Source organism: Neglectibacter caecimuris (genome assembly GCF_034335015.1).
Classification (GTDB): Bacteria; Bacillota; Clostridia; order Oscillospirales; family Acutalibacteraceae; genus Acutalibacter; species Acutalibacter caecimuris_A.
The window spans coordinates 1-57,671 of record NZ_JAWXXK010000004.1 but is presented as its reverse complement, the minus strand read 5'-3'; the positions used below and the strand labels follow the sequence as shown (position 1 = coordinate 57,671).

Genomic DNA, 57,671 nt, shown 5'->3' with positions numbered 1-57,671 from the left:
CTTCGGGAACAGCAGACCACCGCGGGCATTTCGGAGGAAAAGCTGCGGGACGCCATTGTTTCCACCCTTGTGACCCGTGCGGAAAGCTTGGCCAATGCCGTGGTCACGGTGGAGGGCAGCGGCTACAGTGCCAGAGACCGGAAGCTTGACCGGCTTTTTACCAGCCGCTCCACCGGCTTTCCCATTCTCTTTCTGCTGTTTCTCTTTATCTTCTGGCTGACCATTGCCGGGGCAAACTATCCTTCCGAGCTTTTGAGTTCCGGGCTTTTCTGGCTGGGGGACCGGCTTCGAGAGCTTTTGACCCAGATCCATACCCCCGCCCCGCTGATTGGGCTTTTTGTGGACGGCATGTATAAAACGCTGGCCTGGGTGGTTTCCGTGATGCTGCCGCCCATGGCGATCTTCTTTCCCCTGTTTACCTTACTGGAGGACCTGGGCTATCTTCCCAGGGTGGCCTTTAACCTGGACCACTGCTTTCAGAAATGCGGCGCCTGCGGGAAGCAATCCTTGACCACGCTGATGGGGTTTGGCTGTAACGCCGCCGGAGTGGTGGGGTGCCGGATCATCGATTCCCCCCGGGAACGCCTGATCGCCATTCTTACAAACAATTTTGTTCCCTGCAACGGCCGGCTGCCCATGCTGATCTCCATTATCACCATGTTCTTTATTGCCAGCGCCGGGGGCTTTGGCGCCTCCGCGCTTTCCGCCCTGCTGCTGATGACTGTGATCCTGCTGGGTTTGTTCATGACTTTTGCCATTTCCAAGCTGCTTTCCTCCACCCTGTTAAAGGGGATCCCCTCTTCCTTTGCTCTGGAGCTTCCCCCTTATCGGAAGCCCCAGGTGGGCAAGGTTCTGGTTCGTTCCATTTTTGACCGCACCCTGTTCGTGCTGGGGCGTGCCGCCGCTGTGGCGGCTCCGGCGGGACTGCTGATTTGGGTTCTGGCAAATGTTTCCGTAGGCGGAGAAACACTATTGACGCATTGCGCAGGCTTTCTCGATCCCTTTGCCCAGCTCTTCGGGCTGGACGGGGTGATCCTTCTGGCTTTTCTTTTGGGCCTGCCCGCTAACGAAATCGTGATCCCCATAGTGATCATGGCCTATCTTTCTCAGGGGAGCCTTGTGGACATGACAGATCTGAACGCCCTGCACGCTTTGCTGGTAAATCACGGCTGGACCTGGGTAACCGCGCTGTGTACCATGATTTTTTCCCTGATGCACTGGCCCTGTTCCACCACCTGTATGACCATCTACAAAGAGACAAAAAGCCTGAAATGGACTGCTGCCGCTTTCCTGATCCCCACCCTGTGCGGATTGCTCCTCTGCTTCCTCATTGCATCGGCGGCAAGGATTTTCGGCATGTAGTTTCACCCTTTATTATGAAAAATCAGATCGCCGCGAAGTTCCCCTTTGCGGCAATCTTTTTGCGCTATTCCTTTTCCAGCAGGATCACAAGGCCCTTTCCATAGGGCGGGGAAAACGCCAGATAGTTCCCTGTAAGCTCCAATAGCCGGTAAGAGGATTTCCGCTCGGGATCGGAAATTTCAACATGATGTCCATCGAACCGATAGGAAAGCAGGCTCCGCTTATTTTCCTGATCCGGCAGTTCCGGGAACACATGGCCCTCCGGAGTGAAGGTAAAGGTGACGGTATTCCAGCGGGAAAGGGTCTTTCCGCCTTGAAGCTCCGCTTCCTCCCGCTTGATCGCCCGATTTTCTACCCTATATTCCCGCACTACCCATTTTCCGGCCAGGGAAACCTTTCCTCTGGAAAAAATTGCCACACAGACCATTGCGAGAACGGCTAGGAAAAACAATCCTATCAAGAAGGTCATATGTTCTCTGGAAAAATCAAACATCTGCACAACCATCCCCCTGGTGTATTCTATTTTAGATATTGATTATAGAATATAGCGCTAGCATACCAGAAAAGCTACAATTTAGCAAGGGGGTGCGAGTGGTGGAAAAGTTTATTCCAAAAAAATTTGAGAAGGAAGTGATCTCCATGCGGATCTCTTCCGAAACACTGGCTGAAATAGACAGAAAGGCCCTGGAAACAGGTATATCCCGCAACGAATTCATCAATCAGTGCATTACTTTTGCCCTTGCGAATATGGAGGAACCGTAAAGATCAATTTTCGGCATCTTTTCGGCAAAATAAATCGGCTCCTGGCCGGAAATACTAACACAAAATCAGAAAAGGAGCCGGAATACCATGATCGAAGAAGATACCGTAAGGCTGCTGCAGGAATGCAACGCCGGGATCAAAATGGGCGTTTCCTCCATCGATGAGGTACTGCCAAAGGTAAAAAATGAGAACATGCGGAATTCGCTGGAAGACTGCCGGAGAAAGCACGGAGAGCTGGGAGACGATACCCACGCCCTGTTAAACGAATACGGAGACAGCGGAAAACGCCTTAATCCCATGGCAAGAACCATGTCCTGGATGAAAACCAACGTGAAGCTTTCTCTGGACGAAAAGGACGAGACCGTCGCCGATCTTATCACAGACGGCTGCAATATGGGCGTAAAGTCTTTGAGCCGGTACCTCAACGAATACAAGGCGGCCGATGAACGCTCCAAGGATATTGCAAAAAGACTCATTGGCTTAGAGCAAAAGCTGGCGGACGATATGCGGGGATATTTGTAGTACAAAAAAGGCGATGCTTTTCAAAAGAGAAGCGCCGCCTTTCTTTATTTATCTCACAGTCTGCTACACGCCTAAGCTTCCTGAAACAGCGGGGTAGACAGATATCTGTCGCCGGTATCCGGGAGAAGGGCCACAATGGTTTTCCCCCTGTTTTCGGCACGCTTTGCCAGCTGTACGGCGGCATATACCGCCGCGCCGGAGGAAATACCTACAAGGATCCCTTCCTTTCTTCCGATCAGCCTGCCGTAAGTAAACGCAGCTTCATCGGAAACACGAATCACTTCGTCATAGATAGCGGGATCCAGAACCTCGGGGACAAAGCCCGCTCCGATCCCCTGGATCTTGTGAGCGCCCGCTCTTCCCTCGCTGAGAACCGGGGAGCTGTCCGGCTCCACCGCGACAATCTTAATATCCGCAGATTGCTGCTTCAGATACCGGCCCACGCCGGTAATGGTTCCACCTGTACCGACTCCGGCAACAAAAAAATCTATTTTTCCATCCGTATCCTGCCAAAGCTCCGGGCCCGTGCTCTTCTCGTGAGCGGCAGGATTGGCCGCATTCGTAAACTGGCAGGGAAGAAAGCTGCCGGGAATTTCTTTTGCCAGCTCCTCCGCTTTTTCAATGGCCCCCTTCATGCCCTTTGCACCCTCTGTAAGCACCAGCTCCGCGCCGTAAGCGCACAGCAGCTGCCTTCTCTCAACGCTCATGGTTTCCGGCATAACCAAAATGATGCGATATCCCCTGGCCGCCGCCACAGAGGCAAGGCCAATACCGGTATTGCCGGAGGTGGGTTCCAGGATCACCGAATCTGGCTTCAGCCTGCCGGACGCCTCCGCCTCATCGAGCATGGCCTTGGCGATACGATCCTTCACCGAACCGGCAGGGTTGAAATATTCCAGCTTCGCCAAAATTCGGGCTTCCAGTCCTTCCTCCTTTTCCACATGAGTCAGCTCCAGCAAGGGAGTCCGTCCAATCAGCTGATCCGCTGAGGTATAGATTTTAGACACTGCTATCCCTCCCGCAACAATTTATTTTACAGCGGCAAAGCCGCGCTCTAAATCCTCAAGAATGTCATCGATATGCTCTGTGCCGATAGAGAGGCGAATCGTGTTGGGGTAAATTCCCTGATCCTCCAGTTCCCCGGCGGAAAGCTGGGAATGGGTTGTGGTGGCAGGGTGGATCACCAGGCTTTTCACATCGGCCACATTGGCAAGCAGGGAAAAGATTTCCAGGTGGTCAATAAACGCAAAAGCTTCCTTCTGTCCGCCCTTGATGGTAAACGTGAAAATGGACGCCCCGCCGTTGGGGAAATATTTTTCATAGAGGGCATGGTCCGGGTGATCCGGCAGGCTGGGGTGGTTGACCCGTTCCACCAGCGGGTGGGCCGCCAAATATTCCACCACCTTTTTTGTGTTCTCCACGTGGCGTTCCAGACGCAGGGACAGCGTTTCCACCCCCTGGAGAAGCAAAAAGGCGTTAAAGGGAGAAATGGCCGCGCCCGTGTCCCGGAGCAGGATCGCCCGGATATAGGTAACAAAAGCCGCCGGTCCCGCCGCGTCTACAAAGGAAACGCCGTGATAGCTGGGATTGGCTTCGGCGATGGCCGGATATTTCCCACTTTTTCCCCAATCAAATTTTCCGGAATCTATGATCACGCCGCCCAAAGTAGTACCGTGACCGCCGATAAACTTGGTGGCGGAATGAACTACAATATCCGCGCCGTATTCTATGGGGCGGATCAAATAGGGCGTACCGAAGGTATTGTCAATTACCAAAGGCAGGCCATGACGGTGAGCAATTTCCGCAATTGCTTCGATATTCGGGATATCGCTGTTGGGATTGCCGAGGGTTTCCAGATAAACAGCCCTGGTGTTTTCCCGGATCGCTCCTTCCAGCTCCTGCAAATTGTGGGCGTCCACAAAGGTGGTGGTAATGCCGTAATGGGGCAGCGTATGGGCCAAAAGGTTATAGCTCCCGCCGTAAATGGTCTTTTGGGCGACAATATGTCCACCGTCCGGAGCCAGCGCCTCAATGGCATAAGTGATCGCTGCGGCTCCGGAAGCCAGGGCCAAAGCAGCTACGCCGCCCTCTAAGGCTGCCAGGCGTTTTTCCAGAACGTCCTGCGTGGAATTTGTCAGACGCCCATAAATATTTCCGGCATCGGACAACCCAAACCGGGCCGCCGCATGAGCGGAATTTCGGAACACATAAGAGGTAGTCTGATAAATCGGCACAGCCCGGGCATCGGTAGCGGGATCGGGCTGCTCCTGCCCTACATGCAGCTGAAGAGTTTCAAAACGATAGTTGCTCATATTAGAACACTTCCCTTTCTCAGGCCCCCTGCCGGGAGAAACGGTAAATTCTTTCCGCTTCACACTGCTTACGCTTTTCAGGGTTCCCCTTAATTGATTGGGATTATATTCCTATTTACCTACTTTGTCAATAGGAATTTTACGTTTTCTTGATTTTCCAGTAACCCTGTAGTAAAATAGGTCTATCACAGGAGGGATTTTTATGATGATTTCCACAAAGGGCCGCTATGCCCTTCGCTTTTTGATCGATATCGCGGAAAATCAGGGGGACGGCTATGTGCCGCTGAAGGACGCGGCGGGCCGACAGGAAATTTCCGAAAAGTACCTGGAAATTCTGGTAAAGGAGCTGGTGAAGGCGGGCCTGCTGACAGCCCTGCGGGGAAAAGGCGGCGGCTACCGGCTCAGCAGAGCGCCGGAGGAATACGGCGTCAAAGAAATTCTGGAATGCATGGAGGGGCCCCTGGCGCCTGTAGTCTGCCTGGAAGCCGGAAAAACCTGCCCCCGCATGGCGGAATGCCGCACGCTTCCCCTTTGGCAGGGGCTCGACCGGGTCATTTCCGATTATCTGGAGCAATACACGCTGGCGGAGCTAGTTGTTAGTTGTTAGTTGTTAGTCGTTAGAGAGGGGCGCGTACATTGGGGAATGAGCAATTAGAAATTAGCAATGAGCAATTAGGAAGGTCAAGGGCATAAGCGATGCAGGCTGTACAGGCGTTATAACCAACGCCCACTTAATTGGAATTTAGCGGCGAGGCACACGCTTCACTTCTGTCATTCTGAACGAAGTGAAGAATCTCGTCCTTCGTGCCTTTTGAAGGGCTTTAAGGGCGAGATTCTTCGTCACTTCGTTCCTCAGAATGACAAAAGAGAGAACTTTCCCTTTTCTAACGACTAGTTCGCTAAACTACCATTTACCGTTTTACCTCAGCCCTTCATTGCTAATTACTAATTACTCATTGTTCATTCCTCATTGTATCCACCCTTCCTTTGTCTATCGTCCAGCGTCTAATTAAAGAAAAGAGCTGCTGCGAAGCTTTTCACTTCGCAGCAGCTCTCTTATTCCCTATTCTTACGGGCGATAGACATCGCCCGCATACAGATCCTCTAAGAGCACTTCGCCTGTTTCGGGGTTTACAAGATCGATGCGGTCGCACTTCAGGGGGCCGCAGGTGTAATCCGTGCTGATGGTTTCTTCTCCGTAGGCAAAGAAGAAATCCAGCAGCCATTTTGCCGCTCCGCCGGTATTGGAGCTGACGTCCACCCTTCGGCTTGGCGAAACCGCGCCCAGCAGCTCATTGTCCCGGTAGAAGCGAGCCTCCACCTGGGGAGACTCCACATCGGTAAGCAGCGTTACCCGATCCGTCCAGGGGCTGCCGGGCAGGTTATAGCCCCGCACTCCTGTGATCAGATAGCCGCCGGTAAAATCGGGGTGCTTTGGAGAGGCGATATAGTCTTGGGTATCCAGCCACCGGTATCCCTCCTGCTGGTAGCTCTGAGAGGCCGCAGCGGTTCCGCGCACCGGGTCGATGGTAAATTCCGCAAAAAGCCCCGGCTTTTCCTGTCTGCGTTCGTCCTGCGGCGCGCGGTCTAATCCGTACTCCAGCACCCGCAGGGTCAGCTTTTGATTTTCCGCCGGTGGACCATCAAAAACCCATGTGCCCCGTATGGATCCGCATTCCTCTTCGTTGCTGAAATCATAGTCGGAAAGAGCGCTGCTTCCCCGCAGCTGATTTCCCGCTTCATCGTACAGGTACACTTGCCCGATGATCGCCCGGTTGTCCGAAAGCAGAGTATCGGATTCCCGGCCCCAGAAGGGAAGCTCCAGCTCCACCAGCGCATAGCCCGGCGTACTGGCAATCCGGTACAGCCTTACGCCGTTATCCTCGGCAAAAAGCTCCCGATCCCGGTTAGCGCTGAGATCCACTCCCACGGAATAATCCGCTGTAAATCCGGTTGGAATGATGTCGTCCTCCGGGCCGTTTACATACTGGTAACCGGGATAGCAGCCGTACAAGGCCCCCACCCGCAGGGAAACCTCCAGCCGCTCTCCGGCAGCAGCCTCTTCAGGCAGGGCCGCTACCAGAGCCATAGCGCATTGGCCCTTTGAGACGCTCTGGCCGTCCTCCAATGCGGAGAGCACCTTTGCCTCAGTTCCATTGATCTTTACCGTAAGCTCCTGTTCTACTTCCCCAGTATCGCGGGAGGCGGTATGGGCAAGCGCCAGCTTTTCATATTGCTCCGCTTCCTCCGGACAGCTGAACCGCAGGGCGGTATAGAGGTATTTTCCATCACAAAAGGCCTCGCTTACCGTAAGCCCATAGCCGGAATCCGCTGCCGCTGCCGCTTTCGTGTTTACCTGCTCTATCAAAGCTTCATAGGTACCTATTTGCGAACCGATCTCCCCGCGACCGTTCAAAAGTGTAAAAATGCTTCCCAGGCCGGGAATGGACTCCGCAAAGGCCGGGAAGGCGGCGTTTACTCCGAAAAGCAGCAGAAACACGGCCGCTACGCCTATTGTTCCCAGCCTCAAACCTCTTCCGAAGGAAGGCTTCCCTTTTTTGACGCGCGCACCGTCTTTTTCAAAAAGGCGGCCTTCCTCCAGCTTCATCGCTTCGATCGTATTTTGCAGCAGGGCCGCGTCCACCCTGTTTTCCTCCATGATCCTTCGATATGCTTTTTCAATCATTTGAGCTCTCTCCTCTCAAAATCAAAAATCGTCCCGCAGCCGCTTTTTCAGCAGCTCTCTTCCCCGGGAAAGCCTGGTTCGCACCGCGCCGGGAGAAGCCTCCACCACCCGGGCGATCTCCTCGGTGGTCATATCCTCAAAATAGAAGAGATGCAGGGGCACTCGGTATTTTTCCGGCAATCTTCCCAGCTCCAGAAGCAACTCGGTTTCCGCCGGAGTCTCCAGAGAAACCGCTTCCTCCAGCGGCTCGGTTTTACGGCGCTTCCGAAACCGCCAGAGCTTTTTGCAGCAATTCAGCGTTACCCGCAGGAACCATGCCTTCTGGTGCTCCTGGCTTTCAAATTCCGGCTTTCTCCGCACATAGGCAAGAAACACCTCCTGGAACACATCGTCCGCGTCCGTGCGGGAACGAAGCTGGGAAAGCGCTAAGGCGTACACGGTATCGGCATAGGCACGCACCACCTCTTCGGCGGTTTGCGGAAGGCCTTCCGCCGCGTTTTCCTCCCTTTGCTCCATCAGTACGGAACAGCTCAGCTCCATATGCGTTCCCCCTTTTTCTTCTTCAAAATTTTTTGCTTTCAGCCCGGGCTTCTACCGGTAATATCCCGCAAAGGGGGGCTTTTGTTACAGGCAATCGAAAATTTTTTGAGGTTTGTTTCAGTATAGCATAAGAAAGGAGCTACTGTAAAATTTGGCATTTTGCAGTAGCTCCTTTGTTTTCCAGATACTAGATGGTAGATTCTAAATGCTGGACGGTGGTGGCGCTGCTTCGCAGCGCAGAAAGCTATAACTTTCTTGAAAGAATAGTCCGGTAAATTATAGTTTAGCGGCGAGCCGCCGCAGGCAATCGTGTCCCTGCTTGGTGCGGGAGTATAGTTTAGCGCCCGTAGGCTCCACTTGCGCGAGTAAGGGGAGCTGTCACGGCGAAGCCGTGACTGAGGGGATTAAAACTGGCGGTTCTATACTACTTTCTGCGTGTGACTATCCCTTCCACCGCCGTTCGGCGGTCCCCGCAGACTGCGAAGCAGTCTGTTTCCCCTCTATAAATAAGGGGAGGCAAAGGGCGCTAAATACCAATTTAGCATGTATTGCTTGCAGCTCGCTATTCCATTTTACTGCTGAGAAGGGCTATAGGTTCTATTTTCAGGTTGCGGTCAATCAAAAGCAGGGAAAGCGCCCCTACCAGCAGACACAGAAGGGTCGGCGCGGCAAAATAGAGGAAGGGCGGCACGCCGATTTCTTCCAGCTTCGCCTGGTTTCCCTTTACATCCCACATGGCCCAGGGACTGTAGCTGGCGCTGAAATGATACAGTCCGCCCAGATCCCAGTTGGTAACAGGCTTTGTGATCATTTCTCCGTCGGGCCCTTCCACCTCCTCGGCAATAGCCTCCATCTGCTGCAGAGTTTCTGTTTTGCTGATCAGAACTCCTGCGCAGGCGCTTCCCAAAGCCGTTGCGAAAAGTGTGAGGAGTAAAAGGCCGGACAACAGGGAAACCCTGCACCGCCGCTTGGAAAGCCCCAGGCTGCGTTCTATGGCGGTCCGCTTTTTCTCCCGCACCACAAAGAAGAACAGCAGCAGCGCCACCACGGCGGCAGAGGCCAAAAGCCCCGCGATCAACAGCAAAAGGCTGGTCTTTTCAATAGACCGCAGACTTTCCGCCGCGCTGGCGTACCCCATGTCATTATATTTGATCGTGAGCTGAGAGGCCTGGGGCACATATTTTTGCAAGCCTTCCTGGAAGTTCTCCAAACTGCCGCTGGGCAGCTGGAAGGAGGTCATATTTTCGTTCATAGGGCCAAAATAAGCGATGTTGTTTTCATCGGAGGCCCCTACGGAGCTTTTGGGAATGATCAGCATGTTGTTAAAGGGAAGATCCTTCTTGGGAAAGCGGACGTTAAACACGCCCACGATCTCATATTCTTCCTCCCAGAAGGGCTTGTACAGCTCTCCCTGGGTATTTAGCAGGCTGCAGGTTTCCGGCAGCTTAAACCAGGTTCCACAGGGATCCTCACGGTTATGTACATAGTAGTATTCCGTATCGGGCTGGTAGCCGTACATGGCGCACAGAAGCGGCAGCTTGATCTTATCCCCTACCCCCAAAAGATTCTTCTGGGCGAAGGTTCTGGAAACCATGCACACCTTGGCCCCGGAGGCGTATTCCTCTTCCGTGATCATTCTGCCCCGCACATGTACATTGCTTTCCTGAAAGCTGGGAACCAGTCCCGGGTCGATCACGGCCAACACCGGGTACATCTGATGGGAAATTTCCATCTGCTTTTGCAGGGCAAGCCAATCCTGCCCGTGGCCCCCCTCTTCATAGAAGCCCTCTGTCACCTCCTCCAGGCGATAGGCCGTGCCGTTCAGGCCGGCGGGATAATAGGAGGTACTGAGTTTTTTTCCACTGGGATCACATTGAGTGGTAAAGGGCCCCGCTGCCGGAGAAAATTCCAGATTGGGTTCCTGCCAACCGGCCTGATTCTGAAAGTGCTCCTGCCACGCCAGCACTTCTTCCGGGGACATTGTTGTAAAATCCGGAAGAAAATCCAGATCCAGCGGCGGGGCTTTTTTCTCCAGGCAGCCGATATATGTTTTTCCCGCCTCTATGGATAAAGCGCCCTCCAGCTCATGCTGGCAGACCGTGATCTCCTCCCCCACCTTCAGAGGCTCCGTTTTGGCATAGTCATAATATTCCTCTTCCGCTTTTACCTGGCCGTCCAGCAGCACCTTTGTAATAACAACCTTTGCCTTTCCCCCGGTTTGGGAGGATTCCAAGGCCTTAAATTCCAAAATGCTGGAGTAGTTCGGCTGAATCGCCACTGTGCTTTCGGGCAGATGCGCAAGATAAAAGGGCCGCTGCTCCGGCGGGATCACATAGTCCGCACCGGGAAACTCCAGCTCCTGTGGGGAGACCAGTTCCCCGTAATTTTGAACCGTATAGCCGGAGGAAACGCATTCCCCGCCGACGTTCACATACTCCGTGGAAAGCAGCGGCTGCTCCACCGTGCCCACCGTGATAAACACCTCGTCCAGCTTCTGAAGGCGTATGGCGTTTTGCAGATACATGGCCGCACCGAAAATCAGAAGCATGGAGGCAGCTGTCATCAGGAAAAAGAACAGCGCCACCCGGACAGGCCGCCGAAATAATTGCTTGAAACCGTTCTTCATAAAGCTCCCTCCCTTATTCCGATTGCAGCAGCAGGCTCATGGCGTCAAAGCGAAGCAGCACCATCAGCCCCACCAGATCGCCCAGCAGGGCACAGAGCAAAAAGGCTCCGCACACCGTAAGGGCCATTGGCAGGGAAAGCCCCGCCAGCAGCAGGATCACCGGCAAGGTCAGCACACAGCCCACAAGCTGGGCGGAAAGGGCGGCAAGTAAATTTGCCAGGGCGGTTTTGCCCTTGGGCCGCCCCAAAGAGCAGGCGATGGCCATATCCCTGCGGGTGCTTCGCAGCACCAGAAAAATCGCCAGGGTGATCAGCGCTGTTACCACAAAAAGGAAGGGAAGCAGGAAGAAACGATAGTAGCGCACCGCGCTTCCCAGCTTTTCCGCGGCCTTGATGAAGTTCTGATCCTCGAAAAAAACGGTATTTGCCGCACTGAGGTCGGGGCTTTTATCTGTGGGAATTCCCATAACAATGGGCTGGTAATATCCCATCTCCTTCAGCTTCTCCTTGAAGGCGTTCAGATTCATGGAATCCAAAAGAGAGGCGCTCATACTGGCGTAATAAAAATCGGCCCCAGCCTGCTCCGCATAAGAGCGCACCCATTTCACCGGCAAATACAAATCGGCAAAGACCTCCGGCTTACAATTCTTGGAGAAGATCCCCGCTACCCGCAGCTCCACCTTTTCCTTTGAGATCGGCCGAACCAGCGGGGCGCGGTAAATATCATAAGCGACCTGGCAAAGCTGCAGGGAAACCGTATCGCCCAGCGAAAAGCCGTGTTCCCCAGCGTAGTCCTCGCTTAAAAGGCACAGGGGCTCTTCGCCCTCCAGGCAAGCTTGATCCATTCCCGGCGCATAAGAAATAAATTCCTCCGAATCCATTTCGGCGGCCTCCAAAGAACTAAGTCCCCGAACCTCCGTGTCCGCCGACTCCGGGTTGTTATAATCATAAGCCGTTTCCAGGCATCCCTTTTCCCGGCTGGTGGCCGTCACGCTGCGGAGCCCAAGACGTTCCAGAGCATCGAAGCGATCCGTATTGATATTCAGCTCGTCCAGAGAATCCATGGTCATGTTGGTAAGATGCAGCACCGCGGGGGTGCTTTCATTCAGGTTATCCAAGGCCTTTCTGTTCGCTTCAATATTTCCCAGGTAAAAGGCAACACACCCGCACAACACTGCGGAAACACAGCAAAGCAGCACCGTTCTGCCCCGATTTCGAAACAGCTGATATCCTGCTTCCTTCCAAATAAACACGGCAAGTCACGTCCTTTCAAACAGGTATTGGGGAGTTGTTAGAGAAAAGGGTTTCAGATACTAGAAGCTAGAAGCTAGAAGAAGGTGGCGCCTTCGGCGCAATCAAGGAAGGGCAAGGGCAGGAAGGTAAATAATAGTTTAGCACTCAGCTCCCCCACTGTCATTCTGAGGAACGAAGTGACGAAGAATCTCGACCTTAAATTCCCTGAAAAAGGTCAAGGATGACAGGTGGGAAGTAAGCGGATAACCGCTAAATTCCAATTTAGCGCGCTCTACCTTTCATTGCTAATTACTAATTTCACCCTGTTCTGACCTCCAGCATGCCGTCTGTCATTTCGTAAACTACGTCTGCCTGGGCGGCGATGCCGGGGTCGTGGGTGACTACGATCACGCAGTAGCCCTTTTCCCGTACCAGACTTTTCAAAAGGTCGATGACGATTTTTCCGTTTTCCGTATCCAGGTTTCCCGTGGGCTCGTCCGCCAGAATGATCTTCGCATCGGAAGCCAGGGCCCTGGCGATAGCCACTCTCTGCTGCTGACCGCCGGAAAGCATGGCGGGCAGCTTTTTGGGGCTTACGTCTCCCAGACCTACCGCGCCGAGCAGCTCCTTTCCCCGCTTTTTTGCCTCTCTGGCGGGCTTTTTCCGAATCTCCATGGGGTACATGACATTTTCCAGAATATTCAGCGTGGGAAACAGGTTGAAGGACTGGTAGATCACCGATACATTTTCTCTTCTGTGGCGTTCCGTACCGAGCTCCTTCAGGGATTTTCCCTGCTCCCCCGCCAGCACCCTGCCTTCTGTCGGTGTGCCAAGACCCGCCAGCATGGAGAGCAGCGTGGTCTTACCCGAACCGGAATGCCCTACGATGGCGTAAAACTTTCCCGCCTCAAATTCGCAGCTTACCCCCTTCAGCGCATGGACCTTCTGGTATTTGCTCTGGTAGATATATTCCACATTTTCCGCTGCCAAGATAGCCATAGTTCTCGCTCCTTTTCCGAAAATCGATAAAAGCCCGGCACCTTTATCCTGATAGTTATTAGACGAAAAAAAGGCCACCGTGGTGCCTGGGAAAAAAATTTTTTCAAAAAAGGAACCTTCTTGTGCCGCATAAGCCACAAGAAGGTCCCTTTTTCACGCAAATTTTTTCAGCAAACTTATATACGCTTTTGCCGCGACTGAAAATGGTACAGCGCGCCAATGAGTCCCGCATCGTTTCCGTATTCCGCAAACTTCAAACGCAGGGCTTGATGGACAACGGGGCGAAGATGAGCTTTCAGTGCCTGATGGAGTTTCGGTTCCAAATAACCACTTTGGACCATGATCCCGCCGCCCAGCACCACTGTATCCGGGTTCAGAACATAGCAGACGGCGGCAATTCCTTTTCCCAGCGCCAGACAGAGCTGATCGATCGCTTCGGCGCATATCGGATCCCCCTGCTTTGCTTCGACAAAGATCCGCTTTCCATCCCACTGTTTTACCGGTTCTTTTTTTCGGGCCGCCACTTTTTCACAAAGGACACTGGCCGCCCCCAGTTGCTGGAATTCGATGCCGCCCACCGGTAAATATCCTATTTCCATGGCGCTGCCGGAGGCCCCATGCAGTACTTTACCGTCAATTACCGCACAGCCGCCGATGCCTGTTCCTACCGTAAAGCAGACCATCGTCTGACTGCCCTGCCCCGCGCCGCTGATATACTCAGCCAGTCCGGCGCAGTTCACATCATTCTCCACCTCGCAGGGGAGCTGAAAAGCGCCTTCTATCGCACTCTTGAACGCTGTTCCAGCAAAGTTCGGAACGGTTTCGCCGGCATAAATAATTTCGCCTTTTTCACAGTCTACCACACCGGTAGAAGAAATGGGAACACCGCAAATCTCGTAGCTTTTCCGGCAAATATCCACGATTTCCAGGGTTTTCCGAAGTATCCCGCTGCCACCTTCTCCGGTGGGGGTGGGAACTGATCCTTTTTCCAAAATGCGGCCGGTTTCCTCCAAAATTCCGTATTTGATCTCCGTACCGCCTACATCTATGGCGGCGTATCGTTTCCCCGTCATATCTCTTCCAGCGCTTTCACAAAGGTTTCTGTGATCAGCTGCGGTCTGGTAATGGCGGAGCCCACAACTACGCTGTATGCCCCCAGTTCCATCACTCGTTTGACCTTTTCCGGAGTATTGATATTCCCTTCGCCGATAACAGGATGTTTGCAGTGCTTCACCAATGTACGAATCAACTCAAAATCGTTTGTCTCGATCTGCTGGCCGCGGCTTTCTTCCGTATAGCCAACCAGGGTAGTCCCGATGAAATCGAAGCCCAGCTGATCCGCATGAATCATTTCTTCCAGCGTGGCACAATCGGCCATCAGCTTCTGCGTGGGATATTTTTTCCGAATCAGCTCATAAAACTCATCCAGCGTTTTCCCGTCCGGACGCGGCCGGCAGGTGGCGTCTACAGCGATCACTTCCGGCTGTACCTCCATAAGCTCATCAATTTCTTTTATAGTAGGCGTAATGCGTACCGAGCTGCCAGGATAATCCCGCTTGATGATCCCAATAATGGGAAGATCTACGGTTTTCTGAATTTCCAAAATGTCCTCCCTGGAATTCGCGCGGATCCCTGCCGCGCCCCCTTCCCAGGCCGCCAGAGCCATTCTCCCCATAATGAAGGAGGAGTGCAGCGGCTCCTCAGGCAGGGCCTGACAGGAAACGATCAGCTTACGGCAGGCTGATTCTATGGTCTTTCTCATACAAGCGCCTCCTTCCAAGCTAGCTTATTCCTGAAAGGAAAATATTTTCATGGCGCTTTTTACATTTTCCTGCATGGCGGTTCTCGCGGCAGCGGAGATGGAAGAGAAAAACCTGGGCTCACGCTGAAGGTGCTGCAAATAGTCCTCCGCCGCTCCTCCACCGGCCTTATCCATATAAGTAAAGTAATTGATTTTGCGTACACCCGCGCGGATCGCTCTTTGAAAATCTTCTTTGCCGATCCCGGAGCCGCCGTGCATCACCACCGGAATTCCACCGGTCAGCGCGCGCACTTCTTCCACAATGCTGAAATTCAGCTTCGGTTCTGACAAATAGATCCCATGGGTAGTTCCGAAGGAGCAGGCCAGAGCATCGATTCCGCTGGACAAAACAAATTCTTTAGCCTTCTGGGGGTTCGTATAGATTTTCGTGTTGTCTTTTTCCCCGCTTTCCTCTCCTGTGCCGGATTCCCTTTTCCCCATACTGCCCAGCTCCGCTTCCACGGACGCTCCGGCGGCTTTCGCCATAGCGACTGCTTTTCCGGTATTTTCCAGATTTTCCTCATAAGGCAGGGTGGAACCGTCGTACATGATACCGGTAAAACCGAGCTTCAAAGCCTCTTCCAAGTATTCCAAGGTTTCTCCGTGATCCAGATGGACACAAACCGGCACGGAAGCCTTTTTGGCCGCATCGACCATCACCGGCCCGATCAATGCCAGAGGCACCCAAGGCTCATGGCATTGAGCAAACTGGAGGATTACCGGAAGCGCCAGCTCCTCCGCCGCGTCTATGATTGCCCGCAGGCTTTCCAAATTTGCGGCGTTAAAGGCGCCTACGGCAATTTTCTTTTTTTCGGCAAGCTCCAGAATTTCTTTTAATGTTATCAGCATGATGCTTCTCCTTTGCTTTCTCTCTTTTTCCACCCGCTTTGGATCTTTTTGTCCAGCTCCTCCAAGGACTTTAAGCCGCTGAGTGCGTCATAGGCCGAAACGCAGCAGGCGCCTGTTGCCGCCGCGAACCGCGCGCAGTCCTCCGGCCCGCAGCCCTTTAAAAGTGACGCCAAAAAGGCTGCAATGCTGGTATCACCCGCACCCGTCCCCGAAAGGACTTGTTCGGGGATATAGCTTGCTTCAAAGCCTTCTTTTTCCGCCCAATCATCTTTTTTCAGGTCAAGCACCTTACTGATCCGCTCCAGCTGCCTGGTGGAAGCAGTTCGATAATACAGTCCCGGCGCACCGCACTTGATCAGGAGAATTTTTACTCCCAGACGCATGCAGGTTTCCGCCAGCGGGCGAATATCCTCGTTTATGCTGATCAGCTCACAGAGATCCGCAGCCCCTGCCCTTTTCCGCAAGGCTTCATACTTTTCCCTGTCCAACATATAACAGAGCTCTTCGGCGCTGGGTACAAAGATGTCCACGTAGGGAAGGGATTTTTCCAGAATCTTTTTCCAATTTGCTTTTCCCGCTTGAGAATCTGGATCTACCATGGAAAGATCCAGAGAGGTGACCGCCCCGGCGGCTTTTGCCTTTTGCAGCACCGCTACCAGCTCTTCTCCGGTATTCTCGTACATTTTGCGCATCAACGGCGGGTATCCGAAATGGAAAAGAGAAGCTCCTTCCAAAAGCTCGGAAGAGAGATCCGCGGCGGAAAACGTATCGTTGGCGCCGGGGTGGTTCAGCAGGATCCTGTCAATGCCGGGGGCTGCCAGAGCCACCGTATAGGAAGAGGTCTCCTCCTTCTCGCGAATCAGCCAGCTTTCCGCGTCCCGTTCCGCAAAATTCGAATAGATGATATCTCCAAAGGGATCGCAGCCAAGCTTTCCCACCAAAGCCGTGTTTACGTCAAACAGCTTCAGGGCAAGCCCGGTGTTTGCCACCACACCGCCGGGATATACCGCCGCTTCCCCCACGCTGAACAGCTTGCCGGGGCGGAGCAGCTGGCCGATTTCCGAAACCTTTTTCCCACCCAACGGCAGTGTGATGTCCATACACACATGGCCCGCTACTATAACCTTTTTCTCCATAGCTACAACACCACCGGGTATTCCGTGCAGAGCAGGAATTCCGCCGGAGTATCCTCTTCCACCTCCGGGAACCTCCCGGTTTCCTCCAAAAACCGGTTGTCCTTGGAATCATCATTGCACTGGGAAACCTCAATGACCATGGTTTTTCCGCCTTCCGCCCAGAAGCTGTGATACTGCCCCTGATATACGGTAATGCTTTCGCCCGGCCGCAAGCGGATCTTACTTCCGGCGGGTACTGTATAAACGCGGCCGTCTGAATGAATGGTTACGGGGCTTTCCTGATCCAAAAGATCGGTTTCCGGGTGGCTGTTGTACATTTGAATGACCAGCGTACCGCCGCCCCGATTGATAATATCCTCCATTTTATACCAATGGTAATGATAGGGCGTTATTTGGCCTTCCTCCACCACCATCACCTTTTCCGCATAGACCTTGGGATATTTCTCCGGCAGCTGCTGGTTACCGTTACGCAGGGTAAACAGGAAAAGGCCGATTTTCCGGAAATCACCCGAACCGAAATCCGTAATATCCCAGCCCAGGCAGTTTTCCCGTATTTCATCATATTCGCTTCCCTTTTTCGCCCACTCCTCAGGCGTGAAAAACGCAAAGGGCGGCAAATGGAAGCCCTGCTGTTTCAGAAATTCAATATTTTCCCGAATGATCTTGTTTATGGTAGAACGCTTCATAATTTCCCTTCCCTTTTTACAACACAGAAGTGCTGATATCCGCAAAAGAGCATAGATGTCAGCACTTTTCTGTATTGCTTCAATTTAGGAGATCGCTTTTCAAAGGATCACTTTACATACTGGCGCTTATATGCCTTATCGTACAGCTCAACCATTTTGCTCAGACCAAGGTTTTCAAGCTGCTGCACGTATGCGTCCCATTCCGCGTCGATATCCTTCTGGCCGCTGATAAACAGCGCTCTCTGCTCATCCGCATACTTCTTCACATCGACTTCAATATCGGCGACTTCGGCGTTTTCCTCATCGGTAAAAACAATGGGAGGCAAAGTCTGTTCGGGCTCAAAGCCATCATATTTCTTCGTCTGAACAAACAGGAATTGCTCAAAATAGTTGGAATCGCGCATATCAAAATTCTCCGGAGTGGTCCACAGGCCCATAAACTGGTCGTTGGTTTCGGCCCACACGCCGTTATTATCAATATGCTGGTTCTGCTCTACATTGCCCGCGCCGGTATACTCGGACAGAGCCTTATATTTGGCCTCTCTGCCATCGCAGGTTTTTTCGCCTTCCTCCGCAAGGCCCCAGTCCACACCGTACTCGCCCTTACGAGCTCTCAAAGAAGCGTCCTCGGAGAACATGAAGTCGATCAGCTTAAAGGCCTCTTCCGGATACTCACAGGCGCTGGTGATGATCGCGCGGGTTCCGCTGACGACAGTATTTCCATAATAGCCGCAGGTCTGCACTCCATCAGGCCCTTTCAGCGGAGGTACAGTTTCACTGTTCTGGGCAATGTCGGAGCTGAGATCAGCACAACCCAGAAGATGACCGCCGGAGACACAGCCTACTGTATTCTGCGCTGTCAGATTCTTGATCTGCTCGCTGTTGGAGGACCAGGATTCGGGATTGATCAGACCGTCCTTATACATCTGAGCCATGTATTTTAAGCCGGCCTTGTACTCATCTTTATCGACGATGGTATCAACGGTATCGTTTTGGACATTCAGCCTCTTATCACCGTCATCATAGATAAAGGAACACATCAGATAACTGGTGAAATCACCATGCCAGTATTCGTTGATACCGGTCAGCGGGATCTCATCGTTGGGATCGCCGTTTCCGTTGGCGTCCTGCTCCTTAAAGGCCGTCAAAACACTGCGGAATTCGTCCAGAGTAGTGGGCATTTCCAGGCTCAGATTATCCAGCCACGCCTGATTGATCCACATTTTCTGGCCGTAGGCAACATGATAAATTCCGGAATAGTTGGGAATACCATAGATATTGCCGTCGGGAGAGGTGGAGGCCCCCTCCAGGAAAGAAATTTCATTGAACCAGCGCTTGACGTTATTCCCGTACTGCTCAATGTAGTCGTTCAGCGGAACGAACGCGCCCGCGCTGCCGTACTTGCTCAAATTGGATTCGGTGATGCCGGTACCTGCGGTCCAGTACATATCCGGATAATCGCCGCTGGCCAGAGAAAGGTTCAGCTTCTGCTCGGGCTCCACGGTGGCGGACTGATCAAACTCCAGATTTACATTGGTCTGCTCCTCCAGCCACACGATGTACTTGTTGGTGTTGAAATCCTCCACGCTGGTAGGCTTCGACGTCCAAACCTTTAGTGTGATCGGGGTGTCCGTGACCCAGTTGGGGTGTTCCTCATTGGTTCCCACTGTACTGGAAGCGGGAGCGCTTGCGCTTTCAACCTTTGAGGAAGCGGGATCGTCCGTACCTGAGCTTTGGCTTGGCGTTCCGCAAGCGGCGAAAACACTGACGCACAGTATGAGGCACAGGACTAGTGCTGTGATCTTTTTACTCATTTAGTTCTCCTCCAAACATAAATTATTATCAAAAAAGGGTCATCCCTTGATTGAACCGATCATAACGCCCTTGACAAAGTGCTTCTGTACAAAGGGATAAATACAAAGGACCGGGACGCTCGCCACCACAATAATGGCATACCGCAGCAGCTCGTACATTCCCATGCGGTTTATGACAGACGCCATGGATTGGGAGCCCATATGAGTCTCCATTTTATTCTGGATCAAAAGCTCTCTTAAGATCAGCTGAAGAGATTTCAGCTCCGGGGCGGAAGTATAGATCAGCGGGGTAAAGAAATCGTTCCAATGACCTACCGCGTAATAGAGCACCATAACAGCCAGGATCGGCTTGGCCAGCGGCAGGACGATCCGAAACAGGATCCCGATATCGCTGCAGCCGTCCAGCTCTGCCGCTTCGTAAAGATCGTCCGGAATAGAGCTGGTAATAAAGCTGCGCATGACAATCATGTTGTAAATAGAAATACCGCCCAAAATGATAATGGCTGTTCTGGTATTTAACAGGGTCAGATCTTTTACCAGAATATACAGAGGAATCAGTCCTCCGGAAAAAAACATGGTGAGCATGAAAAACCAGGTGATGATCCTCTTTCCGAACAGCTTTTTCCGGGAAAGCGGATAAGCCGCCAAGGTAGTTAAAATCAAATTGAAAATCGTTCCAAACACCGTGTAAATAATGGTGTTCATATAGCCGGTCATAATACTTTTTTCCTGGAAGATCGTTTTATAAGCTTCTATGTTAAAGCCCACGGGCCACAGCCACACCTCGCCTGAAATCACCGCGTTGGAATCGCTGAAGGAAGCGCTTACCACATAGATCAGCGGATACGCCACAACAAGGAAGAAAAAGCCCAGAAAAATGTAGTTCATCACATTGAACACCTTGTCTCCTAAGGGTTCCCTGATTTTCTTCTGTTTTGTTACTGTCATTTTCTTTCCCCCCCTTTTACCATAAACTGGTTTCGCTGAATTTACGTGACAAAAGATTGACGGAGATCAACAGAATGAAATTCACAACGGAGTTAAAGAGTCCCACTGCTGTGGAATAGGAAAAGTCCATATCCAAGAGGCCGATTTTATAGGTATAGGTCGCAATGATCTCCGAAGCCTGCTGGTTCAAGTCAGTCTGCATCAGGTAGACCTTATCAAAACCGATATTCATGATCTGCCCGGTGTTCAGGATCAGCAAAATAATGATGGTAGGCAAAATGGAGGGCAAGTCGATATGCCAGATCTTTTTCAGTTTGGAGGCACCGTCCATTTTCGCCGCTTCATACAAGCTGACATCTACGGAAGAAAGAGCCGCTAAATAAATAATGGAATTAAAGCCTGTAAACTGCCAGATATTGGAAATAATATAGGTAGGCCGGAAATAGGCCGCGTCACTAAACAGATTGACCGGTTCCTTCCCAAACAGGGCCAAAATATTATTGAAAAGCCCGCCGTTTACGGAAAACCACTGCATCAGCAGGGAAACCATGATGACTGTAGAAAGGAAATAGGGAGCATAGGTCACCATTTGCACGGTTTTACTGACCGCCTTGCTTTTGCATTCGTTCAGCGCAAGCGCCAAAAGAATGGGCAGCGGAAGGCTGAAGATCAGGTTCTCAATACTGAGAAGGAGCGTATTGGAAAGAATGTTCCCAAAAGAAGGGGAGTTGAAAAAACGCTGGAAATACTTAAGACCTGTCCACTCAGATCCCATAATTCCCTTCATTGGGTTAAAGTTCTTAAACGCCAGGGTAGCGCCATACATCGGGATATAGCTGAAAATAAAAACGTAAACTACGGGGATCAGAAGCAGAAGATATAGTTGCCAGCTGCTTTTAAACCCCTTTTTAAGTTTCTTTCCCATAGATTTTTCTCCTCCTTCTCATTACGCACTGGTGAATTTCTCTAATTTTTCATTATCGTACTTCGATTTTTTATAAAAAACAATCGCTTTTCGTTTTGCCTTTTTATACATTCCTTTTGTCGAATCAGCCCTCATTTCTGTATTTTCCCGGCGGAATTCCCTCTGTTCTCTTAAAAACCTTGGAAAAATAGTATTCGTTTTTAAACCCGAGGATCTGCGCGATCTCCCCCAGCTTCATATCGCTGGTAAGAAGCATCACCTTGGCCCTTTCTACGCGCATTTTGTTCAGATCCTTGATGGGACTTACCTGAAAATATTCTTTGTACATAATGGAAAAACGGCTTTGGCTGATATTCAGCTTTTGGGCCATTTCCTCCAAACACCAATCCTTTTCCAAAGTATCGTACATGTAATTGCGCAGAGAAATCAGCTCCGCCTCATATTTCCTTTCATAGGCGGTCATCTGCGCCTGTTTCGCAGCTCTGGCTAATTTGATTAACAGTGCTTCTATTTGAATGTGGATCGCATTTTCATAATACGGCAGCTTTTTCTTTCTTTCATCGAGGATCCGCTTGATATCCCGCTCCAGCAGATCCACTCTGTTTCCCCGGATCAGCACGTTAGTGGGAATTTCCAGTTGATTCAACGTGGTTTCAAACTCCGCCTCGGGAAAAACAGAAAGCCAATCGCTTACCACGCTGCTTCTCCCTTGCTTCGGCATGGAGATCTGCTGAGTAAAATCCGGAGACTTCAGAAAACACGCACCGGATTCCGCACGCATCAGCCCCCGCTTTGTCAAAACCATCGCAGGAGTACGGAAACACCGGATCACATAGAGGTTCTCAAGATCCTGACCCATATTGGCAGAATCTTTCTCATGCTGCGCTTGTAAACCCAGGTTTTGCACACAAAACATAGCTTTGATCTCATTCCTTTCTTCACTCCGCTGAAAAGCCGTTTTTTCGGATTTTTCGTTTCTTTCAGCCACTATTTTGATTTTTTGCAACATCCTCCCTATTATTTCACTATATCACAGAAAACGAATTTACAAGGCAATTCAAAAGGAATGTATAAAAAGACAATTACTTTTTGCATTGCTGTTTCACCCTTTTTTCATTATGGTTTGTCCAAGGAACGTACTTTACGAAATAAGTACGGGTCAATTTTGTCAGGCGTTTTCAAAAGAACGTCTGTAAGAGGAGTTGTAGCAATGTATCAGTTTGATCGAAAAAAGTATGAAGAAAGAATGAAATGGTTTGTGCATGACCGGTTCGGCATGTTTATCCACTTCGGCTTGTATTCTCTTATCGGCAGAGGGTGCCTGGTGCAGGAAACCGAGCGGTTCCAGGACGAGGAGTATACTCCCTATGCCAAGGAATTCAACCCCGCCCCCAACTGCCCCAGGGAATGGGCCAGACTTGCCAAAAAGGCAGGCATGAATTACATGGTTCTGACGGCCAAGCACCATGAAGGCTATTGCTTGTTTGACAGCCAGTATACCGACTATAAGATCACAAATTCCCCTTATGGAAAGGATCTGATCCGGGAATACGTGGAGGCTTGCCGAGAGGAGGGCCTGAAGGTCGGCCTTTACTATTCTCTGCTGGACTGGCACCATGACGACTATCCCCATTACGGGAACAGCCGCCATCCCCAGGGAAATGATCCCGCCTTCCCCAATGACGACCGGGATTTTGACAGATACCTGACCTATATGCACAACCAGGTACGGGAGCTTTGCACCAACTACGGAAAAATCGATATCATGTGGTTTGATTTCTCCTATGATGACATCAACGGAGAGGACTGGAGGGCCACCGAGCTGGTGACCATGGTGCGGGAGTTACAGCCTGGGATCATTATCGATAATCGCCTGGAGACCTCCGCCGCCAAAAAGGACTCCATGTCTCTGGGAAAACCCCCCCCCTATCACGGGGATTTCTGCTGCCCGGAACAGGTGATCCCGCCTGACGGCATGAAAGACGTCAACGGAAACGATTTGATCTGGGAATCCTGCGTGACCATCAACAACCACTGGAGCTATGCCAAAGACGATCACTTTTTCAAGTCCACCCCCATGCTGATCAAAAAGCTGGTGGAGATCGTTTCCAAAGGCGGAAATCTGCTTTTGGATGTGGGGCCGGACGCCAACGGCTATATCCCGGAGAAATCTGTAAAGGCTCTGGAGGAAATCGGCAAATGGATGGAGAAAAACAAGGACAGCATCATCGGCTGCGGAAAGTCTGAGCTTCCTAAGCCGGACTGGGGCAGGATCACTCAAAACGGGAAGGACCTCTACCTGCACGTGTATGAAAACACAGTAGGCCCCCTGCCGCTGCACGGCGTTTCCAGAGAGGAGATCAAATGTATCCGGGAACTGGCCAGCGGTTCTGAAGTGCGTATTTCTGATGCCTGGGTAACCATCGGACTGGACGCCGATTACGCCTTTATCGACCTGGGAGAAGACCCCGATTTACCCGATCCCATCGACACCGTACTAAAAGTAACCTTAAAATAACTGAATACGGGCATAAAAAAGAATCTCCTTAGCGGATCGTACCGTTAAGGAGATTCTTTTCGTTGTATGAAAGGCCCTTCTCTAACTGCTAACTGCTAACTCCTAACAACTAAATCAGTACATATCGGGAGCGGCGGGGGCCGGGGCGGGAGCGGGTTCTTTGATATCCGCTACCAGGGATTCCGTGGTCAGAATGGTAGAGGCCACGGAGGAGGCGTTCTGCAGGGCGGAACGGGTCACCTTGGTGGGATCCACAATACCGGACTTGACCATATCCTGGAATTCACCGGTCAGGGCGTTGTAGCCATAGCCCACCTTGTTTTTCGCTTTGAGCTGCTCCACGATCACGGAGCCCTCAATGCCGGCGTTGGCGGCGATCTGACGCACGGGCTCCTCCAGAGCTTTCAGCACGATAGCCGCGCCGGTTTTCTCATCGCCCTCGGCGGATTCCACATAGGCCTTTACAGCGGGGATCGCGTCGATGCAGGCGGTACCGCCGCCGGCTACGATGCCTTCCTCCACGGCGGCCTTGGTGGCGGCCAGAGCGTCCTCAATGCGGAGCTTCTTTTCCTTCATTTCGATCTCCGTAGCGGCGCCCACCTTGATCACGGCAACACCGCCGGCCAGCTTGGCAAGGCGCTCCTGCAGCTTTTCCCGATCAAAATCGGAGGTGGTGGTTTCGATCTGGGCGCGGATCTGACCGACGCGGGCCTTGATATCAGCAGAATTTCCGGCGCCGTCTACAATGATGGTGTTTTCCTTATCCACCTTGACCTGGCGGGCACGGCCCAACTGGGAAACCTGAGCGTCCTTCAGCTCCAGACCCACTTCCTCGGAAATGACCTGGCCGCCGGTGAGGGTGGCGATATCCAGCAGCATTTCCTTTCTGCGATCGCCGAAGCCGGGGGCCTTGACGGCAACACAGGTAAAGGTACCGCGGAGCTTATTGAGGATCAGGGTGGTCAGAGCCTCGCCCTCGATATCCTCGGCAATGATGAGCAGCTTCTTGCCGGACTGTACCACCTGCTCCAGCAGGGGCAGGATCTCCTGAATGTTGCTGATCTTCTTATCGGTGATGAGAATGTAGGGATCGTCCAGATCCGCTACCATCTTATCGGTATCGGTGGCCATATAGGGGGTCACATAACCGCGGTCAAACATCATGCCCTCTACCACTTCGCTGTAGGTCTCGGCGGTTTTGGACTCTTCCACGGTGATCACGCCGTCGGAGGTGACCTTCTCCATGGCCTCGGCAATCAGGTCGCCGATCTCATCGCTGGAGGAGGAAACCGCCGCTACACGGGCAATATCCTTGGTGCCCGAAACCTTGTGAGAATTCTTCTCAATGGCTTCGACAGCCACCTCGGTGGCCTTCTGTACGCCCTTGCGCAGCACCATGGGATTGGCTCCGGCGGTAACGTTCTTCATGCCCTCGCGAACCAGAGCCTGTGCCAGCAGCGTGGCGGTGGTGGTGCCATCGCCGGCAATATCGTTGGTCTTTGTGGCCACTTCCTTAACGAGCTGAGCGCCCATGTTCTCATAGGGATCTTCCAGCTCTACCTCTTTGGCGATGGTCACGCCGTCGTTGGTGATGAGGGGAGCGCCGAATTTCTTATCCAGCACCACATTGCGGCCCTTGGGCCCCAGGGTGATCTTTACCGTATCGGCCAGCTGGTTTACGCCGCTCAAAAGAGCCTTGCGCGCGTCCTCGCCGTAAATGATCTGCTTTGCCATAGTATATCGATCCTTTCTAAAAATACTTGAATAGTGAAGAACAGATTACAAGCTTACTCAACCACAGCCAGGATATCGGACTGCTTTACGATGGTATACTCTTCCCCATCGATCTTTACTTCCGTGCCGCTGTACTTGGCGGAGATCACGCGATCTCCTTCTTTCAGGTACATCTTGATCTCCTTGCCATCCACTTCGCCGCCGGGGCCCACCGCAATCACGCGGGCGATCTGGGGCTTTTCCTGAGACTTGGCTGCCAGTACGATGCCGCTCTTCGTGGTCTCCTCCGCTTCCTCAGCCTTGATCAGAACTCTGTCCAACAGTGGTTTAATGGTCATAAACACACACCCTCGGCCCTTTTGATTTTCCGTTTTCCGGGCCGTTCCTTTCTCCCCGGTAAAAAATCTCAACTGTTTTCGCTCTCTCCGGGGAAGAGGGCTAAAACCGCGCGAAGCCGCGCGAAAAAGAGGATTACCTTCCTTTGCGCCGAAGCAGGCGAAGGCTTTCACCGCTTTGGCGTTCTCAGGGGATTTTAGCACTCTTTACCCCTGAGTGCTAAACTTATTTTAGCTTCATGGTCAGGAAAAGTCAATAGGTTTTTAGAAAAATTTGACTTTTAACAAATCCTTCATATTTTGGGGGCGCAAATGTGAATGAGAAATTAGGAATTGGCAATGAGCAATTAGCAGGGGGCAACAAAACAATAAATTGAATGCGGTAAATTATAGTTTGGCGACGAGGCGCCGCGGCCACTCGTGCCCTTGCTTGGTGCAGGAAAATGATTTCTGACCCGACCGCAGGGAGACCGCTAAATTATAGTTTCGCACACAGGTCTCTCACCGTCATTCTGAGCCGTAGGTGAAGAATCTCGGCCTTGATTCCTACGTAAAAAGGGCAAAAGGACGAGATTCTTCACTTCGTTCAGAATGACAGGTGGGAAGTGAGCACCTCGCCGTTGGTCGGGTCGAAAACCAGTCTCCTGCACCCAACAGCTTCACAAGCAGGTGTAGCGGCACGCTACAAATTCCAATTTATCTGCTTGCTAACGGTCGGGCCAGAAGCTGTTCTCTTACACTCGGCCGCTTCACGAGTGGCTGCGGCGCCTCGCCGCTAAATTCCAATTTATCTGCTTACTAAGGGTCGGGCCGGAAACTGTCCGTTTGCACTAAGCAGCTTCACGAGTGAGTGCGGCGGCCCAAGCGTTGTAACCAACGCTGCAAATTCCAATCCAGCGGGCGCTGGTTACAATCGGGCGCTGCCTGCAACGCTTGGGCCCTTTCATTGCTAATTGCTAATTGCTAATTGCTAATTGCTAATTGCTAATTTCTCATTGCTTATCGCCGCTTAACCCCGATTTGACCTTCTTCACGTTTTGGGGTATGATAGTTTCCGGTTTCAATGTTCGGAAGGGAGGTCACAAGCCATGGCGAGTCACGACTTGACACAGGGCTCTGTTACAAAAACTATGCTGCGCTTTGCGGTGCCTATGATCTGCGGTAATCTTTTGCAGCAATTTTACAATGTGGCGGACACTCTCATTGTGGGCCGTTATCTGGGTTCTGACGCGCTGGCAGCGGTGGGCTCCGCTTATACGCTGATGACCTTTCTCACTTCGATCCTGCTGGGGCTGTGCCTGGGAAGCGGCGCGATCTTTTCCATGCGCTACGGGGCGGGAGATCTGGAGCGGCTGCGGTCTGACCGGTTTGTTTCGTTTCTTTTGATCCTTGTCCTTACCCTGGCGCTGAACGCCGCGGCCTTTCTCTTTTTGGATGAGATTTTAGCCGCGCTTTCCGTGCCTGCCCAGGTGTATTCCCTGATGCGGGAATATGTATGGGTGGTATTCTGGGGGATCGGCGCCACTTTCCTGTACAATTATTACGCCTCCCTTCTGCGGGCTGTGGGAAATTCCATGGCTCCCCTGCTGTTTCTGGGCGGCGCGGCGTTTCTGAATATCGGGCTAGATCTTCTGTTTGTTCTGGTGCTTCAGCGGGGCGCCGCCGGAGCCGCGTGGGCTACGGTGATCGCACAATGGTGCTCCGGGCTGGGGATCCTTTTGTACACGCTGCTACGCTGTCCCTGGCTGCGGATCCATCGGGGCGCTATGAAAATCAGCGGAAAGGCGGTCAGAGAATTAAGCTCGGCCTCTGTACTCACCTGCTTACAGCAATCCGTGATGAATTTGGGGATCCTGATGGTGCAGGGCCTGGTAAACAGCTTTGGGGCCGGAGTGATGGCAGCTTTTGCCGCCGCTGTGAAAATCGATTCCTTTGCCTATATGCCCGTGCAGGATTTCGGCAACGCCTTTTCCACCTTTATTGCCCAGAACTACGGCGCAAAAAAGCCGGAGCGTATTCGGCGGGGAATTCGCTCCGCTCTGCGTGTGTCTCTCCTTTTCAGCCTGTGCGTCTCCGCTCTTGTGGTGCTGTTTGCCCGGCAGCTGCTTTTGCTGTTTCTTCAGCCTCAGGAAACGGAGATCCTTTCCATCGGCATTTCCTATCTGCGGATCGAGGGCGCGTTTTACTGCGGGATCGCCGGGCTGTTTTTGCTGTACGGGCTGTACCGGGCCATTGAGCGCCCCGGCATGTCCCTGATTTTGACCGGGATCTCTCTGGGTACCCGGGTCCTGCTGGCCTATACCCTTTCCGCCGTACCCTGGATCGGCATCACCGGCATCTGGTGGTCGGTTCCCATCGGCTGGTTTTTGGCGGATCTTGTAGGAGTTCTCCGGTTTCGCACGCTGAAGCACCGTCTGGTTTCCTAAGGCGGCACAGAAAAGCGGCCCTTCCGCGTTAAACTGTGCGGAAGGGCCGCTTTTTTGTTTACAACTATTTTTCCTTTTTCTCCGGCGAATGCTGCCGCTTCCACTCCTTGATCTGCCGCAGGCGTTCCTTTACTCTGGCCTCGCTGCCCTGGTCGGTGGGGTGATAATAGCTTTTTCCCTGAAGGGAATCCGGCAGGCACTGGAGATTTGTCAGCTTTTCCTCCGTATCGTGGGCGTATTGATAGCCCTCGCCATAGTGCAGCTCCTTCATCAGCCTGGTGGGGGCGTTGCGGATCGCAAGGGGCACCGGCTCCGCCAGCATCTCCAGCGCGTCCTTTTTGGCGCTTTCATAGGCCATGTAGAGCGCGTTGGATTTCGGGGCCAGAGAAAGGTACACCACGGCGTGGGTGAGATGCACGGTGCATTCCGGCATACCGATAAAATGGCTGGCCTGCCAGGCCGCCGTGGCGATCTCCAGGGCCCGGCTGTCCGCCATGCCGATATCCTCGCTGGCAAACCGGATCAGGCGCCTTGCCACGTACAGGGGATCCTCCCCGGCCTCCAGCATACGGGCCAGCCAGTAGACCGCCGCGTCCGGGTCGCTGTTTCGCATGGATTTGTGCAGGGCGGAGATAAGATTGTAGTGCTCTTCCCCCTTTTTATCGTACAGCAGGGATTTCCGGTTGACGCACTGCTCCAAAAGCTCCGGGGTCACCACTACCTTTTTCCCGGTATGCTCCGCGTTCAGCAGCACCATTTCCAATGTGCCCAGGGCCGTGCGGGCGTCGCCGTTAGCGAAACTTGCCACGGTTTCCAGCATATCCTCCGAAATTTCCACCTCCATGCCCGGGAAGCCTCGCTCGTCCCCCAGAGCGCGGTGCAAAAGCTTCGTCAGATCCGCCACAGTCAGCGCCTGAAGCACGAACACCTTGCACCGGGAAAGCAGAGCGGAATTCACTTCAAAGGAGGGATTTTCCGTGGTGGCGCCGATCAGCACGATGCTGCCCCGCTCTACAAAGGGCAGGAAGGCGTCCTGTTGAGCCTTGTTGAAGCGGTGGATCTCATCTACAAACAGAATGGTCTTTTCCCCCAGCAGGCGGCTTTTCTCCGCCTCGCCCATGACCTCCTTAATCTCCTTGATTCCACTGGTCACGGCGCTGAAATTGATAAAATTTGCCTGGGTCTTTCCGGCGATGATCCGGGCAAGGGTGGTTTTGCCCACCCCAGGCGGCCCCCAGAAGATCATGGAGGTAACCTGATCTCGGTCAATGAGCCTCCGCAGAACCTTGCCCTCCCCCAGCAAATGCTCCTGCCCTACAAATTCCGTGAGATCCCTGGGACGCAGGCGGGTGGCCAGCGGAACGCTTTGGGGATCCGGCTCAAAAAAGGTTTGCTGCCACATGCTCACTTCTCCCTTCGGTATGAAAGATTTTCCTGCTCCAAAAGCGGTTGGTCCGATTCCACGCCGCTGCCGTAGAGCTCTTTCCAGGCCGGGTAATCCTCCCGCAGAATACAGTAGCACATGTCGTCCATGATCTCTCCATCGCTTCGGCGCACGGCATGGTGAATGGTACCCTCATACCGGAAGCCGCATTTTTCGATGACCCTTCGGGAACGAGTGTTTTCCGAAAAATGACTGATCCCCAGCACATCTACCTTTTCCCGTTCAAAGGCCCGCACAATCATGGCCCGCAGGGCCTCCGGCATATAGCCGTTCCCCCAGCAGTCCCGCCGCAGCTCATACCCCAGAGACAGGCTCTTCACATGAAACCGGCGCAGATCGGATTGGAACTTGATCCGCCCGACCACCTGACCCGTTTCCTTCAGGGTAATGGCAAAGCACCCCTCATTGCGCTGATCCCGGTGAAAGGCGGTCATGGCCTTTTCCAGGGTGGAAGCAGGCTCTGCCCCGGCGGGAAGCATGACCTCCGGATCGGACATAAGCTGTACATACTCCTGAAAATCGTCCCTCTTCCAGCGCCTTAAAAGCAGGCGGGCGGTTTCCATTTCTCCTCTCAGCCTTTGCAGCAGCTTCATAAGCTACCCTCCACAAAAAGACCGGCGATCACCGGTTTTTGAAATACTGATAAAACTGGCATTTGATCATACCGTTATAAAGCTTACGGCGTTTATCGGCTTTCCGACCGAAGAGCTTTTCAAAGTCCTCGTCCGGCGTAATGATCCCATAGCTCCAGCCGGGCTTCTGCTGGAACACCCGGCCCAGGGTGCGGTAAATTTTTTCCGCCGCCTCCAGATCCAGCAGCCGTTCTCCATAGGGCGGGTTACACACCACGCAGCCGTACTTATCCTCTGAGGAAAATCCTTCGATCTCCCGTTTCTCCGCCTTCACGAAACCGGCCACCCCGGCCTTTTTGGCGTTTTCCAGGGTCAGGGCAACGGCGGCGGGATCGATATCATAGCCGGAGGCATGGAAGACGGCGTCCCGGCGGATCAGATCCTCCGCCCGCTCCCGCTCCGTTTTCCAGAGGCCCGGCTCCGCGTCCTTCCAGGTTTCCGCCAGGAAACGGCGGCCCAGGCCGGGGGCCCGGTTAGAAGCCAGCAAGGCAGCCTCAATCAGCAGCGTGCCGGAGCCGCAGAAGGGATCGATCACATTGCCGTCCGGCCGAACACGGGCCAGCTTGCACAGGGCGGCGGCCAGGGTTTCCTTGATAGGCGCGGCGGTGGATTCCCGGCGATAGCCCCGCTTGTGAAGCCCCTCGCCGCTGGTATCCAGCATCACGCTGACCTGATTCTTCAAAATACGAAACTTGATTCGGTGGAGGGGGCCCGTTTCCGGGAACCAGGAAAGCCGGTACCGCTCCTTCAGCCGCTCGACCACCGCTTTTTTGATGATCGCCTGGCAATCCGGAACGCTGTGCAGCTGGCTGGAAAGGCTGCTTCCGGTAACAGGAAAAGTATCTTCCCGCTGTAGAAAAGCCTCCCAAGGCAAGGTCTTTACTCCCTGAAACAGCTCCTCAAAGCTCAAGGCCCGGAATTCGCCCAGCAGGATCAGGATCCGCTCCGCATAGCGGCTGTTCAAATTGGCGCGGGCCAAAGTGGAATAATCCCCTTCAAAAACCACCCTGCCGTTTTCCGCCCGTACCGCTTCGCACCCCAGCTCCCGGAATTCCTCTGCCGCCAGGCCCTCGATCCCCAGCAGGCAGGGAGCGCAAAAGGTCATTTTATCAGGCATGCTTCCAACTCCTTTTTCCGGGAAAGCACCGGTTCGATCACACCCGGCGGTTTGGCGTGTATTCCGCGCGCCAAATGGAACCAGCGCTTCCCTTGCTTTGTAAGAGCCTATCCCAAAGTAATCGGCACACAACTTGCTTGCATATTTTCAACCATACATTGTCTGGCTGAAAATCTGACGGCGCAATCTGCGCACCTCTTATTTCGGGACGGGCTCTAAAAATGATTTTCAACCATTGAGAAGCGGGGAAAACCGTCACGGTCTTCCCCGCCGTTCTGCTTTTTTATACAGTTCACAGAAAATTATCCGGCATCCGGTACCAGCAGCCCATAGGCGCCATCCTTCCGGCGGTACACCACGTTGATTTCCCCGCTCTCATCGTCCCGGAACAGGAAAAACTCGTGATCCATCATGTTCATCTGCAAAATGGCCTCCTCTGGAGTCATGACCTCCACAAAGAATCGCTTGGTGCGCACAACGTCCAGGGACTCGTCCGGCTCATCGTAATAATAATCCTCGGAAAACTCAATGCCAGGAGCCATCTTCTTTGCTTTTTCCAGGCGCGTTTTATTCCGGCGGATCTGCCGGCCCAGGGCTGAAATAGCGTGATCCAGCGCCTCGTTCATTTCGTTTGCCGTATCCTCCGCCCGATAGATCATGCCACGCTGCCGAATGGTGATCTCCACCCGCTGGCAATTTCTTTCCACTGTCGCGGTGACAGTGGCCTCGGCGTCCTCATCGAAGATCCTGTCAAACTTCGAAAGCTTTCTTTCCGCCATTTCCTTGAAATTGTTTCTCAGGCTTACTTTTCTTCCGATAACATTGATCTTCATGACCTGTACCCGTTGCCACGGTTCTTCGTGGCAAGCTTCCTTTCGCCAGAATTTCAGAGAAGAAGCTCAGCTTCCCTCCGTGCTACTATTTTAGCATATTCCTCTAAAATAATCAACATTTTCTTTTCAAGGTTGTTCAAAAAGCGAAAGCCTTTTGAAGTGTTTTCCAAGCCAGGAAATTTGCGTGGAGGCAATACAGCGCAATTCTAAGCGCTGTATTTGTGCAGTAGATTTTTCGTCAGAGTACAAATTGAGTACGGTCGATCTCACGGTATTGGAATAGCGTTTTTGTGGTATTTTCTATGCTTTCTATTTTATCAAGTATTCCTCTGTAATATATTTGTCTGTCCAAAGCTGCGCTTCTACATAATGCCTGCCTACCGCTTCCACAAAAGCATCAAAATTGCCGCCATACTTCAGTAGCTGCTCTTTTATATCCTCCATTGTCAGTAATTCTATCTTTCCGTATTTCCCGTAATCAGCCCCGCTGTCCCCTATTGTGAAGCTGATATGACAAGGCAGAATATCCCGCAAACGCAATCTTGATTCTATTCCTTTTCCAAACCAATCAAAAAGATACTCGCTTCCTTCCATTACAAAGGAGAGTGGGTGTTTTTCTTCCGGTGTGCCGCCTAATTCAATGAACCGTGAATATAAATATTCGTCTTGGCTTTTTCGCAATGTGTAGTAATTTTCAAAGTCTGCAAAGCGATAAAAAGCTGTAGTCTCCGGATGTGATTCTGCAAACGCGGAAGCCAATGCAAATGCTTCTTTTTGAGGAAGTCTCATGATATTCTTTAACGGAACACAATCTGGGTAACAGTAGTTCACAAGAATCAATTCATCAAATGTCTTCACTCATATCCTCCATAAAGCATCCATTTATTTTCAGTATACCGCTTTTTACTGGAATACAGGGCATAGCAGCCGCCTAAAGAACGATCGTTTCGTGGCGGGTCACATGGCAGCCCACGTTTACTGCCACCGGCAGGCCGGCGATATGAGTGGGAAACGCTTCCAGATTCACCGCCAGGGCCGTTACCCTGCCGCCAAAGCCCTGGGGACCGATCCCGGTTTCATTGACCGCCTCCAGCAGCTCCGCTTCCAGCCCAGCATAAAAGGGGTCTGGATTTCGCACAGAAACCTCCCTGCACAGCGCTTTTTTCGCCAGATACGCACAGAGCTCAAAATCCCCGCCGAGCCCCACGCCCAAAACCACCGGCGGACAAGGGTTACTTCCAGCCAGTTTCACGGTTTCTACGACAAAATTCAGAATATCCTGCTTCTTTGCCGCTGGGGTAAGCATTTTGAGCCTGCTCATATTTTCGCTGCCAAAGCCCTTGGGGGCTACCGTCAGCCGGAGCTTGTCCCCCGGCACCAGGCGCGTATGCAGCACCGCCGGCGTATTGTCCTCCGTATTTTCCCGGCGCAAAGGATCCCTTACCACAGAGCAGCGCAGCAGCCCTTTCAGATACCCCTCCCGAACGCCCCGGTTTACGGCGGCTTCAAAATCGCCGAGGATATGGAGCTCCTGGCCTACTTCTGCAAACACCACCGCCATTCCGGTATCCTGACAGATGGGAATTTTCATTTCCCTGGCGGCGTCTAAATTCCGGCACAGATCACACAAAATCGCCTTTCCCACAGAGCTTTCTTCCCAATCGGTGCTGTTCCGAAGATGTTTCTCCAGGTCCGGCGGCAGCTCCCGGTTGGCTCTCACACAGGCCTTACTGACCGCCGCAGTGATCGCTTCCACTGTGATCTCCCGCATAGAGCTCTCTCCCTTCACAAAGAAAAAGGCCCCGAAGGGCCTTGAAAGACCCTTTTAGGCCTTTTCTAATTTATTTTTGTCCTCTGCGGGAAGAACCCTTACGGAGATCCACGCCGCTGCGTTTCAGATCAGACATTTTCTCATCGCTGGTCTGCTTAAAACGAGACATCATATCCTCAAAGCTGCCGCTGTCGTTACGGCGGCTTTGCCATTCAAAATCTCCGGGCCTGCCGGGGCTGGGCTGAGGAGCGGGACGGGAAAATCTGGGCTGCCTGGGACCGCGCCCTCCTTCTCTGCGGGGGCCGCCCTCCTGACGGCGCTGAGGACGGCGCTGCTCCTCCGGCAAAGCCTTCTTGATGGAAAGGCTGACCTTTCCTTCCTCGCTGATGGAGAGCACCTTCACCTTTACGTTTTGCCCTTCTGTAAGAAAATCCTTGATCTCATTCACGAAGGTAGGAGCCACCTCTGAAATATGTACCATTCCCGTTTGACCGCCTTCAAAGCTTACAAACGCGCCGAACTTGGTGATCCCGGTCACCTTGCCCTCATAGATCCCGCCAACCTCAAGCTGCATAAGCTGCAATTTCCTCCTCGGTTTTGCCGCACTAAGATATCATATCCGCAAAAGGTGCGGATATGATGGATTTCAATTGCCTTGCCCAGTTCTTTGCTTTGCTCAGACGGGCGATCGGCACATTATATCAACGCACCCTTGGTGCTTATGATATCATATTGGTACAGGGTCAGTCACTGCCGCCCACGTCCACAAAGATCCGCTCATTGGGCCTGGCGTAGTCCAGCTCTTCCCTGGCCTTCCGCTCCGCGTATTCCTTCAGCCCCTTGTCGTTTTCCAGAGAGCTTACCGTTTTCTGGATCTCTTCGTTTCTGGTATTCTGCGCCTGGATCTGAGTTTGCAGCTCCGCAAGCTCCGCCCGTTTGTCCGCAATACGCATCTGCCAGAAAACCAAAGTGACCAGCGCCGCTCCCGCCACTACGAATAAAGCGACCCGAAGCGGCACAAAGCCGCGATATCGTTCTGTTTTGATTTCACGCAACAAGGCCGCCTCCTTTCCGCTTTTGAGCATACTCTTTCCAGCTCTTGCCTATATAGTCTATTATATACTGGTCTACATAAGTTTTTCAAGTCTTTTTTTTCGCTTTTTTCGGCCTTTTTCCGGTTTTTTTCCGCTTTTTTGCGGGTTTTGGCTTTTGCCGCCGAAAATGCGCCGTCAGAAAGGCGCACCCTTTCCTGAAAAAAGCGGAAACCTTACAAAAAATTTTTCTCAGGCGCATTGCCACGCCGGACACAAAAGGCGACAGGGCGGTGACCACCGCCCAGCCCCCCAAAAGCTGGCACACTGCCTGAAGCAGCCGAAGCCTGCCGTGATCTACAGCCAATGCGCAAAGGAACACAACGCCCGCGCACAAACAGCAGTATAAAATATCCAGCAAGGCACGAACCGGCTTTCCTGCGTGAAACGCAAGGCAGATCGCTGAGAACAGCAAAAAAAGGCAGCCCAGGGCCGCCCCCGTTGCCAGGCAGAAAAACACGAGCGCTCCCCCGCCGCCGTTCATTTGAAGATCCGTCCGAAAAGAGACGCCGCCGATTTACTTTCCGTATAGGAAACGGCAGTGATTTTTCCAAGCACCAGCATATCTCCCGTTTCGGAGCTGAGGGTATCGATATGCAGGGCTTCTCCCTTCATATTAAACTGCCCGAGATCTGTTTCCGCGGTGATCAGCTCATCGCTGCAAAAAATCACCCGGCGAATCCCCGTGGCGGTCAGCTTTTCTCTGGCTTCCACTGTAAAGGTATGCTTTTTCAGGGGTCTTTGGTTTTCAGCCATATACTCCATTCCTTTCTTAGTTTCAAGAAATGGATATGCCCCAAAGCCGAAAATCATTCCTCCAGTATTTGATACAAACCGGAGGCTTCCTCCTTTTTGGCGTATTCCGATACGGAAAGCACCCGCGCCTTCAGCACCCGCTCTCCCAGAGAGATCTCCAGCACGTCTCCCTCCTTCACTTCATAAGAGGCCCGGGCCGCCTTGCCGTTTACCAGCACACGCCCGGCGTCGCAGGCTTCGTTTGCCACGGTGCGGCGCTTGATAAGCCGGGAAATTTTCAGGTATTTATCCAACCGCATGGTTCTCACCTCCTTCCGCAAACGCTCTTTCGCGGAGATAGAAAAACGGGCTCGGAAAACTCCGAGCCCGCATAGTAGCGCATTGCTTACTTGTTTACAGTCTCCTTCAGGGCCTTGCCAGCCTTAAAAGCGGGAGCCTTGGAAGCGGGGATCTGGATCTCCTTGTTGGTGCGGGGATCACGGCCGGTACGGGCGCCGCGCTCACGAACCTCAAAGGTGCCAAAGCCAACCAGCTGGACCTTATCGCCCTTCTTCAGAGCCTCAGTAATAGACTCGATGACTGCGCCAACAGCAGCATCGGCGTCCTTCTTGGTGATTTCTGCCTTAGCGGCAACTTCTGCGATCAGTTCAGACTTGTTCATTTTGGGATAACCTCCATTTTTTTGTGCGGCGAATTTTCTTTTCATCGTAGTGCCGCCAATCAAGATACATTCGCGGCAATTCACCGCAAAGCTTGTAACATTTGCAATAATATCATATCCATTCCCATTTTTCAAGCGTTTTTGCAATTTTTTGTCCCTTTGGGAGCATTCTGATATCATTTCCCTCCACAGCACCCAAAATCAGCAGTCCTAAAAGGTAGATCGCAGCCCCAAAAATGATGGAAATCCCCAGGCAGACAGCCTCTCCAGCGGTTCCGTCAGGTAATATCGGACGAAGCCCCTGAAAACACACTCGGGCGGAAAGCCCGCACAAAACGGCGCAGAACAGCGGCCGCAAAAACAGCTTTCCCGCAGAAAGCTTCACGCCACTTTCCTTTCGCAGGCAGAAAAATTGTGCCGCCGCCAAAAAGAGATAGCATATAAGCGTTCCCAGCGCTGCCCCGTAAATATTGATCTCCGGAATACCGCACAGCGCCCAGTTCACCATGAGCTTGAGGATCATAGCCCCAATCAACAGCTTTACCGGCAGGTCTGCTCTGCCCACAGCCTGAAGCATGCTGGAAAAAGGCGTACACATGGCGGCGGCAAGGGAGGCGACCCCCAAAAGCGCCAGCGCCCCGGCAATGATGGGAGAAGAGCTGTCTTCGCCGTAAAGCACCCGGGAAATCGGCCCCGCCACAGCGCTGATCCCCAGTCCTGCGGGAAAGCAGAACAGTGCCGTGATCCTTGCCACCGCTTCGATCCGCTGCCTGATTTCCCCGCGGTCCTTTTTTGCCCAGGCCTCCGTTACAGCCGGCAAAGCACTGATGCCAAAGGCCTGGGTCAACGCCGGAACCAACAGATACACCGTCATTGCCAAGGTATAGCAGCCGTAAAGGTAGGTTGGAATCGTCTCCGGATTTTCCAGGTACATTTCCGGGATCATACCGGAAAAGCCGGAAAGCAGCCTTTCAGGAGCCTGTTCCAGAATTCCCGCAAGCCGGCCTTGCAGAAAGGTGGCGTCGATCAGCCCTGTCACATTCATAGCCACAGAGCCTATCGCGACCGGCAGGGTAATGGCAAGCAGCCTTTTTACGGTATGCCTGCGGCTTTCCGGAACTGGGGCGCTTTTGTACAATCGGGGCGAGATCCCGTCCCCTCTTCTTTTGTGACGAAACGCCAGATACAGCAGTGCGCAGGCAGAGCCGAAGGTAACTCCCAGCACAGCCCCGGCCGCCGCGAAGGAAAGGGTAAAAAACATCGCTTCATCGGGAGACACCGGAGAAAGTGAAAAAACAGTTCCCAGCTCCGCATATTCCGTGGTGCAGGCTGAAACCACCCAATAGCTGGCGAATAAGCCCAGCCCCAGCTTTACCACCGCCTCCACCACTTCCGAGGCCGCCGTGGGGATCATGTTCTGAAGGCCTTCATAATAGCCGCGGTACACAGAGCCAAGGCAGGCGAAAAGGATCGCGGGGGCCAGCGCCAGCACGGGAACCAAAGCATGAGGCGTTTCGATCACCCGGGTGCAGTAAAAAGGCGCCAGGAGCGTCAACAGGAGCATGCCAACGCCTCCCAGGGCAAAAAACAAGGGAAAGGCCACCCGCCGAACCTGCCTGACATCATTCCACCGGCCCAAAGAACGGTTTTCCGATACCATTCTGGAGACAGCCACCGGAAACCCGGCGGTAGCCAGGCTGAACACCGGTCCGTAAAAATTGTAGGCCACGTTAAATAGTCCCATGCCGTACTCGCCCACCGAATATTTCAGCGGGATCTTAAACAGCGCGCCGATAAGTTTTACCGCTGCCATACCGGCGGTAAGGATCAGCGCCCCGTGGAGAAAGCTTTGCCTTCCCCGTTCCATTGCTTCCCGTTTTGTTTTCAAGCGTACCCTTCCTCACATAAGTTTTCTATTGATTCATATGTGAGAAGCGCCGCCAATATTTTGCGAAAATTTCTAAGGCACACCGCACAAAGATTGTGCGCAAGAAGTTGTGCAAGAGTTAATCTCCGATTAACTCTTCAGATTTTTCGTTAGAGTGCACAGATTGAGTGCGGTCTATCTCGTGATTGGCAAACGAAAACTGTGCGCTATGACGGAAAATATGCAAGCAAATTGTGTACAAAGGCCTCTGGCCGGTCTTTGTGCGGGGCTGCCTTAAAGTTTCTAGCGCAAAAAAAGCCGACCCAAATGGGCCGGCTTTTTTCCGTCGTTTTTTCTTTTTTACTCGCCCAGCTTGGTGCCGCAGTTGCTGCAATACTGAACGGAGTTGGGGCTCTGCTTGCCGCAGTTGGGGCAAACCACCTTGTTCTGCTTGTCGTTCAGTTCCTTGCGCACAGCGGCATGCTGCGCGTTCAATTCGTCGATCTCCGCCATTTTGCCAACAGCCTCTGCGTCCTCTGCCAGCTTTTCGCGGCAGGATTCAAACACATACTGGCCCAAGGCCTCGTAGCGCTTGCTGATCTCGGCGCTCAGCTCCGCCACATTGATGCGCAGCTTGGAAGCGTCTACGATCTGTCCGGCCTTTTTGCCGACAGCCTCTGCGGCAGATTTCGCGTTTATGACCACATCATCCAGAATTCCCATATTGGTATTCCTCCTTTTTTGATTTTCGATAAGATTTTAGGGGAAGCTTTTGCCTCCTATATGCTTCATTATACAGGAATTTTCAGGAATGTAAAGAGAATTTCCCTTTCAAAACACTTAAAAATCCCTTACGTTCCTTTTCTGATCTTCTTTGTTTTGCAAAACAGAAGCCCTTCTCTCCACGTTCTTACCCTAAAAATTCACGAAGCATAGAGGCTTTCGGAACCAATGCGGCATCTACCGGCTCAAAGCGCATCAAGCGGGATTCCAGGTCTCTGGCTTTCCTGTAATAGGGACTGTCCGCTGCGATCTCCCGCAAAAGTGGGATCGCTACCGTTCGCAGCACGCAAGGCTCGTAAATGTGAATGGAGTTTACGGTGTAATCCGCGCTGATCCGATAGGGACGGATATATTTATCCTCCCCGGAGACCACCTCCGGCCACATGGAAATGGTATGCTCCGCCGTGGTGCTTCGGAACTGGATATCCCGCACAATCCGGCGCACCAGCCGAAGATCCATGGGAGAGATCACCTCACCGTTGGCATCTTTGATCTGCTGCTTGACGCTGACATAGAGCTTGACACACACCTCCGGAGAAAGCTCTCCGGTAAAAATGGGGTTCAGCCCGTGAATTCCTTCTACGATCACCACATCGGTGGGGCTGATTTCGTATTGTCTTTCCTCCGCTTCCGGACGGCCCAGGGTAAAATTGTAGCGGGGCACGCTGAAGCGACCTGTGCTTGTGACCGCTTTTAAACAGGCCCTGATCTTTTCCACATTTAAGGCTTCCACCGATTCATAATCGTATTTTCCATTGGGAAGTATGGGCGCTAAACCGGAGCCCAGATAAAAATCATCCAGAGAAATGATATGGGCCTTTCCCCCGAATTCCGACAAATAGGCCCGCAGCAAATGGGCCGTGGTGGTTTTTCCGCTGCTGCTGGGCCCGGCAAGCATGACTACCCGCACCTGCCGATGCTGCTCTCTGATATTCCGGGCAATGTTTTTCAGATGTTCATGGTAGGCGTCCTCCACCTCGTTGATCATTTTCTGAGGGCAGGTCACCGCCCCTTCGTTGATTTGCTCCAGGTGGTTAATATATTTCATGTAGCCGCTGGCGAAATTGCTCATACAGTTCTATGATACCCTCCTTTCTGTCTAAGATCTCTTGGTTCCGGGAAATATATTCCTGCGGGTACTTAAAATTGAAAATTCGTTCCAGCCGATTGCTGTAAGGATCCTTCAGCTTGGTAACGCCCCCGGCCCCGCAGGCGATCACGGAATTGGACTCGTCCATGGTATAGATATTGTAGGCGCACAGGGTTCCCGGTTTCGCCCAGCCTGTGTTTTCCTGATTTCCGGCCATTCTGGTCTGGCGGTAGAGATAGTAGGGCTCATAGCCCTCCTCTGTCAGGCGTTCGATGGAATACTCTACCATGACAGCGGTCACCTCCCCTTTTCTGTGAAGGGAAAGATCCCCGCCTTCGGAAACCAGACGGGCCGAACGCTTTAAGGCCAGGGAATGGACTGTCACATTGGAGGCGCCCAGACCGATCACGCCGTTTAACGTTCTTTGAAAACCGGGAAGATCATCTCCCGGCAGTCCTACGATCAGATCGGCGTTGATTTCCCGGAAGCCCTCTTCCTTTGCCATGGCGAAAGCGTTTATCACGTCCTGTACGGTGTGTTTTCTCCCAATGTTTTCCAGCACCTGATCCGAAAGAGACTGAGGATTGATGCTGATGCGGCTGACGCCCGCCTCCCGCAGGGCACGCAGCTTCTCCTTGTCTATAGTATCGGGCCTGCCGGCTTCCACGGTAAATTCCTGGCACCGGGAAAACTCAAATTCCCGATGGATCTTTTCACAGAGCCTTGAGAGCTGGGCCGCGGAAAGGGTGGTGGGCGTGCCGCCGCCGATATAGACCGAGCGAAGGGTAAGCCCCAGCGCTTCAGTGACCCGGGCCGTTTTTTCCAGTTCCAACAGAAGCAGCTCAAAATAAGGCTCCATCAGTTTTTTCTCTTTCTCTATGCTCTGAGAGACGAAGGAACAGTAAGAACAGCGCGTGGGACAAAAGGGAATGGAAACGTACAAGCTGAAATCGTTTTCCGAAAGGGCGTTGACTACAGGTTCCTGAGCATGCAGCACACGAAGGGCCAGCTCTGATTTTTTAAGGCTGACATGGCCCCTTGCCCGAAATTTTTCCAGCCCGGCCCGCTCTCCCAGCTCCTCGCAATACTGGCGCAGCAGCTTTACCGGGTGGATGCCGGTAAGCATTCCCCAGGCGGGCGTATAGCCTGTCAGCTCTGAAAGGGCCCGATACAAAAGGTCGGTTATCCCGTATTCCTCCAAGGCTTCCCGAAGCTCCTGTTTTTCCAGATCCCTCTTCCCATCGGAAACCTTGACCCTATATAGATATTTTCCGCACGCCGGTTCTATGCCCGCCACCTGCGGTTCCACAGCGGCCAGCGCCCAGGGCTCTCCCGCCTCGGGCTGTCCCCCTTCTTCCACCCGAACAGGACTGTAGGGAAAAAACAGCCGACACAAATTTTCACATTCATACCGAAAAAAATGTCCAGACAAGGTAAGAAGCATGAGTTCACCACCTTTCTTTTAGAATTTTAGTTGTTAGATATTTTAGATAGCGGGCAAAAACAAATGAGCAATTAGGCGGTTGCACCGCAGGCACTCGTGTCCCTGCTTCGTGCAAATGGGCAGTTTTTGACCCAACCGAAAAGCAATTTTGGTAAGCTATAGTTTAGTACACAGTTCCCCCACTGTCATTCTGAGCCGCAGGCGAAGAATCTCGCCCTCAATTCCCGGGAAAAGGGGCGAAGGATGACAGGAGGAAAACAAGCAGTTACCCGCTAAATTCTAATTTATCGAACTATGCTCCTTCGTTAATAATTGCCCATTCCGCATTTCTCATTGCCCATTCCTTAAGATCTGTCAATGGAAATGACCCCCGGGATTTTGGAAAGCCTTTCGATAATGCTTTGCAACTGGGGCAGGCCGTTTATGGAGATAGTGGCGGAAATGAAAGCGTTTTCGCTGTTTCTTTCCTGCCTGGAATTCAGGGAGTGGATAAAAATGTGCATGTTGGAAAGCTGAAGGGTCACGTCTGCCAGAAGGCCGCCGCGGTCCACCGCCACAATGTGCAGGGTGGACTTGAAATCGTCCTTCACATCTCCTTCCCAATGGGCGTTGACCCACCGCTCCGGCTCCGGACAAAGGGTCAGATCCTGCGGCACATTGGAGCAGGTGCGCTTGTGAACGGAAACGCCGAAGCCCCTGGTAATAAAGCCCACGATCTCATCTCCGGGCAGAGGATTGCAGCAGCGGGAAAATTTGATCAGGCAGTTATCCATACCGTCTATCAAAACGCCGCTTGCCACCTTGTGCCTGGGCTCCGCAGGGGGATTCTGCCGTTGAGGGGGTTCCGCCTCTCCTGTTTTTGTCAGGCGCAGATATTCCTCCCGAATTCTGGGCAGCACCTTCCACAGCTGGATCCCGCCATAGCCGATAGCGGCGTAAAAATCATCGGCGGTCACGCAGCTGTAGCGCTTTCCAATGCTTTCCAGCATAAACTCCATTAAGCCGGGAACCAGGGAAATGCCGCTGCGCCGGAACTCCCGCTCCAGCTCGGCCTTGCCCTCCAAAATATTGTCGTCCCGTTTTTCCTTTTTGAACCAGGTGCGGATCTTATTTCTGGCCTCGCTGGTGCGTACCATAGTGAGCCAGTCGCGGTTGGGGCCCTTCCCTGCCTCCTTGGTGGTGAGCACCTCAATGATTTCGCCGGTCTTTACCTTATAATCCAGCGGGACGATGCGCTTATCCACCTTGGCGCCGATCATGCGGTTTCCCACAGCGCTGTGAATGGCATAGGCAAAATCCACTACCGTGGAGCCCATGGGCAGGTTCACCACATCGCCCTTGGGCGTAAACACAAAGACCTCCTCCGGCATCAGATCGCTTTTGATGGAGTGCACCAGGTCGGTCACGTCTTCGCTTTCCGCCTGGTTTTCCAGCATCTGCCGCACCCATGCCAGCCGGTCGTCCAAAATGCTGTTTTCCGATTCCTTGGCGGACATGCCAAGCTTATATTTCCAGTGAGCGGCAATGCCGTATTCCGCCGTATGATGCATTTCCCAGGTACGGATCTGCACCTCAAAGGGCACCCCCGCCTTGGTGATAACAGTGGTATGCAAGGAACGGTACATATTGGGCTTGGGGGTGGAAATATAATCCTTAAAGCGATTGGGCAGAGGCTGGAACATATCGTGCACGATACCCAGCACATTGTAGCAATCCTCAATGGTATCCACGATCACACGCACGGCAAACACATCGTAGATCTCTTCAAAGCTTTTTCCCTGAATGAACATCTTCCGGTAGATGCCGTATACGCTTTTTACCCTGCCTTCAATATACACATTGGGAATAGAGGGCTCTACCCTGCCGCGAATTTGGGCCTTGGTAGTTTCAATAAACTGCTTTCTGCTGTCGCTGCGGGCCTCCAGATCCTTTTCGATCTCGTGATAGGCCGTGGGATCCAGATATTGCAGGGACACGTCCTCCATAAATTCCTTGACCCGGCGGATTCCCAGCCGGTGGGCGATGGGAGCATACACCTCCACGCATTCCAGTGCCTTATCCCGCTGCTTTTGCGGGGAAACATATTCCAGGGTGGTCAGGTTGTGCATGCGATCCGCGAATTTAATGATGATGACCCGGATATCCTCCGCCATGGCCATCAGCATTTTCCGCAGGTTTTCCGCCTGCTGTTCTTCCCGGGAGGAAAAGGGAATCTTGCCGAGCTTTGTCACGCCATCCACCAGCTGCGCGATCTCCGTGCCGAACTGCCGGGAAAGCTCCTCCAGAGTGCAATCGGTATCCTCTACCACATCGTGGAGCAGACCCGCCATCACGGAATCGGTATCCATGCCCAGGCCCACCAGGATCGCCGCTACAGACAGCGGGTGAATGATATAAGGCTCGCCGGAGCTGCGCTTTTGAGGACGGTGTTTTTCCTCCGCCAAGCAATACGCCTGGGCGATCCGCTTGGTATCATATTCCTTTTCGCTTTCCGCGATGATCTTTTCCAGCTCCTCATAGGAGCTGATCTGCATTGCCAATTCCATAGAGTTCCTTCCTTCTTGCCCCTTATCTCTCTGGCAGTACCTGAAGCTCTAAAAAGACACGAGACGCAAACATATCCACTTTTCCTTCTGTTTTTTGAAGCTGAGCTGTCATACATTCTTCCCTGGGGCCGCAGCGAATCAGGTTTCGTTCCTCCAGCATATCCAGGCTGAAAAGAAGCTTTCCCAAAGTAAAACCTTTTTTTGAGAGAACGCCCAGCACGCTCTGCACCCCGAAGACCGCCCCGCGGAAGGAAGCCAAAAGCCGGTAAAGGGCGGCCAATTCTTCTCTGCTGGGAGCTAAAACCGCTTTTTCCGCCGCCGGCATCGCTTCCCGCCGCCGGAATTTCTCATAAAGCCGGTAAGAGTGCAGGCTTTCTTCCCCGTTCAGGCCGGAAAGGCGGATATCCCGCACCGTTACGGAAAGCCGTTCCTCTCCCCGGTATTCCCGCAGCTCTAAAGAAACCGCCAGATCCAGCCGGTCTCCGATAGAATAGGGGAATTCCTCCGGCTTTACGCCAAACCGCATACAATTTACAAAAGCGCCGTGCTTCTGGCAGACCAGGCGCAGGTGGCCCCCGCCCCCTACCGGCACGATTTCCCGCAGCTCCATGCCAAACAGCCCAAACAGAGGCTGGGGGTTCCCGCTTCCAAATGGCTCCAGCCGCCGCAGGGCCTTCGGCAGATCCGGGCTGAGCGAAGCAGGGTTCAGACGGCAGTCGAGAGACAGCACCGGCGCCGGCATTTCCGGACAGACAGCCCTTGCATAAGCGTTGATTTGATTTCGAAAAGCCTCAATATTTCCAGCGGAAAGAGTAATGCCGGCCGCCATGGGGTGGCCCCCAAACCGTTCCAGGACCTCCGCACAGGCAGACACCGCTTCAAACAGAGAAAAGCCCTCTACACTGCGCCCGCTGCCCTTGGCAGCGGTTCCGTCCTCGGAAATGACAAAGCAGGGCTTTCCGAAGCGCTCTGTGATCTTTGCCGCCACAATACCGATCACTCCATGGTGCCAGCCCTGGCCGCTGACCACGATGACCCTGCTGTACCGCAGGGCAGGATCGTTTTCGATCACTCCCATGGCTTCCTGGGTAATGACAGCCTCCTCCTGACGGCGGCGGTCGTTATCCTGGCAGATCTCCTCCGCCAGCGCCTCCGCCTCTTCCTCATATTCGCAGCAGAGCAGGCGCACTGCCCGCTCCGGCGTACCCATTCGCCCGGTGGCGTTGATGCGGGGGATCAGCGTAAAAGAAAGATTTCCGGCCGCGATGGTCCTCCCGGCGGAACACCTTTCCAGCAAAGCGGCGATCCCCGGCCTGTCGCTTTGAGAAAGGCTTCTGAGCCCGGCCTGAACGATCACCCGGTTTTCTCCGGTGATCGGCACCACGTCCCCCACGGTTCCCAGGGCTGCCAGATCGGCGTATTCCTCTAAAATTCCCTGACTGTCGCCTTCCTCCAGAGCGATCAGAAGCTTCAAGGCGACTCCCGCGCCGGAAAAATCCCGGTAGGGGCTTTCCTCCCCTTGCTGGTAAGCGTCCACTACGGCTACCGCCTCAGGCAAACGCTCCTGGGGCCGGTGGTGATCCGTTACCACCACGTCCATGCCCAAGCTGTTGGCTAAAGCCACCTCTTCCACGGAGGAAATACCGTTATCCACCGTAACGATCAGCTTGACTCCCTGACTGTGCAAATATTCCACCGCATGGCGGTTCATTCCATAGCCTTCCCCTTCCCGCTGGGGAATATAATACATCACATCGGCGCCCAATGCTTCCAGATAAGTAAAAACCATGGCCGTGGCCGTGACGCCGTCGGCATCGTAATCGCCGTAAACCGCGATTTTTTCAAAGCCGTCAATGGCGCGGCGAATGCGCCCCGCAGCCTTCTCCATATCCTTCATGAGAAAGGGATCGGAAAGTGAGGTCTCACCGCCCAGCAGCTCCGTAACCTGCTCCTCCCTGCTCCAGCCCCGGATCTCCAGCAGCATGGCAAGAAAAAAAGGAATGGAATACCGCTCCGCAAGCTGTGCGGCTCTGTCCTTATCCAGCGAGGCTATCTTCCACAGCTTCAGATCCAATACCATCTCCCCCTTTCCGAACAATACCTGATAAAGGAACACTAGGGCGTGTTCCCATGAAGCTAACACACACGCCTTTTCGGCAAATTTTACAGGCTTCTATGTTAAAAATCCTGCGGTTCTTTTGCCTTGTATCCTGCAAAATTTTGCTCGAAAATCCGTGCACTTATCTTATGTGAACACGCCCTAGTATAGCATTTTTCTCGAAAAAGCGCAAGACGGCGGAAGAAACATGGAGTTGTTAGATTACATTCAGGTGCCGGAGAGAGATATAATGAGCAATTAGCAATGAGAAATGAGCAATGAAAAGCAAGGGCAAGGCGATGCTTGCAACGCTCGGTAAATGAGCAGTTCCCCCTGTCATTCTGAGGAACGAAATGACGACGAATCTCGACCTTGGTTCCGGGAAAAGGACAAAGGGCGAGATTCTTCACTTCGTTCAGAATGACAGGAGGAAGGCAGGTGGATAACCGCTAAATTATAGTTTAGCAGTTACTCTTGGCTTTCTCGCCTGTCGGCTCGGTCGGTTCGCATCAGCGTCCCACCGGGACGCGCTCACCCCTGAAAGGGGAGCTGTCACGGCAAAGCCGTGACTGAGGGGTTCCGAAGAAGGGCAGAAAAGCACAGGTTTGTGCGGGTTTCCAGCGAGCTGGAACCTCTCCACCACCTGACGGTGGTCCCAGAAGGTTGCAAAGCAACCTTCTTCCCCTATTCAGGGGAGGCAAGGGTTACTGCTATTTGTCAGTCTCACAAATTCCAATTTAACTGCTTGGTTGTGGTCGGGCTGGAAACTGTCCGTTTGCACCAAGCAGCTTCACGAGTGGCCGCGGCGCCTCGCCGCCAAATTTCAATTTACCAGGCGTTGGTTACAACGCCTGTGTTGGTTACAACGCCTTACCCTTGACCTTCAATTCCTCATTTCTAATTGCTCATTCCTCATTCTATTTTATCGCATTTCCCGCAGCAGCGCTTCCGCGCAGCGGATACCGTCTACGGCGGCGGAGACGATGCCTCCGGCATATCCAGCGCCTTCGCCGCAGGGGAACAGGCCTGCGGCAAGGGGGGATTGCAGCTTTTCATTTCGCAGAATGCGAACCGGCGAGGAGCTTCTGGTTTCCGGGGCGGTGAGCACCGCGTCGCCGTTATCGAAGCCAGAAAGCCGCTTTCCCAGCAGGGGTAGGGCCTGGCGCATGGAAGCCGTTACAAACTCCGGCAGGCAATCGTCCAACGAGCCGGGGATTACGCCGGGCTGATAGGAGGGAAGCACCCTGCCGAAGCTTTTCGTGGGAACTCCCCGCAAAAAATCCGCCACTCTCTGCGCGGGGGCATGATAGCTTTCCCCTGACAGCTGAAAGGCCGCCCGCTCGATCCGGCGCTGAAATTCCACTCCGGCCAGGGGCCCTGCCCCGCCGAAATCCGCCGGGGAAACGCCTACCAGAAGGGCGGAATTGCTGTTTTCTCCGTCTCTTGCCCAGGCGCTCATGCCGTTTGTCACCACACCGCCGGGCTCGGAGGCCGCCCCGGTCACAGTGCCGCCGGGGCACATACAGAAGGTATACACGCCCCTGCCGTTATCCAAATGGCAGGAAAGCTTGTAATCCGCCGCGCCGAGTCTTGGGTGTCCGGCAAAGAGACCGTACTGGGCTTTGTCGATCAAAGCTGCCGGGTGCTCGATCCTGGCCCCCACGGAAAACGCCTTGGCTTCCAGCGGCAGCTTTAGGCCTTCCAATTCTTCAAACACATCTCTGGCACTGTGGCCCACCGCCAGGATCGCCCGGTCACATTCCAAAACCTCCGGACCGCCAGGGCCTTGCAGTTCCAGTCCCCACAGCCTGTCGTTTCGCAGCCGAAAACCGGTGACTCTTGTGGAAAAGCGCACCTGGCCGCCCAGGGAAATGATCTGCTCCCGAATAGCCTTGACTACTCTGGGCAGACGGTCCGTGCCGATGTGGGGTTTCGCTTCAAATAGAATTTCCTCCGGCGCGCCCGCCCTTACAAGCTCCTCCAGCACTTTGCGAATGCGGGGATCTCCGGTACCGGTTGTGAGCTTGCCGTCGGAAAAAGCGCCCGCGCCTCCCTCACCAAACTGCACGTTGGATTCGGGATCCAGCTGTCCCTTTTCCCAAAAGCTTTTCACGGAATTTTCCCGTTCCTTCACGGGAAGGCCCCGCTCCAACACAAGGGGGCGCTGGCCGCACTGAGCCAGAATCAATGCGGCGAAAAGCCCCGCCGGGCCGAAGCCGATCACAACCGGAGGCTGTGAAAGCGGCTTGCTTTCCGGCAGCTGATAGCAATAGGGCACGGCCCGCTGCACGCTTTGATCCCTCACCCTGGAAAGAACGCGGGCTTCCTTTCCCTCAATGGAGACCTCCACGGCGCAAACAAAGTGAAGCTGTTCTTTTTTCCGGGCGTCCAGAGACTTTTTCACCAGCCGCACTTCCCTGATTCCCTGTTCCGGCAGCCCTAGCCTTTTAGCGGCCGCCCGCTTCAGATCGTCCCCGGAAAAATCCAGGTCCAGAGAAAGGCCGGTAAGCTTCAGCATTTTGTTCACCCCTTCCGGTTGTTAATTATGGACTTTTATTTGATGGAGGCCGCCGCGCTTTGCCCCGCTGTCAGGCCGGTTGCCCAGGCCCAATGCAGGTTAAAGCCGCCGCAGTCGCCGTTTACATTCAGCAATTCCCCTGTCAAATACAGGCCGGGGCATTTTTTCGATTCCATACGGGAAAGCTCCAGCTCCCTGAGGGGCACCCCGCCCACCGTTACCTGGGCGCTTTCCCAGGAACCTGGGCCGGTTATGGGGAACCGCAGCGCCTTTGCCGCTTCCGCCGCCTGCTTCAGCTGCTGGGGAGACAGCTTGCTGATCGGCATTTCCCGGGAGAAACCCAGGCATTTTACCAGCTCCTGGCCGATCCGCAAATTCAGCGCGCCGGAAAACAGCTCGCCCGCAGGCAGTGCCGGGCGGTTTTTCCGCAGCTGCTTCAGGTAATTCGTGATCCCCTGCACGGAAAACCTGCTCAGCAGATCCAGCCGAAGTTCTGTATGTTCCCATTTCTTTCCCAGCCGGGAGGAAAGATCAAAAATACAGATACCGGAAAGCTGACCGTCTCCAAACAGCACTTCTCCCTGCTCTTCTCCCAGCTTTTCCTCTCCCCGGTACAGAGCCGCCTTTGCCTTACAGCGGTTTCCCTTCAGAGAACGGCACAGCCTGGAAGAGGTTTTCAGCGGAACCAACGCCGGAGAAAGCTCCGTTACCGTATGCCCCAGGGCTTTTACCAGCCCATACCCCTTTTCCTCACAGGAATGCTTGGGGGACGCCATACCGCCGCAGGCCAGAATACATTTTTCCGCAAACAGGGTCTCGCCGCTTTTTGAAGTCAGCAAAAATCCGTTCTGCCTAAGAGCAATAGAGCGCACTTCAAAGCCCCAGGCTGTTTCCACACCCGCCTCCTCGCAGGCGCTCCACAGGACTTGCAGCACCGCCGCGGCCTGGAGGCTGTTGGGATATGCCCGGCCCTCGCTGTCGCTGGTGCAGATCAGCCCCAGGCTTCCGAATTCCTCCATGACCTGCCGGGAGGGCCACCGGGCCAGCACCGCCTTTGCCGCCTCCGCGTCGCCGTGATACCGCTCCGGGGAAATGTGAAGGTTTGTCAGATTGCACCGTCCGTTCCCCGTGGCCAAAAGCTTTTTGCCGGGGCGGGGGTTCCCCTCCAGCAAAATCACCTGGCCCGCTTTCCCCCGCTCCCGCAGACAGCGGGCGGCTTTCCCGGCGGCCATCAAGCCGGAGGCTCCCGCCCCCACTACGGCAATTTGAACCCGCTTCATCTCAAATCACCAGTCCCAGCACGCCATAAGAGAGAACGCACATGATAATATCGGCAATCAGCGTACCCAGGGCTACGGACAACATGGCGGATTTGAGATCCATCTTCATCAGCGCCGCTGCCAGAGAGCCTGTCCACGCCCCAGTGCCGGGCAAGGGAATGGCCACAAAGATCATAAGCCCCAGGGTTTTATAGCGGTTGATTTTATCAAATTTACTCCTGCCCTTTTCCTCCATGCGGTTTACCAGCTTTACAAGCCGGGTATTCCGCATCCAATCAAAAATTTTATTGATAAACAGCAGAATAAAGGGCGTGGGCAGCAAGGTGCCCACCAGGCAGATAAAAAAGGCAGGCCACAGCTCTACGCTTAAAAGCTTTGCCGCCAGAATGCCGCCCCGCAACTCGATGATCGGCATGAGAGACAGGAGAAACACCGTAAGCTCTGCCGGAATGGTTTCACTGAAAAAATTGACCAGCGCCTGAACGATCCCTTCCATGGTATGACCACTTCCCTTTTCTTTTTCCTTATAGTCTTTCCATTTTACAAGGAATTCCCAGGAAGATATTTCTCCCTGGGAATTATTTCCTGAATTTCTTTTTTGTTTTCATTTTTTCCGGTAGAGGCTGAAGCATTACTCCCATCTTGCCGCTGATTTTCCTTGACAAACAACGGGTTTTCCGGCGATAGCTTATTGCCACAGCCCGAAGGGAAGCTGCTGTGGAGCTGATGTGCCCAGCAGCTCTCCGGCCAGGTCTCCGAAGGTATAGCCCTGCTTTTCCCATTCGGTGAGAAGCTCATCGAGAATTTCGCCGTTGGTTTTTGAGGTGCTGTGCAGCAGCACCACCGCGCCGGGGTGCACCCTTGGCAGCAGCTTTTGAAAGGCCTCGTCTCTTGTGGGCTGGTCGTTTTCGTACCAATCCACATAGGCAAGGCTCCAGAATACGGTATGATACCCCAGCTTTTGTGCCATTCGCAGATTATTTTCGCAGAATTTTCCCTGGGGCGGGCGGTATAGCTTTGGCATTTCCGTTCCGATCAGCTCCTGATACAGCCGGGCGTTTTTCTCAAGCTCATTCTGGAAGCTGGCTTCGTCCGCGATGGCAGACATATCGGGGTGGCTGTAGGTGTGGTTCCCCACCGTATGGCCTTCGCTTACCATGCGTTTTACCAGATCCGGCTGGGTCTCAAAATAATTTCCCACCAGAAAAAAGACGGCTTTTACCCCGTGCTTTTTCAAAGCGTCCAGGATCTTCTCCGTATTGCCGTTTTCAAAGCCCGCGTCAAAGGTGATATAAAGCTTTTTTTCAGCGGGATCCTTACAGTAGAGAGCGTCGTACTGCGCCAAATATTCAGAAGAGGCGTTTCCCACAGGTGCTTCTCCCTGCTTTTGAAAGCTCAGACCCCAGTTTGTGATCTCACCGGAAGTGAACAGCGCGCCGCCGTTTCCCGCCGCCACAGCGGTGACGATCCCGCAGATCACCAAAATCGCAAAGGTGGAGATCAGTACGCCCCTGCGCCGTTTCAGCAGCCTTAAAAATTCCTTCATATGCGTTCCTCCCGCTTTTCTCCAGCTGTTTTCCTGCAAAGCCTGTGCCATTTTATGTTTTTTTCCGGGGAAATATCACCTTCCCATTGCGTCCGCGCCCAAAATACTGTATGATTTTTGTAAGGATTCATTTTCAGACTTTTAAGGAAGCGCCGGTATACTTAAGGCAGCACCGCACAAAGACCGGCCAGAGGCCTTTGTACACGATTAACTCTTGCGCACAATCTTTGTGAGGTGCTGCCTTGATTTTATTAAATTCCAAATCCGATACGGGCCTTGCGCGGTCTGATTTTTCCAATATTATTTGAAGGGAGCTCCTGCTATGGACGCGTTGGACAATAAAAACATTCTGGTGGTCGATGACGACAGAGAGATCGTGCGGGCCATCGCCCTGAACCTGGAAAGCGAGGGCTATACGGTTTTCAAGGCCTATGACGGCCTGGAGGCCTTGGATCTTGCCATGACAAAGGAGATCCATCTCGTCATCATTGACGTGATGATGCCAAAGCTGGACGGCCTTTCTGCGATCATGAAAATCCGGGAACGGAAAAATTTGCCCATCATTGTGCTTTCCGCCAAAAGCGAGAACAGCGATAAGGTAATCGGCCTTTCCATGGGCGCTGACGATTATATCACAAAGCCCTTTAACCCCATGGAGCTCACCGCCCGGGTAAAATCTCAGCTGCGCCGGTACACCAGCCTGGGAGATATCAACGCAAGCGGAGAAAATACCATTGTAAACGGCAGACTCACCTTCAACCTGGACGAACACGTGCTGTATGCGGACGGAGAGCCCGTAAAGCTTACCGCCACGGAAACGAAGATCGTGGAGCTTTTGATGCGAAACCCCGGCCGCATTTTCCCCGCCGAGGAAATTTATTCCAAAATCTGGAACGAATCCGCCTATTCCACGGAAAACACGGTGATGGTGCATATTCGCCGTATCCGGGAAAAAATTGAACTCAACCCGAGCGAGCCGGAATACTTAAAGGTGGTGTGGGGCATTGGCTACAAAATCGAAAAGCACTAATACCCTCAAGGGCGTCGTTTCCTGGCTGTGCCTGATCACGATGCTGTGCGGCATCGCCGTGGGGACCGTAGGCCTGGTCATGGTAGCGGTGGATCCCTTTTTGCAGGCCCGTATCGCCGAGTTTTTCAGCGGCTTTTCCTCTTCCTCGGTCTCTTTGGAAGCCTCTGCCGAGGCCGCCCAGCACTCTCAGCAGGCGCTCTATGAATTTACCGTTCAAATTCTCAGCATTCTCGCTCTTTCCATTGCCGTGATCCTTCCGGTGTTTCTTTTTCGGAAGGATCGGCAAAAGCTGGAGGCCGATCTGGCCAGGTGGTTTTCCAAGATCTGGATCGAGGTAAAGCTTCTGTGCATTGTTTTACTTTTGTTGTTCAGCCTGGCGATCGACGCCAGCACCGCGGTAACGCCCTTTGGCATTGTCACCCTGTGCACCGGTATTCTTCTGTTGTACTTTCTGTGCCTGGATATCGGCTACAACAAAAGCTTGTTCCGGCATAATATTATCCATTCTGTTTTGAAGGCTTTGAACGGCTACCGGGGAATGTCCACCTTCCAGCAGCGCAGCCTGCGGCGGTTGTATTCCTGCCTGGGCGTGGTGATCGGGATCATCTTTCTGTCTGGAACGATTTTTCTATGGATCAACAGCTCCGACCGATACTTCTCCTTCCAGGAGGCTTTGCTTTTCTTCACACTGCTGTTTGCGGTGATCGGCGTGGGAGGCACCATTCTCTGGTATGTTTTCGCCTTAAAGCAGGATCTGCGGGACTGGAACTTTCTGATGGCGCAGATTGCCGAAATGTACGGCGGGAATCTGGACGCAGTGAACCATGTGCCCCCCACCTCCAATTTATACGACTGCTCCATGCAGCTGAATATGATCCGCATCGGCATTCAAAAGGCCGTGGAGGAGGGCATTAAGGCGGACCGCACCAAGGTGGAGCTGATCACCAACGTATCTCACGATATCAAAACGCCCCTGACCTCCATTATCAGCTATATTGAGCTCATCAAAAAGGAGCCTGATCTGCCGCCGCTTGTCATGGATTATGTAAACACGATCTCCCGAAAGGCAGATCGTCTCAGCTCCATTGTACAGGACGTGTTTGAGGTTTCCAAGGCGGCTACCGGAAACATTCACCTGGATCTGGAGGATCTGGATCTGGGGAAGCTGCTGCGACAGACCCTGGCGGAAATGGAGGAGACCCTGCAGCCCGCCCAACTGACCTGGCGGGTGGAGATCCCGGACGCTCCCCTTTTGGTCCACGCCGATGGACAGCGGCTGTACCGGGTGTTTCAAAACCTGATCCGCAACTGCACTCAATATTCTCTGGAGGGTTCCCGGGTCTATTTGCAGCTGATCGCCCAAAACGGAAACGCGGTGGTAAGTATTCGGAATATCTCCCGAAATGAGATCACCATGAACGGCGAGGACCTTACCGCAAGATTTGTCCGGGGCGACCAGAACCGCACCACCGAGGGCAGCGGCCTGGGCCTTTCCATCGCCAAAAGCTTTACTGAAGCCTGCGGCGGGCGCTTTACCGTGCATACGGACGGAGACCTGTTTATCACTGTGGTGGAATTCCCCCTGGTGTCTCCGGCTCCCCTGCCTGTTTCCCCGGCACAAACCGCTGTCCCCGCGGCGGAACATGTACCGGGGAAACCAAGCTCACAGGAGATTCCCGGCCTGTCTCCCACCCCCCGGGAAGCGCCGCCGGTTTTGCCAAATCATTTTGACGGCCCTGCTGGGCCCGATGGTTTTGAGCAGCCTTCGGGTTCTGAAAAATAAAAAAACAGAAAGCCTCCCCGGCTGCGTATGCTGAAAACCAGCAGTACGCCAGCCGGGGAGGCTTTTGTTTGCTTTTATGGGTCAAATACTGGACTCCGGATAATAGTGGTGTAAAAATAACTGAGCGATACTCGGTTATGCGGCGCAGTGAAGGAAAAAGGTAGGGCACAGTAAATGATAGGTTAGCGAATTAGTTGTTAGCTGTTGGTTATTAGTCGTTAGAGAAGGGCAAGCTACCTCCTTTGCCATTCTGAGGAACGTAGAAAGCTATAGATTTCTTGACGAAGAATCTCGACCTTAATTCCAGAGCAAAAGGACAAAGACGAGATTTTTCACAGAGAAAGCAAGGTTTCCTTGCTTTCTGTTCAGTAATGACAAAAGGAAAGAAAGCGGCTTGCTGTTAAATTATAGTTTATATGACACTCCTTGGCTCCCCTGAAAGGGGAGCTGTCACGGCAAAGCCGTGACTGAGGGGTTCCGAAGAAGGGCAAAAAAGCACAGGTTTTATGCGGGCTTCCAGCGAGTTGGAACCTCTCCACCACCTGACGGTGGTCCCCCTCCCCTTTCAGGGGAGGCAAGGTGGTTAGTACTATTCGCTAGTCCGCAAAATTCCAATTTATCCGCTGCCTTACAATCGGGTCAAAACGCCTTTACGGCAGTGTGCCATGAACTCGCAGCTCTTTGCCGCTACTTCGCCGCCGCGATGGCTTGGTTTAAGTCGGCCAGGATATCCTCGATGTTCTCGATGCCCACAGAAAGCCGCAGCAGATCGGCGGGAACGCCTGCTTCCTTCAGCTGCTGGTCGTTCATCTGGCGGTGGGTGGTGCTGGCGGGGTGCAGCACACAGGTGCGCAGGTCCGCCACATGGGTCACAACGGAGGCCATTTTCAGGCTGTCCATAAATTTCACCGCCGCTTCCCTGCCGCCCTTTAAGCCAAAGGATACCACACCGCAGATGCCGTGAGGCATATATTTCCCGGCAAGGGCATGATCCGGGCTGCTTTCTAAGCCCGGAAAATTGACCCAGGCCACATCGGGGCAAGCTTTCAGATATTCCGCCACAGCCTGGGCGTTGGCGCAGTGGCGTTCCATGCGCAGGGCCAGTGTTTCCAGGCCGAGGTTCAGCAGGAAGGCGTTCATGGGGGCTGCCTGGGCACCGATATCCCGCATCAGGTGGCAGCGGGCCTTGGCGATATAGGCCGCCGGGCCAAACTGCTTAGTATAGATCACACCGTGATAGGATTCATCGGGCTGAGTCAGTGCGGGGAACTTGCCGTTTTCCCAGTTGAATTTGCCGGAATCCACGATCACGCCGCCCAGCTGCACCGCATGGCCGTCCATGTACTTTGTAGTGGAATGCACCACAATATCCGCGCCGAAGGAAATCGGCCGGCAATTCATAGGCGTGGGGAACGTATTATCTACGATCAGCGGTACGCCGTGCCGGTGCGCCGCCTGGGCAAAGGTCTCCAGGTCCGCCACCGCCAGAGAAGGGTTCGCCAGAGTTTCCGCAAACACGCAGCGGGTATTTTCCCGAATCGCCGCGCCGATCTCCTCCACCGTGCTGGTGGGAGCTACAAAGGTGGTTTCAATGCCCATTTCCTTCATGGTTTTGTAAAACAAATTGAAGGTGCCGCCGTAAATGGCGCTGGAGCTTACCACATGATCTCCAGCCGTGCAGATATTTAAAACCGCCATCAGAGAAGCGGCCTGCCCGGAGGAGGTGAGCAGCGCGCCCACGCCCCCTTCCAACGCGGCGATTTTCTTTTCCACCACATCGTTGGTGGGGTTCCCCAGACGGGTATAGAAGAAGCCATCCGCCTGCAGATCAAAAAGGTCTCCCATCTCCTTGGAGCTTTCATAGGTATAAGTGGTGCTCTGTACAATGGGAGCCACTCTGGGCTCTCCGTTTCCGGGCTTGTAGCCCGCATGAATACACAACGTGTCCAGCTTGTAATCCGCCATGCTTTTTCGTTCCTTTCTCTGTTATTTATGTAGGGACCGGCCTCCGGACGGTCCGTGGATACTGTAAATGATAGCGGACCGTCCGGAGGCCGGTCCCTACAAGGTTACCTTCAACTGCCTGCCAAATAGATTTCAAAAAATACTTTTCAGCCAATTCGCCAGGGCGTCCGCGCCGAACACGGCCAGGATCACCAGCAGGAAAAAGCCCAGAAGAGATAAAACCTGCACAAGGATTCGCTTTTTCCGGGGCATTTCCTCGAACTCCTCTTCCCCGGCCTGCTGCTCCAGCTCCGCCTTCATCTGAGCGGAAAACTCCTTTGCCGCGGGCAGATCCTCATAGCGCACATAGATATTTTTGTCGGTGGGCATCACTTCACAATCATAAAGATAACTGGTTTTGCCCTTACTGAAGGGCTCCAGCTGGTATAAGACGCCCGCTTCATCGAATTGTTCCGCAAGCCGCCCGGCGGTGTATTGATCCGCCCGGTGCAGCAGAACCATATCCTCCCCATTTACTGCCCGCAGCCTGACGCTTTTGCAGGCAGGGCATTTTTCGGTGGAATCAGGACAAATGGAACGGCATTTTTCGCAATACAGCATATTTGATCCTCCTGAAAGCATACGCCGCAGGGGCGCTGCCCTACCGACCACTGTATTCCCACATACTTAATAAACCTTAAAGCTTATCATACTCCAAATTCCGAAATTTGTAAATACGGTTTCTGCCGTGGCAACCACGAGGCATAATAGTTTAGCGGTTAGTTCTCCACTGCCATTGCTAAGCAAAAAGTGCAAAAGCTATAGCTTTTGCACTTTCTTGAAGAATCTCGTTCTTCATTTCTGAGTAAAAGAGCAAAGAACGAGATTCTTCACCGCCTTCAGCGGCTCAGAATGACAGAAGGAAAGTGAACGATTCGCCGCTAGATTGTAGTTTAGCGGATAATTCTCCCTTGTCATTCTGAGGAACGAAGTGACGAAGAATCTCGTCCTTGATTCCGGGAAAAGGGCGAAGGACGAGATTCTTCACTTCGTTCAGAATGACAAGGGGAAGCCTTTTCCCTTTCTAATAACTAACGACTAACACGCTAAATTCCAATTTACCGAACAGTTCCCCACTGTCATTCTGAGGAACATAGTGACGAAGAATCTCGACCTTTATTCCGGGAAAAGGAAGAAGGACGAGATTCTTCACTTCGTTCAGAA

At 53.2% G+C, this 57,671-nt stretch carries 51 protein-coding genes (1 of these 51 running past the window's edge); 8 read left to right on the top strand and 43 right to left on the bottom strand.

Translation table 11 applies throughout. The annotated features are described in order from the left end of the window. Nucleotides 1-1,362, top strand: partial view of a ferrous iron transport protein B gene (gene feoB / locus U8T64_RS06580; RefSeq protein ID WP_322182160.1) — the 3' portion only. 795 nt of this gene lie to the left of the window's left edge; only the last 1,362 of its 2,157 coding nucleotides appear in the window; its start codon lies beyond the left edge, outside the window; it ends in the stop codon at nt 1,360-1,362. Between the two features lie 64 nt (nt 1,363-1,426). Here the strand turns inward: feoB and U8T64_RS06575 are convergent, their stop codons facing one another. Next, complete coding sequence (locus tag U8T64_RS06575; protein ID WP_322182158.1) at nt 1,427-1,780, bottom strand: hypothetical protein; 354 nt, start codon at nt 1,778-1,780, stop codon at nt 1,427-1,429. Between the two features lie 176 nt (nt 1,781-1,956). On the opposite strand from U8T64_RS06575, the gene U8T64_RS06570 reads away from it, so the two are divergent. Together U8T64_RS06570 and U8T64_RS06565 are read left to right on the top strand one after the other, a co-directional pair. Next, nucleotides 1,957-2,124 (top strand): ribbon-helix-helix domain-containing protein, encoded by a 168-nt coding sequence (locus U8T64_RS06570; RefSeq protein WP_322182156.1) that lies wholly within the window; start codon nt 1,957-1,959, stop codon nt 2,122-2,124. An 87-nt stretch (nt 2,125-2,211) separates the two neighbouring features. Beyond that, nucleotides 2,212-2,646, top strand: a complete 435-nt coding sequence (locus U8T64_RS06565; RefSeq protein ID WP_322182153.1) for a hypothetical protein — start codon at nt 2,212-2,214, stop codon at nt 2,644-2,646. A gap of 71 nt (nt 2,647-2,717) precedes the next feature. On the opposite strand, the gene cysK is transcribed toward U8T64_RS06565, so the two are convergent. Continuing rightward, on the bottom strand, nt 2,718-3,653 hold the full coding sequence (gene cysK / locus U8T64_RS06560; protein ID WP_322182151.1) for a cysteine synthase A: 936 nt from the start codon (nt 3,651-3,653) through the stop codon (nt 2,718-2,720). Between the two features lie 21 nt (nt 3,654-3,674). After that, nucleotides 3,675-4,958, bottom strand: a complete 1,284-nt coding sequence (locus U8T64_RS06555) for an O-acetylhomoserine aminocarboxypropyltransferase/cysteine synthase family protein (protein ID WP_322182150.1) — start codon at nt 4,956-4,958, stop codon at nt 3,675-3,677. A gap of 202 nt (nt 4,959-5,160) precedes the next feature. On the opposite strand from U8T64_RS06555, the gene U8T64_RS06550 reads away from it, so the two are divergent. Then, nucleotides 5,161-5,565: an RrF2 family transcriptional regulator gene (locus U8T64_RS06550; RefSeq protein ID WP_322182149.1), complete on the top strand. Its 405-nt coding sequence runs from the start codon at nt 5,161-5,163 to the stop codon at nt 5,563-5,565. A 462-nt stretch (nt 5,566-6,027) separates the two neighbouring features. Here U8T64_RS06550 and U8T64_RS06545 read toward each other — a convergent pair whose 3' ends face one another. From U8T64_RS06545 to U8T64_RS06480, 14 genes are all read right to left on the bottom strand, one after another. After that, nucleotides 6,028-7,644, bottom strand: a complete 1,617-nt coding sequence (locus U8T64_RS06545) for a DUF4179 domain-containing protein (protein ID WP_322182147.1) — start codon at nt 7,642-7,644, stop codon at nt 6,028-6,030. 21 nt (nt 7,645-7,665) lie between these two features. Beyond that, entirely contained in the window at nt 7,666-8,184 is a 519-nt protein-coding gene (locus U8T64_RS06540; protein WP_322182145.1) for an RNA polymerase sigma factor, read from the bottom strand. Nucleotides 8,185-8,746: 562 nt separating this feature from the next. After that, nucleotides 8,747-10,810 carry an ABC transporter permease gene (locus U8T64_RS06535; protein WP_322182143.1) on the bottom strand — a complete coding sequence of 688 codons (2,064 nt, stop codon included), beginning with the start codon at nt 10,808-10,810 and terminating at the stop codon, nt 8,747-8,749. Nucleotides 10,811-10,823: 13 nt separating this feature from the next. Next, nucleotides 10,824-12,062, bottom strand: a complete 1,239-nt coding sequence (locus U8T64_RS06530) for a hypothetical protein (protein ID WP_322182141.1) — start codon at nt 12,060-12,062, stop codon at nt 10,824-10,826. Between the two features lie 298 nt (nt 12,063-12,360). Beyond that, nucleotides 12,361-13,041 carry an ABC transporter ATP-binding protein gene (locus U8T64_RS06525; protein ID WP_322182140.1) on the bottom strand — a complete coding sequence of 227 codons (681 nt, stop codon included), beginning with the start codon at nt 13,039-13,041 and terminating at the stop codon, nt 12,361-12,363. A gap of 176 nt (nt 13,042-13,217) precedes the next feature. Beyond that, nucleotides 13,218-14,114 carry an ROK family protein gene (locus tag U8T64_RS06520; RefSeq protein WP_322182138.1) on the bottom strand — a complete coding sequence of 299 codons (897 nt, stop codon included), beginning with the start codon at nt 14,112-14,114 and terminating at the stop codon, nt 13,218-13,220. Beyond that, nucleotides 14,111-14,803, bottom strand: coding sequence for an N-acetylmannosamine-6-phosphate 2-epimerase (locus tag U8T64_RS06515; protein WP_322182136.1), 693 nt, complete (start codon nt 14,801-14,803; stop codon nt 14,111-14,113). Before U8T64_RS06515 ends, U8T64_RS06520 begins: the two co-directional genes overlap by 4 nt. A 24-nt stretch (nt 14,804-14,827) precedes the next feature. Beyond that, nucleotides 14,828-15,691, bottom strand: coding sequence for a class II fructose-bisphosphate aldolase (locus U8T64_RS06510; RefSeq protein ID WP_322182134.1), 864 nt, complete (start codon nt 15,689-15,691; stop codon nt 14,828-14,830). Beyond that, entirely contained in the window at nt 15,685-16,827 is a 1,143-nt protein-coding gene (locus U8T64_RS06505; protein WP_322182132.1) for a carbohydrate kinase family protein, read from the bottom strand. The genes U8T64_RS06510 and U8T64_RS06505 overlap by 7 nt, the downstream gene beginning before the upstream one ends. Nucleotides 16,828-16,829: 2 nt before the next feature. Then, nucleotides 16,830-17,513 carry a D-lyxose/D-mannose family sugar isomerase gene (locus U8T64_RS06500; protein WP_322182131.1) on the bottom strand — a complete coding sequence of 228 codons (684 nt, stop codon included), beginning with the start codon at nt 17,511-17,513 and terminating at the stop codon, nt 16,830-16,832. A 107-nt stretch (nt 17,514-17,620) separates the two neighbouring features. Beyond that, entirely contained in the window at nt 17,621-19,327 is a 1,707-nt protein-coding gene (locus U8T64_RS06495) for an extracellular solute-binding protein (RefSeq protein ID WP_322182129.1), read from the bottom strand. A 39-nt stretch (nt 19,328-19,366) separates the two neighbouring features. Further along, complete coding sequence (locus U8T64_RS06490) at nt 19,367-20,275, bottom strand: carbohydrate ABC transporter permease (protein ID WP_322182127.1); 909 nt, start codon at nt 20,273-20,275, stop codon at nt 19,367-19,369. Between the two features lie 16 nt (nt 20,276-20,291). Next, on the bottom strand, nt 20,292-21,200 hold the full coding sequence (locus tag U8T64_RS06485; protein WP_322182125.1) for an ABC transporter permease: 909 nt from the start codon (nt 21,198-21,200) through the stop codon (nt 20,292-20,294). Between the two features lie 124 nt (nt 21,201-21,324). Beyond that, the gene (locus U8T64_RS06480; protein ID WP_322182123.1) at nt 21,325-22,059 is read right to left on the bottom strand and encodes a helix-turn-helix transcriptional regulator; all 735 of its coding nucleotides are present in this window, start codon (nt 22,057-22,059) and stop codon (nt 21,325-21,327) included. Nucleotides 22,060-22,410: 351 nt separating this feature from the next. Between U8T64_RS06480 and U8T64_RS06475 the strand changes: the two genes are divergently transcribed. Continuing rightward, nucleotides 22,411-23,718, top strand: coding sequence for an alpha-L-fucosidase (locus tag U8T64_RS06475; protein ID WP_322182121.1), 1,308 nt, complete (start codon nt 22,411-22,413; stop codon nt 23,716-23,718). A gap of 114 nt (nt 23,719-23,832) precedes the next feature. On the opposite strand, the gene groL is transcribed toward U8T64_RS06475, so the two are convergent. Beyond that, on the bottom strand, nt 23,833-25,452 hold the full coding sequence (groL, locus tag U8T64_RS06470; protein ID WP_322182119.1) for a chaperonin GroEL: 1,620 nt from the start codon (nt 25,450-25,452) through the stop codon (nt 23,833-23,835). 53 nt (nt 25,453-25,505) lie between these two features. Next, complete coding sequence (locus tag U8T64_RS06465; protein WP_322182117.1) at nt 25,506-25,790, bottom strand: co-chaperone GroES; 285 nt, start codon at nt 25,788-25,790, stop codon at nt 25,506-25,508. 1,085 nt (nt 25,791-26,875) lie between these two features. On the opposite strand from U8T64_RS06465, the gene U8T64_RS06460 reads away from it, so the two are divergent. After that, a complete protein-coding gene (locus U8T64_RS06460; RefSeq protein ID WP_322182115.1) occupies nt 26,876-28,213 on the top strand; it encodes an MATE family efflux transporter in 1,338 nt (445 codons plus the stop codon). 64 nt (nt 28,214-28,277) lie between these two features. On the opposite strand, the gene U8T64_RS06455 is transcribed toward U8T64_RS06460, so the two are convergent. From U8T64_RS06455 to U8T64_RS06350, 22 genes are all read right to left on the bottom strand, one after another. Then, nucleotides 28,278-29,615 carry a replication-associated recombination protein A gene (locus U8T64_RS06455; protein WP_322182113.1) on the bottom strand — a complete coding sequence of 446 codons (1,338 nt, stop codon included), beginning with the start codon at nt 29,613-29,615 and terminating at the stop codon, nt 28,278-28,280. Nucleotides 29,616-29,617: 2 nt separating this feature from the next. After that, complete coding sequence (locus U8T64_RS06450) at nt 29,618-30,250, bottom strand: GNAT family N-acetyltransferase (RefSeq protein WP_322182111.1); 633 nt, start codon at nt 30,248-30,250, stop codon at nt 29,618-29,620. Between the two features lie 28 nt (nt 30,251-30,278). Next, nucleotides 30,279-31,406: a THUMP domain-containing class I SAM-dependent RNA methyltransferase gene (locus tag U8T64_RS06445; protein ID WP_322182109.1), complete on the bottom strand. Its 1,128-nt coding sequence runs from the start codon at nt 31,404-31,406 to the stop codon at nt 30,279-30,281. Nucleotides 31,407-31,708: 302 nt separating this feature from the next. Next, nucleotides 31,709-32,239, bottom strand: a complete 531-nt coding sequence (gene hpf / locus U8T64_RS06440) for a ribosome hibernation-promoting factor, HPF/YfiA family (RefSeq protein ID WP_322182107.1) — start codon at nt 32,237-32,239, stop codon at nt 31,709-31,711. 309 nt (nt 32,240-32,548) lie between these two features. Next, nucleotides 32,549-33,097 carry a hypothetical protein gene (locus U8T64_RS06435; RefSeq protein ID WP_322182105.1) on the bottom strand — a complete coding sequence of 183 codons (549 nt, stop codon included), beginning with the start codon at nt 33,095-33,097 and terminating at the stop codon, nt 32,549-32,551. A 73-nt stretch (nt 33,098-33,170) separates the two neighbouring features. Continuing rightward, nucleotides 33,171-34,010 carry a fumarate hydratase gene (locus tag U8T64_RS06430; protein ID WP_322182103.1) on the bottom strand — a complete coding sequence of 280 codons (840 nt, stop codon included), beginning with the start codon at nt 34,008-34,010 and terminating at the stop codon, nt 33,171-33,173. Nucleotides 34,011-34,080: 70 nt separating this feature from the next. Next, the gene (locus U8T64_RS06425) at nt 34,081-34,584 is read right to left on the bottom strand and encodes a S1 RNA-binding domain-containing protein (protein WP_322182101.1); all 504 of its coding nucleotides are present in this window, start codon (nt 34,582-34,584) and stop codon (nt 34,081-34,083) included. A gap of 169 nt (nt 34,585-34,753) precedes the next feature. Continuing rightward, nucleotides 34,754-35,065: an FtsB family cell division protein gene (locus tag U8T64_RS06420; RefSeq protein ID WP_322182099.1), complete on the bottom strand. Its 312-nt coding sequence runs from the start codon at nt 35,063-35,065 to the stop codon at nt 34,754-34,756. Between the two features lie 85 nt (nt 35,066-35,150). Next, complete coding sequence (yabQ, locus tag U8T64_RS06415; protein ID WP_322182097.1) at nt 35,151-35,585, bottom strand: spore cortex biosynthesis protein YabQ; 435 nt, start codon at nt 35,583-35,585, stop codon at nt 35,151-35,153. Further along, nucleotides 35,582-35,857: a YabP/YqfC family sporulation protein gene (locus tag U8T64_RS06410; RefSeq protein WP_322182095.1), complete on the bottom strand. Its 276-nt coding sequence runs from the start codon at nt 35,855-35,857 to the stop codon at nt 35,582-35,584. The genes yabQ and U8T64_RS06410 overlap by 4 nt, the downstream gene beginning before the upstream one ends. 53 nt (nt 35,858-35,910) lie before the next feature. Then, nucleotides 35,911-36,156 carry an RNA-binding S4 domain-containing protein gene (locus U8T64_RS06405; protein ID WP_322182093.1) on the bottom strand — a complete coding sequence of 82 codons (246 nt, stop codon included), beginning with the start codon at nt 36,154-36,156 and terminating at the stop codon, nt 35,911-35,913. An 86-nt stretch (nt 36,157-36,242) separates the two neighbouring features. Beyond that, entirely contained in the window at nt 36,243-36,518 is a 276-nt protein-coding gene (locus U8T64_RS06400; RefSeq protein ID WP_322182091.1) for an HU family DNA-binding protein, read from the bottom strand. Nucleotides 36,519-36,630: 112 nt separating this feature from the next. Beyond that, the gene (locus U8T64_RS06395) at nt 36,631-38,406 is read right to left on the bottom strand and encodes a putative polysaccharide biosynthesis protein (protein WP_322182089.1); all 1,776 of its coding nucleotides are present in this window, start codon (nt 38,404-38,406) and stop codon (nt 36,631-36,633) included. A 339-nt stretch (nt 38,407-38,745) separates the two neighbouring features. After that, entirely contained in the window at nt 38,746-39,108 is a 363-nt protein-coding gene (locus U8T64_RS06390; RefSeq protein WP_322182087.1) for a zinc-ribbon domain-containing protein, read from the bottom strand. A gap of 187 nt (nt 39,109-39,295) precedes the next feature. Further along, nucleotides 39,296-40,240 carry a uridine kinase family protein gene (locus U8T64_RS06385; RefSeq protein ID WP_322182085.1) on the bottom strand — a complete coding sequence of 315 codons (945 nt, stop codon included), beginning with the start codon at nt 40,238-40,240 and terminating at the stop codon, nt 39,296-39,298. Then, nucleotides 40,203-41,702, bottom strand: coding sequence for a coproporphyrinogen dehydrogenase HemZ (gene hemZ, locus U8T64_RS06380; protein ID WP_322182083.1), 1,500 nt, complete (start codon nt 41,700-41,702; stop codon nt 40,203-40,205). The genes U8T64_RS06385 and hemZ overlap by 38 nt, the downstream gene beginning before the upstream one ends. A 344-nt stretch (nt 41,703-42,046) precedes the next feature. Continuing rightward, on the bottom strand, nt 42,047-44,248 hold the full coding sequence (locus tag U8T64_RS06375; RefSeq protein WP_322182081.1) for a RelA/SpoT family protein: 2,202 nt from the start codon (nt 44,246-44,248) through the stop codon (nt 42,047-42,049). Nucleotides 44,249-44,270: 22 nt separating this feature from the next. Next, nucleotides 44,271-46,322 carry a single-stranded-DNA-specific exonuclease RecJ gene (gene recJ, locus U8T64_RS06370; protein WP_322182079.1) on the bottom strand — a complete coding sequence of 684 codons (2,052 nt, stop codon included), beginning with the start codon at nt 46,320-46,322 and terminating at the stop codon, nt 44,271-44,273. 946 nt (nt 46,323-47,268) lie between these two features. Continuing rightward, nucleotides 47,269-48,864, bottom strand: coding sequence for an NAD(P)/FAD-dependent oxidoreductase (locus tag U8T64_RS06365; protein WP_322182077.1), 1,596 nt, complete (start codon nt 48,862-48,864; stop codon nt 47,269-47,271). 35 nt (nt 48,865-48,899) lie between these two features. Then, nucleotides 48,900-50,144 carry a BaiN/RdsA family NAD(P)/FAD-dependent oxidoreductase gene (locus tag U8T64_RS06360; protein WP_322182075.1) on the bottom strand — a complete coding sequence of 415 codons (1,245 nt, stop codon included), beginning with the start codon at nt 50,142-50,144 and terminating at the stop codon, nt 48,900-48,902. Between the two features lies 1 nt (nt 50,145). Continuing rightward, nucleotides 50,146-50,640 (bottom strand): COG2426 family protein, encoded by a 495-nt coding sequence (locus tag U8T64_RS06355; protein WP_322182072.1) that lies wholly within the window; start codon nt 50,638-50,640, stop codon nt 50,146-50,148. Between the two features lie 192 nt (nt 50,641-50,832). Further along, complete coding sequence (locus U8T64_RS06350; protein ID WP_322182070.1) at nt 50,833-51,690, bottom strand: polysaccharide deacetylase family protein; 858 nt, start codon at nt 51,688-51,690, stop codon at nt 50,833-50,835. Nucleotides 51,691-52,012: 322 nt separating this feature from the next. On the opposite strand from U8T64_RS06350, the gene U8T64_RS06345 reads away from it, so the two are divergent. Continuing rightward, complete coding sequence (locus U8T64_RS06345; RefSeq protein WP_322182068.1) at nt 52,013-52,720, top strand: response regulator transcription factor; 708 nt, start codon at nt 52,013-52,015, stop codon at nt 52,718-52,720. Then, complete coding sequence (locus tag U8T64_RS06340) at nt 52,695-54,503, top strand: sensor histidine kinase (protein ID WP_322182066.1); 1,809 nt, start codon at nt 52,695-52,697, stop codon at nt 54,501-54,503. The genes U8T64_RS06345 and U8T64_RS06340 overlap by 26 nt, the downstream gene beginning before the upstream one ends. A 687-nt stretch (nt 54,504-55,190) precedes the next feature. Here U8T64_RS06340 and U8T64_RS06335 read toward each other — a convergent pair. Together U8T64_RS06335 and U8T64_RS06330 are read right to left on the bottom strand one after the other, a co-directional pair. After that, nucleotides 55,191-56,468, bottom strand: a complete 1,278-nt coding sequence (locus tag U8T64_RS06335; protein ID WP_322182064.1) for an O-acetylhomoserine aminocarboxypropyltransferase/cysteine synthase family protein — start codon at nt 56,466-56,468, stop codon at nt 55,191-55,193. A gap of 132 nt (nt 56,469-56,600) precedes the next feature. Then, on the bottom strand, nt 56,601-57,068 hold the full coding sequence (locus U8T64_RS06330) for a hypothetical protein (RefSeq protein ID WP_322182063.1): 468 nt from the start codon (nt 57,066-57,068) through the stop codon (nt 56,601-56,603). Nucleotides 57,069-57,671: the final 603 nt, after the last annotated feature.

Bases quoted from the DNA above. Each gene is read 5' to 3' on its own strand.
- U8T64_RS06500 (WP_322182131.1), bottom strand. From the start codon at position 17,513: ATGAAGCGTTCTACCATAAACAAGATCATTCGGGAAAATATTGAATTT.
- U8T64_RS06495 (WP_322182129.1), bottom strand. From the start codon at position 19,327: ATGAGTAAAAAGATCACAGCACTAGTCCTGTGCCTCATACTGTGCGTC.
- U8T64_RS06515 (WP_322182136.1), bottom strand. From the start codon at position 14,803: ATGAGAAAGACCATAGAATCAGCCTGCCGTAAGCTGATCGTTTCCTGT.
- U8T64_RS06410 (WP_322182095.1), bottom strand. From the start codon at position 35,857: ATGGCTGAAAACCAAAGACCCCTGAAAAAGCATACCTTTACAGTGGAA.
- U8T64_RS06545 (WP_322182147.1), bottom strand. From the start codon at position 7,644: ATGATTGAAAAAGCATATCGAAGGATCATGGAGGAAAACAGGGTGGAC.
- U8T64_RS06375 (WP_322182081.1), bottom strand. From the start codon at position 44,248: ATGGAATTGGCAATGCAGATCAGCTCCTATGAGGAGCTGGAAAAGATC.
- U8T64_RS06355 (WP_322182072.1), bottom strand. From the start codon at position 50,640: ATGGAAGGGATCGTTCAGGCGCTGGTCAATTTTTTCAGTGAAACCATT.
- U8T64_RS06460 (WP_322182115.1), top strand. From the start codon at position 26,876: ATGGCGAGTCACGACTTGACACAGGGCTCTGTTACAAAAACTATGCTG.
- U8T64_RS06400 (WP_322182091.1), bottom strand. From the start codon at position 36,518: ATGAACAAGTCTGAACTGATCGCAGAAGTTGCCGCTAAGGCAGAAATC.
- U8T64_RS06480 (WP_322182123.1), bottom strand. From the start codon at position 22,059: ATGGGTCAGGATCTTGAGAACCTCTATGTGATCCGGTGTTTCCGTACT.
- U8T64_RS06520 (WP_322182138.1), bottom strand. From the start codon at position 14,114: ATGACGGGGAAACGATACGCCGCCATAGATGTAGGCGGTACGGAGATC.
- hpf (WP_322182107.1), bottom strand. From the start codon at position 32,239: ATGAAGATCAATGTTATCGGAAGAAAAGTAAGCCTGAGAAACAATTTC.
- U8T64_RS06540 (WP_322182145.1), bottom strand. From the start codon at position 8,184: ATGGAGCTGAGCTGTTCCGTACTGATGGAGCAAAGGGAGGAAAACGCG.
- U8T64_RS06405 (WP_322182093.1), bottom strand. From the start codon at position 36,156: ATGCGGTTGGATAAATACCTGAAAATTTCCCGGCTTATCAAGCGCCGC.
- U8T64_RS06335 (WP_322182064.1), bottom strand. From the start codon at position 56,468: ATGGCGGATTACAAGCTGGACACGTTGTGTATTCATGCGGGCTACAAG.
- U8T64_RS06490 (WP_322182127.1), bottom strand. From the start codon at position 20,275: ATGACAGTAACAAAACAGAAGAAAATCAGGGAACCCTTAGGAGACAAG.
- U8T64_RS06485 (WP_322182125.1), bottom strand. From the start codon at position 21,200: ATGGGAAAGAAACTTAAAAAGGGGTTTAAAAGCAGCTGGCAACTATAT.
- U8T64_RS06425 (WP_322182101.1), bottom strand. From the start codon at position 34,584: ATGCAGCTTGAGGTTGGCGGGATCTATGAGGGCAAGGTGACCGGGATC.
- U8T64_RS06350 (WP_322182070.1), bottom strand. From the start codon at position 51,690: ATGAAGGAATTTTTAAGGCTGCTGAAACGGCGCAGGGGCGTACTGATC.
- U8T64_RS06565 (WP_322182153.1), top strand. From the start codon at position 2,212: ATGATCGAAGAAGATACCGTAAGGCTGCTGCAGGAATGCAACGCCGGG.
- U8T64_RS06525 (WP_322182140.1), bottom strand. From the start codon at position 13,041: ATGGCTATCTTGGCAGCGGAAAATGTGGAATATATCTACCAGAGCAAA.
- hemZ (WP_322182083.1), bottom strand. From the start codon at position 41,702: ATGCTTCTTACCTTGTCTGGACATTTTTTTCGGTATGAATGTGAAAAT.
- U8T64_RS06535 (WP_322182143.1), bottom strand. From the start codon at position 10,810: ATGAAGAACGGTTTCAAGCAATTATTTCGGCGGCCTGTCCGGGTGGCG.
- yabQ (WP_322182097.1), bottom strand. From the start codon at position 35,585: ATGAACGGCGGCGGGGGAGCGCTCGTGTTTTTCTGCCTGGCAACGGGG.
- U8T64_RS06330 (WP_322182063.1), bottom strand. From the start codon at position 57,068: ATGCTGTATTGCGAAAAATGCCGTTCCATTTGTCCTGATTCCACCGAA.
- U8T64_RS06475 (WP_322182121.1), top strand. From the start codon at position 22,411: ATGTATCAGTTTGATCGAAAAAAGTATGAAGAAAGAATGAAATGGTTT.
- U8T64_RS06360 (WP_322182075.1), bottom strand. From the start codon at position 50,144: ATGAAGCGGGTTCAAATTGCCGTAGTGGGGGCGGGAGCCTCCGGCTTG.
- U8T64_RS06430 (WP_322182103.1), bottom strand. From the start codon at position 34,010: ATGCGGGAGATCACAGTGGAAGCGATCACTGCGGCGGTCAGTAAGGCC.
- U8T64_RS06510 (WP_322182134.1), bottom strand. From the start codon at position 15,691: ATGCTGATAACATTAAAAGAAATTCTGGAGCTTGCCGAAAAAAAGAAA.
- U8T64_RS06505 (WP_322182132.1), bottom strand. From the start codon at position 16,827: ATGGAGAAAAAGGTTATAGTAGCGGGCCATGTGTGTATGGACATCACA.
- U8T64_RS06390 (WP_322182087.1), bottom strand. From the start codon at position 39,108: ATGGGAATTCTGGATGATGTGGTCATAAACGCGAAATCTGCCGCAGAG.
- U8T64_RS06455 (WP_322182113.1), bottom strand. From the start codon at position 29,615: ATGTGGCAGCAAACCTTTTTTGAGCCGGATCCCCAAAGCGTTCCGCTG.
- U8T64_RS06450 (WP_322182111.1), bottom strand. From the start codon at position 30,250: ATGAAGCTGCTGCAAAGGCTGAGAGGAGAAATGGAAACCGCCCGCCTG.
- U8T64_RS06365 (WP_322182077.1), bottom strand. From the start codon at position 48,864: ATGCTGAAGCTTACCGGCCTTTCTCTGGACCTGGATTTTTCCGGGGAC.
- U8T64_RS06555 (WP_322182150.1), bottom strand. From the start codon at position 4,958: ATGAGCAACTATCGTTTTGAAACTCTTCAGCTGCATGTAGGGCAGGAG.
- groL (WP_322182119.1), bottom strand. From the start codon at position 25,452: ATGGCAAAGCAGATCATTTACGGCGAGGACGCGCGCAAGGCTCTTTTG.
- U8T64_RS06345 (WP_322182068.1), top strand. From the start codon at position 52,013: ATGGACGCGTTGGACAATAAAAACATTCTGGTGGTCGATGACGACAGA.
- U8T64_RS06445 (WP_322182109.1), bottom strand. From the start codon at position 31,406: ATGCCTGATAAAATGACCTTTTGCGCTCCCTGCCTGCTGGGGATCGAG.
- U8T64_RS06385 (WP_322182085.1), bottom strand. From the start codon at position 40,240: ATGAGCAATTTCGCCAGCGGCTACATGAAATATATTAACCACCTGGAG.
- U8T64_RS06465 (WP_322182117.1), bottom strand. From the start codon at position 25,790: ATGACCATTAAACCACTGTTGGACAGAGTTCTGATCAAGGCTGAGGAA.
- U8T64_RS06550 (WP_322182149.1), top strand. From the start codon at position 5,161: ATGATGATTTCCACAAAGGGCCGCTATGCCCTTCGCTTTTTGATCGAT.